Genomic DNA, 51226 nt, shown 5'->3' with positions numbered 1-51226 from the left:
ATCATCAAAAAAGAACTGATCTACTTGAACAAGTATGCAACCCGTTCCGAAGCCGAGAAAAGCATCTTTGAGTACATTGAGGTCTTTTACAACAACGAGCGCATCGATTCGTCAATTGGGTATTGTACGCCTACTGATTTTGAACAACAATATCACTTCAATACGGTGAATTACTAAATTTTGTGTCTACTATCTTGACAGAGGTCCACATATGTTTCGTCATTCCAAGGCTATGCATCTACTACAGGCAGGAGTAAACCTCATCTACATTCGCGATTTTCTTGGGCATGTCGATTTAAAAACGACAGAACTCTATGCCAGAGCGGATACCGAGACAAAAAGAAAAGCGATTGAAAACGCCTATCCCGATCTGATTGATAACAATCTTCCTGACTGGGGCCAGGACCAGGCGTTGCTTTCATGGCTATCTGAACTCAAGTAGGTCAGATATTATGCAAAGTAAATGGAGTAAAGATCCTTTTATATTGCGGCTTTATGAAGTTTACTTTGCATAATGATTTACTTTGCATAAGGCGGTGTCATCAGTCCCTTACTGGCAAACATCTATCTGCATCCACTCGACAAAGCAATGACAGAACGAGGGCATCGACTGACGCGTTATGCAGACGACTTCGTTATCTGTTGCAAGACGCAGAAAGGTGCAGAACGAGTGCTTAAGTCAGTCGTTAAGTTGCTAGAAAGAGAAATGGGACTGAAAGTGCATCCCGAGAAAACGAAGATCGCCAACAGTAAAAGAGAGTCATTTGTCTTCTTGGGTCATGAATTTAAACCTGGCAAACGGATGACACCATCAGATAAAGCCGTGGTGAAATTCAAGGAACGAGTGAAAGAAATCACGAGGCGGAATCAGACCGTTAATGTGCAAGAACTGGTGAAGAAGATACTCAACCCATATCTTAGAGGATGGGCAAACTACTTTGGGACTGGAGACGTACAAAGTCGATTTCGACAGTGGGATGCCTGGGTCAGGAGACGTCTTCGAGCCGTTCAGCTGCGCAGTTGGAAGAAGATAAGAAAGCTCCATCGAGAAATGCGGAGACGAGGATGGGACAACAAGGAAATGCCGGGGTTACGCATGACAGCGTGGAGAAGTTCGCACTCCACCTATGCCCAATATGCAATGCCAAATAAGTGGTTTGAGGAAATCGGTCTATGTAGTCTTCTTACGATTTACAAAGAACTTCATCCCCAGAGGGGATAATCACTGGAGGAGCCGGATGCGATGACCCGCATGTCCGGATGCGATGACCCGCATGTCCGGATCTGTGAGAGGCCTATGCGCATGCGCATAGGCCTACTCGATTTAGAGTGTTTATCCTCTTTCTTCTTAATGGAAAGCTGCCCGGCCTGCTTACCATTATGTATGAGACAGTTGGAGAGGAAGCTAACAGGTAAAATTATCTTATAACTAAGTTTTCTACTGCTTTCTCACGAAGGGTTATGACAGACTATAGAAGTGAGATAGTATTTCATTTTTTTTTCCGCGAAAGGAGAGGTTTTAAGTGACTGCTTATATGGTATTGGTGGTTTTAACTTAACCGAATATCGGGCATAGCAGCTTCCAATCTTTGTACTGCTTGGAATGAGAGCGACCGAGAATATTACCGGTGTTATGGGCTATGCCGTGAACAGTAACCTTTCGTGAATACTGCTGTCAGCGGGATAAGATGAAGGTCGTGTCCTTGTTGTATTAGCCGACTTTTGGTTTTTCGCCGTGAACAGCTGCTTCTTAGGAGGCTGCTTGTTCGCGGTATTTTTATGCCCACAGACAACTTTATACACTTGGAGAGGATGGGTTCAATGATGGATTTGAAGCAATATGGCTATATCGAAGACGAAGCGCCGCCGAAAGGCTTAATACCCGGAAGAATTACCGAACTTCAGCGTGATCAATATACCGTTATCACCGAACGGGGAGAAGTGACGGCTGTATTGAAGGGCGCGTTCTACCACACTGCGGGGACTCGGGAGGATTTTCCTTGCGTTGGCGATTTTGTATTTCTGCAATACAACGAAAGCGGCTCTTCGCGCATTGCCAATCTGCTGCCTCGCCGCTCTAAGTTTTCCCGCGCGGACTATTCGGGACACGCTGCAGGGTATGCCAAGACGATACTGGAGCAAGTCGTAGCAACGAATTTCGATTACGTATTTATCGTGTCGTCCCTAAACTGGGATTTCAAGGTCAGCCGCATCATGCGATACCTGACGCAGACGCGACAGAGCGGCGGTCAGCCTGTCGTCATCTTAACAAAAGCCGACTTGGTCCCGGATTTCAGCGCACCGTTAGCCGAGGTTCAGGGAATGGCTGCCAACGTGCCGGTACATGCCGTATCCAGCCACGCCGGAAATGGATTAAAGGGATTGGCATTACGGCGTATTACAGGGGTTTTTCGGAATATGCAGATGTGTCGCACATCTCCGATCATTGTATCTACGAACATATCCTTATTCTGTTCGGATACAGGCTTGTGGAGTGGTATAAGTTCGCCGAGTCGCCTGAAGATAAGTCACTGCACCTCAATACCTTGCGGAAAATTTATGAGATGAGAAATATGTAATCTTCCTGCTATGTTAGATAGACGAGTTGTTATTGAGCTCTAGCCGATATGTATCATTAGGACTGCAACTGGAAAATGAGTGGCAGGAATTAGAGGCGATATTGTCGAATGATAGTTCTAAAGACAGACGATTACGATGAGCTGCCACTCTCGCTGGTGCTCATTCAATCGCGTAATGAAAGCGCTATCGTTAAAAGGGACTGGTGGTTGTGACTTGATGATAAAACGTTCTCTGACACGAAATGGCATATCTATATTTATGAAGGTGGTTCTGACATTGCTGGTGTTATGGATCCCCTTGACTTCGCTGACCCTGGCGCTGAATCGGATGGGCGGGGCGAGTATTAGCGAAGAAATTACGAAGTCTGTCAAAAGCCGGGACGCCTTCTATATGCAGTCGCTGGAGACAGGGCTCTCTGTCGTGGTCCAGTTGTTTCACGAATTTGCGGTGGATGAGGATCTGCTGGAGCTGGGCATCTCGGAAGAGCATATGGAACCTAGCAATTTTACAGATAAAGTGAAAGCCATCCAGAGGCGTCTCCAGTTATTAAAAGGCTCAAGCCCGTATGTGAGTGAAGCGACCGTATTCCTTCCACTCATGAATCGGACGATAACCACTACAGATTACCAAACCTCGCTTACATCAGAAGTATACGATATGCTAAAGGGAAATTTTAATCCTAGCCGGCTCATTATGCATGATGGCCGCTTATTTATGAGCACGCGGTTTCCGGGTCATCTCATTTCGGAGCGCGAACCTGTTTTTGTCATCGCTGTCGAGCTGTCGCAGTCCGTGATTCAACATACATTGCGCAACATTGTGAGCCAGGAGCAAGGCAACTCCGTCCTGCTTGGACTTGACGATGATTGGAGCATCTCGAACGAGCGGGATGAAGAGCTTCTGCAACGGTTAAAAGTGGTGATCGACAGTCAGGAAGAGGAAGGTCTCGCGCAAGCATCCGGCATGCTGCCGCTTGAATTGGACCGAACCACCTACATGGTGTCCTACACGACATCGGACTTGTTGGGCGCTTCGTTACTGGTCTACGTTCTCGAAGAGAAGATCATCGGTTCGCTAAAAAGCTATGAGAGATGGACTTGGGGTCTGCTTGTCTTCTCTGTGGTGATCATTTTTCTGCTCGCCTACTCATTATATAGAATTATTCATCACCCCTTGCGGAAACTCGTATCGGCGTTTCGCAGAGTGGAGGACGGCAAGCTGTTAACTATCGATGTAGACGCCAGGCGGGATGAATTCAATTATTTGTATCATCGCTTTAACAGCATGGTGTCCAAGCTGGACGTGCTCATTCACGAAGTGTACGAGAAGGAAATCCGCAATCAGCGATCAGAGCTGAAGCAGCTTCAGTCACAAATCAATCCGCATTTTTTGTACAACTGCTTCTTTAGTTTGAATCGGCTAATCAAGGAATGTAACAACGAGGAGGCTTACCAGTTCGTCTTGTATCTCGGCAATTACTTTCGATTTATTACCCGGGATATGGCGGATCAAATTCCGCTGGCGAAGGAAATGGAGCATGCGCGGGCGTATGTGCAAATACATTCCGTATTATACGGGCCATACGTAGATATCGAGTTCGAGCCGCTGGATGAAGCATACAACGATCTATCCGTGCCGAGGCTTATCGTACAACCTGTAATTGAAAACGCTTTTAAGCATGCGTATGGCGCACTTGCCTCTGGAGGAGAATTGTTCGTACACACGGCTGTGGAAGAAGGATATCTGCACATTAGGATAGAGGACAATGGCGATACCCTAACCGATCGTGACATCGAAGCTATGAGCGCAAGGCTTGCCGGCGCCCGCAACCATTCACAGGAAACGACGGGGCTCATCAACGTGCATCGCAGAGTTGAGCTCATGTTCGGCCCGGGAAGCGGCATTGTTCCAAGCAGATCACAGCTCGGCGGCTTGTGTGTGTCTATCACGTTCAAACTTTAAGTCATAATAGAAATGAGGGGTGCGCTATGTACCGGATTCTGATCGTGGATGACTTGCCGATTATTGTCGATGGCATCGTATCGTTGCTTCGCAGGCAACTTAGTGATGAGGTTGAGCTCTACAAGGCCTACTCGGCTTATAAAGCGCTGGAAATGATGAACAGGACGAATATGGACATTGTTCTGTCCGACATCAAAATGCCCGGAATGGAAGGGATTGAGCTGCTGGGCGAGATTCGGACTAGCTGGCCGTCCTGTAAAGTTATCTTTCTAACCAGCTACGAAGACTTCGGGTATGCCAAAAATGCGTTATCCGGAGGCGGCTTCGATTATATTCTGAAAACCGAAAGCGACGATACGATCGTTCAAGCGGTGCAGAAGGCGATGGCTAAATTGGAGAGCGAGAATGAAACGTCCAGGATGCTGGAGCTGGCCGAGCAGCAGACGAAACGGGCGGGTTCTGTGCTGAGGCAAGCGCTGCTGAGAGAGGTGGTACTTGGCGAGATCAATTTATCGACGGAGGAAATGCGCAAGAAATTTCGCGAGGCTCAGCTTGGCTTATCGGTGGAACAGCCGATCTGCTTGCTGCTGGGACGGATCGATGCTTGGGGAGGCATTGCCCCGTCCGAACGGCGGATTTCGTTGGAGGCGATGCAATCGCTGGTGGAGGAGTGTTTCTCTGGCGTTGTAGAGCTGACTTCCTTCACTTATGATGAATCGAATCTGCTATGGTTGTTCCCGCGGTGTGCAGATAGGGACAGTGTCGGGATTGAGAGGCAATCATTGGAACGGATTCAGCAGACTTGCAGAGCGTCGCTCCGCTTGCCTGTATCGTTCCTGATTACGCAATCGCCGGTCAACTGGCCGGAGGTGCCCAAAGCATTCGCCGCATTGCAGTTCCTATTGCTTGGTCAAGAAGAAATGTGCCGGGAGGTTGACTTAACGGACACGATGACCAGCGTCACGACAGGATCGGAAGTGGATTGGGAGCAATCGAAGCTGCATAGCCAGAAACTGAAGAAAATCGAAGTGCTGGGCCATTACTTGGAAAGAGGCGAGCGGGAACAGTTCGATAAGCTGTTCTCCGAGATTATGTCCGACGCTGCCGGAGGGAGCCGGAAAGGCTTCCGGAAGCTGGAGGTGTATCATGCGCTGGCTGCCGTCTTCCTGTCTTATCTGAACGTCCATCCACACGATGTGAACAAGCTGGCCCAATACGGACTTGAGATGCTGACGCATGTCGATTCCGGGAGGTCCTGGGAGGAAATAGAGGAATACTTCGGGGGCCTGGCACAGCTATTGTTGCAATGTGCGGAAACGTCCGAATCTGATGATGGACATGACATTGTCCGTTGGATTAACCAGTACATCGACACCCATCTGATGGATGACCTGTCCTTGTCGCGACTGGCGGAATTGGTCCATCTGAACCCGTCGTACTTGTCACGTCTGTACAAGTATTCCAGCGGGATCGGCATATCGGACTATATCACGCTGGCGCGCATTAACAGATCGAAGGAGCTGCTTCTGAACTCTTCGCACAAAATTTATGAAATAGCGGAGATGGTCGGCTACCAATCGAGGCTGTCCTTTATTCGATTCTTCAAGAAGCATGCTCATGTCACACCTCAAGAATACCGCGGACGCAAAGCAGTACAAGGGTAAATAATAACATACCGCTCCCCTAAGCCAGGTGAGCGGTATGAAGCGGAAGAGCTATTCATCTGAAAATTTGATCACCAGCGGTCTTAACGTCGAACAGGCTATCGGGCAAACCCATCTGAACTTGTCATTGTCCAATGGATGCCAGTTCGGTTCAGGCAATGAGATCCAGTCGCCATGATCATTCAAGTATGCCGCGCGCCGCTTTCTCCACGTAGAATCCACTACAAAGGATGGACGGGAGGCGGTATCCATGCCCATGTTGATGATGGCGGCCAACTTATTGCCTGTAGCGTTCTCCTCCTTCGCGATGATGAACAGGTTGGGATCTTTCTCAGCGAAGATGGGCAAGCTGCGGCCGCCGAGCCATTCGATGATGCCCCGGAACTGCTGCTTCCGCTTGTAATTATGCACCGCGGCGAACCACTGGAGTTGCAAGTTGAAAGCTATGATGGCCACCCGGCCTCCCAAGCGATTCGTATACATGACGGCCGAAGCGCTCACCGGCTTTTCGTAATCATTCACGAATTCCGATAGGACGATGCTATCGTGCCCGGGAATCAGCTTGTACAGGCCTTGGCTATAAGCCGTATTGCCAGTTAAATTGGTATGGTACATGGTCGTTCCTGCCGTATGATCGTTCCACAGATTTCGCTCGGTCAGTTTCTCATGGACGATAGAGGCTCGTTCATCGGCTTCGAATCCCGTCATTTCGACTCCCAGCAAATCACTGTATCCAGCCTGGCTCAGATGGTATGCAGCTGCCCCATCCAGGAATACGCCGCCTTGAAGCAGCCGGGTAATCTCTTGTTCGCTCATATCGAGTACGTCCTCCCCGCAGGCCATGACGGGCCCTTCGCCTGTCCCGGGAGTATAAGGGATGCCCATGCTGCCAAGCGCAGCCACCCAGGCGGGGGCGTTCACGACTGGCGCTCTCACTCCTTCGATGGGCCGAAAAACATGCGATTGCGGACGATACAAAATCCGCGGTCCAACGAATTGATAATGCTGCGTGGTGCGTCTCAGTTCCGTGAAAAATGGTCGGCTGTCTCTAATCATCTCTATGTAAGCCGATTCTTCCAGCGGACCGTCTGTATATTGGGTAATATAGGACAGAGAGCCATCCAGACCGTACAACATGGAAATCGCTATTAACGCGCGAAGTTTGACGGCGGAAAAGAAAAACCGGGTATGCGGGAAGGTGTCTGATTCATGAATCAGCTCCATGTCTCTATCCAGCACTTGCTTGGAGTACAGCATATGGAACGTGATTCTAGGCAAGTTTTGGGCAGCGTCGCTATTGTATTCCGTTCCGAATAATCGAATGAGAGGCCGGGTGCTACCGGCCAATGCCCTGGCTACCGGACCGGTCATCATGCCGTCAAAATCGCTTACTCCTGGTTGGCACAACGCCATTCTGGTGTCCGGGGCGATTGCATCCACTGCCGCTCGAAGGCGTTCCGACAGCTCCACCAGGGAATCCTTCATGAGCTCTGCCCATAAGGTGCGGTATTGGACAGCGAGATCGCCGCCTTGACGAAACAGTTCTTCCAATTGCTCTCTCGTCATTTTGCGGCCCGTCTTGGCCTCGAAGCGCTGCAAGTGCTTCGGACAGAAGCAGCCGAAGCCGACGACATCATGATGGCTCATCTGATAGTCATCCTCGAAGAAGATAACGGGGGGCCGACCTCTGCTGACGACAGCCTGCAGATAGTCGCAGTATTGCGCCTGGAAATTGCTGTCCAGCGGACAGTTCGCTTTTCTGGACAAGGCGCCGTCAATACCGACTACTTTTTGGAAGTAGTAGGGACTTTCGCTTTCTACAACCTTTTGCGGTCCCACCCGCAAGCTGGGCGCGCACCACCATCCCACCTCGATATCGTCTGCGGCCAACGTTTCGCGAAGTTCTCTTAACATATCTCCGAAATTCTCGTAAGCTTCGAGCGCATGCAGCTCCTTCGCTTCTCCGTACCAATAGGGAAACACCAGCACGAACCTGCGGATACCCGCTTCATATTTCATGCGACGAAGCGCATGCAGCATGTCTCGCCGCTTCTCCTTGGCAAAGAAGAACGGTACGATGGGATCGAATTGAAATGTGGATGTCGACAATAATAAAACCGCCTTTCTACGTAGGATAAAAACAAGTATAGGTTCATTCAAAAATGAAACACAAGATGCATAATCGCACCTTTGTTACATCTATTTACTTATTTAGCAAGCGCTTTCTTAAGGGCTTGGAAACGTGTAAACAGATGTAACGCAATGTCATGATATGAATCTTACGGGCCTTTGGAACGCCCTATATACTGTAACTACATCGGATCAACACCGGTGAATCTATCCACTTGAGGGGGAAGGGTATTGAAAAGAATAGGAAGATCAATCACGCTATGCTGCCTGGCTGCGATTCTGCTATTGGTAGCAGCCTGCAGCGGCACGGGGACGCCAGCACCGGAGCCGTCATCCGGCTCCAATTCAACGAATGAGTCGAAGCAGGATCAGGGCTCGCAGCAATCGGATCAAAGCGTGGAGAAGCCGGGGCCATTCACGAAATATGACCCCCCGATCACAGTTACGACGGTTCGGGGCATTAGCAACAAGCAGTATTTCGATCCAGGGGAAACGATTGATAACAACGCCATATATGATTATTACAAGGAAAGGCTCGGCATTGAGATCAAGAACGATTGGACAGTGACGGATTATGATCAGAAGATCAAGATCAGCATCGCTTCCAACAACCTGCCGGACTTCTATAACGTCAAAGCAACCGATCTGCAGCAGCTGATCGATTCCGACATGATTATGGATATTACGGAATTATGGGAACAGTATGCTTCCGAGGATACGAAGAATGAGATGACGAAGGACGGCGGCATGCAGATGAAGACGGCCACGTTCAACGACAAGCTGATGGCCATCCCGCAGACGAACAGTCCGTACAGCGGGGCGAACTTCATCTATGTGCGGACCGACTGGCTGAAGGAAATGAACCTGCCGGAGCCCAAGACGATGCAGGATGTGCTTACCATAGCCGAAGCGTTCTCGAAGCGGAATGCGGATGGCAAAAAAACGTACGGGCTCGCGATTGATAAAGACTTGAACATGCTTACAGGCTTTCTCAACGGATTCCATGCTCACACGAAAATCTGGAAGAAAGATGAGTCCGGCAACCTTGTCTACGGCAGCATACAGCCGGAAGTAAAAGCCGCGCTGAAACAGCTGCAGGATATGTTCAAGGCAGGACAAATCGATCCGGAATTCGCTGTCAAGGATGGGTCAAAAGTAGCGGAGATGTACGGTTCCGAGCAATTAGGCCTTGTATATGGCGCGTTCTGGTATACGTTAAGCATCCAAAGACCGTTGGTGAAGGACGGTAAAATGACGGCCGAGTGGAAAAGCTATCAAATTGCTTCCATTGACGATAAGCCCGCGCAAAATCAAGCCACATACAGAGTACCGTCTTATTATGTGATCAATAAAAATGCCAAGCATCCGGAAGCGGCTATCAAGCTGCTCAATGTATGGATGGAAAATCAGATCAAGCCGGATGAATCGAATTCGATTCTAGTCTTCGGCAAAGACCGAAAAAACAAAGGCGAGTTCTTCTATCCGCTTAATCCGATCATGGCCAATCTACAGGATTATCATATCATTACCGGTGAGCTTCTTCCGAAAGCGCTGAAGAACAACGATCCTTCCATTCTTGGCAGCAGTATGGACCGTATCGCGAGATATGAGGGCGCCCAAGCCTATTTGAACGGGGACGGAAATATGTGGTATCAGTGGATGGTTGCGAAGGAAGGCGGCACGATGGCTCATTTGAAGGAAGCCTATGAGAACAATTTATATGTTTTTGACGAGTTTGTAGGCGCTCCCACGCCAACGATGTCGGAACGGATGGCTTTGTTGCAGACGAAGGAGAACGAGACGTTCACCAAGATTATTCTCGGAGGACTTCCAATTGAAGCGTTCGACACGTTTGTGGAGGAATGGAGAAGTCTTGGCGGCGATAAGATCACGGAGGAAGTGAACGAATGGTACAAAAGCCGGAAGTAATAAAAGTATGGGAGTAGAGGGACATGCTATCGGATTTTAAACGAAATTGGGTCCTGCATCTGATGGTCTTGCCAGGTTTTCTACTGGTCCTGTTGTTTCAATACGGTCCGATGGCAGGCGCCATGATTGCTTTCAAGAAGTACTTGCCATCCAAAGGGATATTGGGATCTCCTTGGATCGGTTTGGACAATTTCAAATACATGCTGTTGATGCCGGAAGCATCGCGTGTGTTAATGAATACGTTGATCATCGCAGCGATGAAGATCGTTGTCGGTTTAGTCGTACCTATTGTCGTGGCCATTTTGCTGAATGAGATTCGAAAGTCGTTTTTCAAACGCGTTTTTCAAACGCTTGTCTATTTGCCGCATTTTTTGTCATGGGTCATTCTGAGCGGCATTCTTATTGATCTGCTGTCACCGAACAGCGGACTGATCAATCAGCTATTGAAGGCGATCGGAATGGAACCGATTTTTTTCCTGGGCGATAACGATTGGTTTCGATTCACGCTGGTGACGACTGATGTATGGAAGGATTTTGGATTCGGCACGATCGTATATTTGGCTGCGCTTACAAGCATTAATCCTGTGCTCTATGAAGCTGCTGTCATAGACGGGGCCAATCGTTGGCGGCAGACCTGGCACGTCACGCTGCCGGGCATGATTCCGATCATCGTCCTGCTGGCAACGCTAAGTCTCGGTAACGTGCTCAATGCCGGGTTCGATCAAGTGTTCAATTTGTACAATACGCTTGTATACGAATCCGGAGATATTATTGATACATTTGTCTATCGGCTAGGCCTGCAGCAAGTGCAATACGGTGTAGCGTCCGCAGTCGGGCTTCTCAAGTCCGTTGTGTCCTTTGTGATGATCACCGCTTCCTATTACTTGGCCTATCGCTTCGCCAATTATAGAATTTTTTGAAATATGGTTTATGACGGGAGGAACTGGACAGATGGTTCAACAGGCGTCGCTCGGCCATCGAGTGTTCACCATGTTCAATTACACCTTTTTAACCGTGCTCGCCTTCAGCTGTATATTTCCGATCCTACATTTGTTGGCGGTATCCTTCAGCTCCGCATCGGCGGTGGCGTCTGGTGAAGTCGCTTTGCTGCCCGTAGATTTCACTGTCGTGTCTTACCTTTACGTGTTCGGGAATTCGGCGTTCTGGCAAGCTTTTCTCGTATCGGTGGAACGGGTGCTGATAGGGATGGTTATCAATATGCTTCTGACCGTACTGCTCGCTTATCCATTATCGAAGGAAGTGCAGCAATTCCGATGGAGAACGATCTATGCCTGGTTCTTTGTATTCACCATGCTCTTCAGCGGCGGGCTCATTCCTTGGTATATGGTTATCAACGAGCTTGGTCTGCTGGATTCCATCTGGGCGCTTGTCTTGCCCGCCGCCGTTCCGGTGTTTAACGTGATTCTGATGTTGAATTTTTTCCGCGGGCTGCCGAAGGAGTTGGATGAATCGGCGAAGATCGACGGAGCGGGACATTGGACGATTATGTGGCGCATCGTGCTGCCCTTATCGCTGCCGAGTCTGGCGACTGTCCTTCTATTCACGATTGTAGGCCACTGGAACAGCTGGTTCGACGGGCTTATTCTGATGAACGATCCGGGCAATTACCCATTGCAGAGCTACTTGCGTACGGTCGTCGTAGAGTCCGATGTTCAATTCATGAGCGATATGGATATCGAGATGCAATTATTGCTGTCGGATCGAACGAACCGGGCCACGCAAGTTTTTATCGCCATGCTGCCGATTCTGGCCGTGTATCCGCTGCTTCAGCGTTTCTTTGTGAAAGGTATCGTGCTGGGCAGCGTCAAGGAATGAACGTATAACCTATGAATGAATTGGGAGTGGAAGAAGATGACGGACTTCAGTCAGTTGTATTATTACCAGCGAGATGAGCAGAGTGATCAGCCAAATCCGGTAACTGCGGATTTGTGCATATACGGCGGCACGCCAGCGGGAGTAGCCGCAGCAATCCAGGGGCGCCGGATGGGACTTCGGGTCGTGATCGCCGAATTCAGCCGCAATATCGGCGGCATTACGGCAAGCGGTCTCGGCGCGACAGATTTTGGCCGCAAATCGGCCATTGGCGGAATCGCCCGCGAGTTTTATATGAAGCTCGGCGCCATGTATGATCCGCAAGATGGCGACGGCACATCCTGGCATTTCGCGCCAAGCGTCGCGCAGAACATATTCAACGAATGGCTGGCCCAGGAAGACGTTCCGGTCTACTTCGAGCAGCACCTGGCCAGCGTGGAATCGACCAATGGCAAGATCAGCGCCATAACGATGGAGAATGGGCAAGTGTTCAAGGCGCGAATGTTCATCGACGCTTCATATGAAGGGGATCTGATGGCACGCGCCGGCGTCTCCTACACGGTAGGGCGGGAAGGGAACAGCGTGTATGGAGAGACGCGCAACGGGATTCAGTTTGGCTCGCCATACCACATGTTCAACACCCGTATCGATCCGTACATGATCGAAGGCAAGCCCGACAGCGGCTTGCTGCCCGGGATCGCAGACATTGAGCCCGGTGTACAAGGGCAAGGCGATCACTCCATTCAGGCGTATAACTTCCGTATTTGCCTGACGGATGTGCCGGGCAACCGGGTAGCATTTCCGGAGCCTCCCGGCTATGATCCGCAGCAATTCGAGCTGCTGTCCCGGTATATCCGCTCCGGCATTTGGGATGCGATGCGGCTGCATGTAAGAATGCCGAACGGGAAGACGGATTTGAATAATTTCGGAGCAGTGAGCACCGATTATATCGGAGCCAATCATGCTTGGCCGGATGCGAATTACGCGACAAGGGAGAAGCTATTTCAAGACCATGTGAGGTACAACCTGGGGATGCTGTATTTTCTCGCTAATGATGACAGCGTTCCGGCACATGTTCGCGAGGAGGTTGGGCAGTGGGGCTTGCCCGCCGATGAATTTATGGATACGGCGAACTGGCCGCATCAGCTCTATATCAGGGAAGCGCGCCGGATGGTCGCCGAGGAAGTGATGACCGAGCTGCATTGTCGCGGACTGCGCGTAGCAGAGGATTCGATCGGTCTGGCCTCTTATATGATGGATTCCCACAATTGCCGCCGCCTTGTGATCAATGGCGCGTGTGTGAACGAAGGCGATGTGGAGATCAAGATCGAGGCTCCTTATCCCGTCTCATACCGCGCCATCGTGCCCAAGGGCGAGCAATGCCAGAATCTCCTGGTGCCAGTATGCTTGTCGGCATCCCATATCGCTTACGGCTCGATCCGGATGGAGCCGGTGTTCATGGTGCTTGGCCAAGCTGCAGCTACGGCTGCGGCCATTGCACTCGAAGAAGACCGGGCCGTTCAGGATATTGAATACGGAATACTCAGGGATAGCCTGCTTAAGGACGGACAAGTGCTTTGATGAATATCCGGTTCCGGGTCAGATCTGGTTGTGTCGAAACTTCAACGATTCAGCAAACTGCAGTGAAATCGTATGTATAGGAGTGAGACAAATGTCCGATAATCAAAAGTTCGAAAAAGATTCATCCGCTCCGATCAGCAGAAGAACGCTGCTCGCTTCCGCCGGTATGGCGGGAGCGGCTCTTGCTGCGGGCGGTTTCTTCGGAAACAGCGCTTGGGGAGCCCCCGAAGGCAAGGAGCATCCGCTTGCCTCCAGGCTTTGCGGGGAGGATGGCGCATGCCCGATCGTCTTCCCCGATGTGGCGGCGATGAAGGCTTACGAAGGCGCGGCCGGAGAAGTCTATATCACGATCTCATATGTTGAGGGGGCCGGCTACGGCGGTGCGACCTATTTGAACCGGGGGAGCGACTGGCCGCAAGTCGCGGACGGCTTCGGCAATCATACGGATGCTTCCGGCAATTACCTCGAGCTGCTGGAAGAAGACGGCATCCGGCATATAGACCGGTATGGTGCGGATCCGACCGGGGCGAACGATAGCTGGGCGGCGATACAGCATGTATTGACCAATCTTCAAGGTCACGTCACCGGCTGCGGCGACTACAGCGTGTCCAAGCCGCTTGTCATCCGGTCGGCCACCAAGCTGTCCGGCCCAATCGCCTCGACATTGTCAAGCCCGGCTAGCACAGGTTCGTTCACCATCCGGAAGATCGGAAACGCAACGGTAGACGGTGCGGATGCGGTACTTGTATTCGGCCAGGAGGGCGATTCCGTCAAGGGTATTCGGTGCGTCGTCATTGAGGACGTGAGTCTTGATTCCAGCAGCGAGGCCGCTTATGGGATGTGGTGCGGAAGGAGGAGCAGCTTCTCAATCTCCCAGGCCGAGTTCACCAGAGTGACGATCCGGAATTGCACGAACGGGATATGGCTGGACAACAGCTGGCTGGTCACCTACAACAAAGTGTCCATGGGCGCGGGTGCTTCCCCGGGCGTAGGCTTCTATTCCGGTTATTTCAACTCCACGAGCAACCATTACTACGGATGTTATACGAACAGTGTCGCTATCTCATACTGGGTCAACTCCACGTACTCCTCTATTAACGGGTGCGCCTCGGATGGGGCATCCGAGGTTGCCTATCGGATCGGCAATATGGTGTCGATCAACGACTGCGGAGCGGAGTTTTGTAAAATCGCGGTTCAGCCGTATTATACGACAAAGCCGGTGCAAGTCAATAATTTGCTGGTCATCTGCCGCGGCGATGGGACGACCTTGGTCAAAAACTATTTCGACAACGGTTCCGGTGTACAAACGGGATCAGCCGTATTCTACAACTGTACGTTCTCTGCGAACACGGCGGCCAAAGCGGCGTTGGTCACCTACGATTTGTACGCCGTCGAAGCCAAACAAGAAACGGTGCAATTCATTGATTCCTATGTCACGACATATGTACCGGCGAGCAATTCTTCTGTGTTCACGAACGTCTGGGCGTACACGAAGCTCGTCGACGCGACGAACAATCATGTCGCTCTCCATTACGGACCGCATAAAAAAGGGATCATCGTAGCGGATTCCGTGCTGGCCAGCGATACGAATCGGTACTTGTTGACGCGCTTCCGTCATGACGGAACGTACGTGCTGACACTGGAGAGACCCGAGAGCGATGTCCCGAACAACGGGGCGAATCCGTTCGATCGAACGCTTCAAGTGAAATTCATCTTGTCGGGAGGCAAAGTCGCGCTCGTCAACGAGTCCAGGTTCGATGCCGTTCAGCAGGTTACGTTCTGGCAAAGAGCGACGCACGACAACTATGTATATGTTCAGATTAAGCTAAGAGGAGCTTCCGCTCCGGCGACCATTCAAAAAATCGAAGGTCCGGGAGCCGAGACCAGGTATGCGTTGTCCATATACGAAACACCGAGCAACTACACGCAAATCATGCCGGCAATGCCGATTGCATAAGGTAACGCTACCCCACATCACGTATGGTAATGAAATTCGCCGATTAGCGGAAGAGCGCATCGCTGCAGCGATGCGCTCTTCCGCTATTGTCCCACGCTCGGGGAAATTGCCGCTTATCGCAGCCATTTCGTCCATTTCCACATTGATCTAAATGAAGATAGAAGGTATAATTAGTTTATTATATAATAATTGGTTTACTATAGTGAACCTGTGCTAGGGAGGTATAATGGATCGGATCAACAAGTACAACGTTCCAGCGCTCGAGCGAGCTCATCTCATTATCGGGTTGATTGCGGAAGCGCCCTCCGGCTGTAAGCTAATCGATCTGTCCCGGGAGCTTGGCATTAATAAAAGCTCTATGTATTCGTTGCTGTTGACAATGGAACGGCTCGGTTGGTTGCAGAAGGATGCAAGAGATTGTTATCGACTAGGCTCTTTTTTTGGCCGAACGGGCAGCCTCTACTTCCGACAATACGACCTGGTGTCGCATTTCTATCGCGAGGCCGGCCAGGTGAGGGACCGCATGGAGGAGACGCTGCAACTGGGCAAGTTGGAAGGGCGAGACGTATTTTACTTGGCGAAGGAAGAAGCATCGTCTCCCGTCCGCCTTGTCTCTGAGCCAGGGACGACGTGGGCGGCGTATGCGACGGGGCTGGGCAAGGTGATGCTCGCAGACAAGAGCGATCAGGAAGTCATTCAGTTGTATCCAGAAGAACGGCTATCCTCCTTCACGGATCACACGATTGGATCGCTTGATAAGTTGCTTGCAGAGCTTGCCAAGATCCGCCTGGACGGATATGCCATCGACGAGGAAGAAGCGGTGCTAGGCTTCAGCTGTGCTGCAGCTCCAATTATAGGTGCGAACGGAAGCGTCGTTGCCGCGGTCAGTTGTTCTGTTCCGCAGTCTCGTTGGGCACGGAAAAAGCAGCTGGCTATCGAGGAAGTGACTGCTTTGGCGCAAGTACTGTCACATGGGCAGTAATGAGCAACGAAGCGTCGTTACGAATTTACAAAGGGAGGGACAGAGATGAAAAACGGTAGACTAACAGGCAAAATCGTGCTTATCACGGGGGCTGGATCAGGTATTGGCAAGAGCACAGCGTTGCTGTTCGCTCGCGAAGGCGCAGAAGTGATTGTGAATGACGTGAACGAGACGAGTGGCAATGAGACAGTCGGGGAGATTGTGGAGGCCGGAGGCGCCGCCGCGTTCGCACATGCCGATCTGACAAATGCGGAAATGGTAGAAAAGATGGTAGAACGATTGATGGACAATTATGGTCGAATTGACGTGTTGTTCAACAATGCCGGCGTCAGCAATGTTGGAGCGCTTCATGAAGTAGAGCTGGAGCAGTGGGACCGAATTATGAACGTCAATGTGAAAGGCGTATTCTTGCCCAGCAAATACGTGCTGCCGGGGATGATGGCAAGAAAATCAGGCAATATCATCAACATGTCTTCTTGCATAGCGGAGATCGGTCTGGCGAGAAGGGCGGCTTACAGTGCGACGAAAGGCGCGGTTCTGGCACTAACGAAGGCGATGCAAGTCGACTATGCGCAATATGGCATTCGCGTTAATGCGCTGCTGCCGGGCACCATTATGACGCCGTTCGTGGAAGACTATCTGAGAACCTCGTACGATGATCCGGAGGCGGCAATTGCTTCATTGAAAACCCGTCAATTAAGCGGAGATATCGGGCGTCCGGAGGATGTCGCACAAGCTGCGCTTTTCCTGGCGTCGGACGAATCGAAATTTATGATGGGCTCGCCGTTGTACATTGACGGCGGAGTGGTATTCGGCAAAAATGCTTAATTCTAATAGGCGAGGAGAATGAAAATGAAACTGCTTACTTATAAGGTAGATGGACAAAACCTGCTGGGCGTTCGTACGGACAGAGGAGTGCTTGACGTGGCGGCTGCGGCTCGGCAACTGGAGGTTGCAGATGTGCCGTCCATTGTGGACGAAGTAATCGGTCAAGGCGAGGCTGCGCTTGACGTGCTGAGCGCGCTGGTGGAGAAAGCTACCGGGGCGAATGCCGCTTCCCTATGGCTGAATGAAGAGGAACTTCAGCTTGGTCCTTGCGTGACCAACCCGGGCAAGATTATATGCGTCGGTCTGAACTATCGCAAGCATGCGGAAGAGACGAACATGCCCGTTCCCCAATATCCGATCTTGTTCAATAAATTCAATAATACGCTGTCCGGTCATGGGGATGACGTTGCGCTTCCCCGGACTTCGGAGAAGGTCGATTATGAGGCGGAGCTTGTGATCGTGATCGGCAAGACGGCGAGAGACGTATCCAGGGAGCATGCGCTGGACTACGTATTCGGCTACTGCAACGCCAACGACTTGTCTGCGCGAGATCTGCAGCTGCGCACGAACCAATGGCTGCTGGGCAAGACCTGCGACGGCTTCTCTCCGATCGGGCCTTATCTGGTCACAGCCGATGAAGTCGGCAATCCTAACGAGCTATCGATCAAAGCAACCGTCAACGGTGAAGTGCGGCAACATTCCAATACGAACGATATGATCTTCCATTGCGATGAAATCGTCAGTTATATTTCGCAGCACTTCACCTTGTCGCCGGGCGATATCATTCTAACCGGAACACCGGAAGGCGTTGTGATGGGTTATCCGCCGGAGCGTCAAGTGTATCTGAAGGACGGCGATGTCGTCACGATTGAGATCGAGAAGCTGGGCATGCTGACCAATCGTCTGGTTGCGCGTTAAGCCTATCTAGAGTACATTCCCAACATGACTTCCGCAATGTGATGTATGGCAGGGGAAGGACCTTCGAAGTGGAACACTTGCGAAGCGTCAATCATTCGCCCGATTCTGTCAATAGGCAGCGCGGGCGATTGATATTCCAATTCTGCGAAGTTTCCCAGCCTATTGCCGTCATGATAGATTTGCATACAAGAGCCAAGATATCGAGGGTTGTCGGGGGGATAATCGGGATACCTAGCGGCTGGATTGACGCTGAATTGGCGAACAACCAAGCTGCTCTGTGAACAATTCAACTGCCGAATGTATCCGTATCTCCCGGTCGAAGAGATAGCGTCGAATGAGAGCTTGAAGCTGTATTCGCCTCCACATTGAATGTAGGCGCCTTCGGGTAAGAGCTTGATATCTGTTGGTTCTCGTTCGGCGAACATTGTTAACGGAGTAACCGTGCCTCTGGTCGGTATTAGAGCAGTGCCATCAGCTGGAAGCTGCATAATACTCCAAAGGCTGCAATAGCCAGGGCTGGGCTCAGCCCTGGCTATTGATAGCGGTTCCAAGCGAAGATCAGTGACAACCTCGTAACCGACGTAACGAACGGAGCGGTTATTGAGGGGTGCTGCCGAATGATTCAAGTGAAGAGGATTTAAAAGCAATCGAAAATGTTTGTTCAGGTTGAGACCGACACGAGCATTGGCATTCTTGTGATGAAGCTCACATGTCATTCGGAGAGCAGCTTCCTCCGAGGAGTATTGCGTAACGTTCCAGCTCCCTGGATCTAGCTGAGTGGGGATGGCATATTGTCCGGCATCGTCTATAAAGTACTCAAGCTCGGGACTGATCCACGTTCGGTCGCCTCCCGCATTCCAGTGCCGTGAAGCAAATGCCTGCGGATTAGTCCAGAACGGAGCGTAGCTATTGCTGCGGGAAGCGGCTACATTGAGCACACGTCCTCCGCGGGTCAATAAAATAATGTGAGCCCCCTCGTCATTATGCAATACCGTGTAATCACAGTTCGCTTGCTGCAATTGCGATTCCAGTTTTGTAATCAACCTCAGACACCTCTCCCTTCATCGATTCGAGTCCTCGTAATTTACGTCGCAGCTACTCCATTTCAGTGCGTTCATCCGAGGTGAACTGGAAAGCTTTTGCTCCGCTCAAATGCAAGCGCAACTCCTCACTTATGCGGTCAAGATTGCCTGACGCAAGGCTGTCCAGCAAGGCTTGGTGATCCTGAACGATCGTGTCGCTGGCATAGTGACGGATATTTTTGATGAAATGAAGTTTGGTTTGGTTCTGAATGCTTCTCCAGGTCATCAGTACGGTTCGTTCTTGGGCCAGGCTAATCCAGGTATCGTGGAAGAGCATGTCCAATTCTACCAGCTCATCAAGATTAGCATCTTGATAGGAACGCTCCATTTGGTTAATGATTTGCTGCAGCTTTTCGATAAAGGCATCATCTATCTGTTTCAAATATTTGCGAGCGACAAACTCTTCCAAATGCATGCGAATTGGAATTAGTATATCCTTGACCTCATCCAGTGAAATATCAGCGACGACGGTTTCGCGGTAAGGATAGGAGATGAGAATGCCTTCACGTTCCAATTGACGTATCGCTTCCCTTACAGGGGCGCGGCTGACCCCCATTTGCTGCGAAATATCGCTTTCCTTCAACCGGCTGCCTGCCGGAATTTCACCTTTCAGTATCGCTGTACGAATGTCGTTTGTAATTTGTTCACGCAACGAGATGTTTTTTTGTTTTTTGAAAGTGAAGCCGTCCATCTAGAACCTCCTGTTAGGCAGATAAAGCAACTTTCGCCGAGGCGGATCTCGCTGCTTCTTTTTGTAAGAGTAGCTCTCATATTGTATTTTGTCAACAACATTACAGTGGAAGTGCCGATCGTCTTGTCTATTTTGTACAGGTACGGAGCATAATTTTTTATACTTAAATATTGTTGACAATATTCATCTGTGTATGATTAAATCAAATTACCATCAATTTTTGGAAGGAGAGAGGAGTATGAGAGTAGCTGCCATCGGAGCACATCCGGATGATGTGGAAGCGCTATGCGGCGGTACATTGGCGAAGTGTGCGGCAAGGGGCGACGAGGTTACTATTATTATTGCTACCAATGGCAATGTGGGCTCGCCTGTATTAAGTAAGGAGGAGATCGCCGCCATCCGTCATGAAGAAGCGAAGGCGGCTGCGGACCTGATCGGTGCGAAGCTGATATGGCTTGGATTTGACGATGAATTTCTGTTCCATGATCGTCCTACTCGGCTTGCTTTCATCAATGCCATTCGGCAGGCTTCACCCGACTTTATGTTCGTCCATGGGCCGAATGATTATCATCCTGACCATCGGATATGTGGCGAGATTGCCATCGATTGCCGAATTCCGGTTACAGTTCCGCTGATAGAAACAGAATATCCGGCCATGCAGAACATTCCACATGTGTTCATCATGGATAATCTGGGCTCAATCGGCTTTGAGCCGGAGATCTATGTCGATATTACAGATACGATTGATAAGAGAGGGCAAATGCTGAAATGCCATGCCAGCCAAGACGATTGGCTGAGACATATGTACGGAATGGACTATATCGAGTTTTTGGCGCGGCCTGCAGCCATGCGCGGGATGGCGATAGGGGTGCCTTATGCGGAAGCCTTCCGAAGCCTGCCGATGTATCCGGTCACCGGGGGACCGCATTTGCTTCCTTAGCTCTGCTGCAACCGATTAGTTGATAGGAGGGGAATCGCATGAAGGAGCAACAGCTCATCTGGGAGTGGACGGCAGCCAATGAAGTGCGGCAGCGCACGACGGAGCGTTCGCAGCTGCAGGCGGGGCAAGTCGAGATTGCCATCAGCTCTATTGGCATTTGCGGTACGGACTTGCATATTCTAAGCGGGGAAGCCGGCTTCAGCAATCCGCCGCTGCCGCTGGGGCATGAGCTTGCAGGTATCGTTACGCAGGTAGGCGAACATGCCGGGGATTGGAAGGTGGGCGATCGGGTCTGCATCGATCCGTTAATCGGTTGCGGAAGATGCCCCGCATGCCGTGCCGGCAATAAGCACCATTGCCCCCAAGGGGGAGAGATCGGGCTTCATTATGCGGGCGGATGGCAGCAGTATTTGATTGTACCGGCGGATAATATCTATCTTGTGCCTGATTCCGTAACGCTGGACGAAGCCTCACAGGCCGAGACGATCCATTGCTGCTTGGGAGCGGTTGATAAACTGCATATCCGGCTAGGAATGGCGGCGACAGTCGTCGGCGACGGACCGACCGGGCTCTATTTCGTCCAACTGCTCAAGGCGGCAGGGGCTTCACCGGTAACCCTTATTGGCATGCAGTCAAGTCGGCTGGCATTGGGAGAGCAATTGGGAGCGGATGTTATCGTGAACTTGTCTGAACCCGATGGGCAGAGCATGCCGGCAGCGGACACGCAGAGCATCGTCATTGAAGCTGCCGGAGAGGAGACGGCCTTGCGGACGGCAATCTCTCTGCTGGGCAAGGGCGGACAATTGCTCTTGTTCGGATTGCCCGCTGTCCCGGTTGCCGTCGATATTCAAAGCATTGTAATGAAGGAGCTGCGCTTGCTGGGTTCGACCAATGACCCGCACGTCTGGCCGCGCGTCCTGCAGATGATTGAATCCGGGGCGGTGCGGGTCGAACCGCTTATTACACAGCGCTATCACTTCGGGGAATTGGACGAGGCCCTCTCATTCGTTCGCAACAATCCGCAGCAAGCCATTAAGGTCATCGTCAATCTTGATCAATAGAATCTATATGAGGAGGCAGGAAGATGAAAATTACAGCCGTCAAAACACAAGCGATTAAAATTCCTTTTTTTAAAGGTGAAAAATGGTCTGGAGGAACGCGCTATAGCGCGCCTTCGCTTATTGTTCAGATCGAGACGGATGAAGGGCTGATCGGTATAGGGGAATCAGTAGGACCGACGATTCCGGTCATTGAAACGGTGGTCAACAAAGAATTCGCCCCATTCCTAATCGGCAGAGATCCGTTGGAGCTTGAGGGAATTCTCGCCCAGCTTGAGGAATATTGTGTGAACTGGAAGCAGATTGGCTATTACGGCATGGCAGGCATTGAGATGGCGCTGCTGGATTTGCGGGGAAAAATATTCAATACGCCTGTATACAATTTATTGGGAGGCAAATGCAAGTCCGAAGTGGAATTTAACGGGTATATATTCATTGATACTCCTGACAACAACGTTAAGGAAGCTGTGAAATTTGTTGAAAACGGTTATCGTGAGTTAAAGCTCAAAGTTGGCCGCGATATCGCGCTTGATACGGACCGGGTGCGGGCTGTGCGCGAAGCGGTAGGACCGGATATCAAAATCCGGATCGATGCCAATCAGAACTGGAGTGTGCCAACAGCCATCAAGGCGATTCGCAGCATGGAGAAGTATGGATTGCAGATGGTTGAGCAGCCAACCAGGTACCATGATATCGAGGGAATGGCGGCAGTGGCGAGAGCGGTAGACGTTCCCATCATTGCCGATGAAGGCTGTGCGACCTTCGAGGATGCGTTGCGGCTTATCGATCAACGGGCTTGCGCTTGTTTCTTGGTGTATCCATCAGAAGCGGGCGGCATATTGAAGGCGCGCCAAATTGTTGATCTTGCCAACCAAGCGGGCATCTGGTGTGTGACCGGCTCGTGGGCAGAGACGGGTATCGGAACGATGGGCAATATACATATGATTGCCTCTTCGCGCAACTTCCCGTTCGCCAATGATACACATTTGAATTTCATGCAGGGTGACATCCTGCAGGAGCAGATTGTATTTAATGAGGGGAAGGTAGCTGTGCCGGACCGTCCGGGCTTCGGATTTGATCTCGATTTGAACAAGCTTGATCAGTTCGGAAGAAATTTCGAACGCGAGATGGTCTTCTATGATGCGGAAGACCCTGATTTCCAACCCCGCACAGGCATTATATTGTAACCAATATACCTCCTTCATTTCCCAGTAGTGGAAGGAATGAAGGTATGGTTCATCGAAATCAGGTATATGGACTATGGGTGAGGAGGTTATACATGGATCTGATCGATCGGTTGTATCGCAAAATCAACGAGGCTCCTTTATCTCCGAAAGTGTTGTTGGCACGATCTTATGCGCAAGGTCACCAATTGCTCGAACAAATATGCAAGCGCCACGGAGCTGTCTGTAACGTAGAAGTGCAGACGCTTCGCGGCGTAGTGACGGCCAATGTGAAGGCTGAACTCTATCGCAGACAAATCAGCTTGCTCCATGAGGAGCAGGCTGTTTGGGTTGTCCGTCTGCTGATGAAGCAGTTGGCCGAGGAGAATCCGAAGAGTTATATTACGGAGGCCATGTTGCAACCCGGTATCGTAAGTAAAGTAAATTGTGCCCTATCCGATATGCGCTTGGCTGGAATTCGTTCTGACGAGGTGAATGCGGAGCATTTCACGAATGGGCTTAAAGGGGAATATTTGAAAAGACTGCTCGCAGCGTATGAAAGGTATCTGCAGGAAAACCGCCGGACAGATATCGCCGGGTTGATGGCATACTTGAAACCGGGAGCGGATAATAGCGTCTATTTGGCGTTTACACCAACAGGTTGGACGTGGGCGGAGCGGCAGATGATTCACAAGCTGGCGGATGGCCAACTCTGCTACCTTGATCCGGATGCTCCATTCCATGCCAACGAAGCGTTTTCAACCAATAGATGCAAGATGTTTCGCGCAGCAGGAAGTTTAGCGGAAGTGAGAGAGGGAATTCGCAGAATGCTGTCGGACCCCATAGCGCTTGATCGGATGGAAATCATTCTGTCTGACTATGAGCACTATGCACCTATTCTGTACTCGCATGTCGAAGCGCTGGGCATCGAATATACACTCTCGGACGGGCTGCCGCTCATCTATTGCGCTGCCGGAAAAGCGGCCACAGGTATACTGGATTGGGTGACAGAAGGCTTTCCGGTAAAGCGGCTTGCGGAATTGCTGCGGCACGGCCACATATTGTTCCCGGATGAACGCTGGTCCCGGTCAGAGTGGGTTCGCTTCCTGGAGAAGTCCAATATTGGATGGGGAAGGGACAGATATGTTGCGATGCTTCGCCCAGAACGCCTGACCGAGGAAGAGCGAGAGCAAGGCGCCGCGTTAAACCATTACATGAGAGATTGGTTGAATCAACTACCAGAAGGTCATGAATGGAATCCGCTTGATCTGCTAAGATGGGTGTCGCATGTCGTCCAAAACTATGTGCCGACGGGGTCACTGGATGATGCAAGTGTATGTGCGGCCCTGAAGGAGATGACTGTGCGTTACGCCACATGCCCGTCTGAACCTATGCCGATGGATTCAGTGATTCCGTATGTGAGAGAGATGCTAGCAGGCATTCGTATTCGCGTTACGGCAACACCGAGACCGGGAATGCTTCACGTAAGCTCTCTGCAAAATGGCGGCTGGAGCGGGAGAGAGCGGACGTGGATCGTAGGTGTGGATGAGAGAACCTGGCGTATATCCGCTGTGCAAGACCCTCTTCTCTTGGACCAAGAACGTATGGCGCTATCCAAGTCATTGGAGACTGTCCAGGAACGTGCAAAGCGTGTAAGAAGCGAGAGGGAGTCCCGCCTGTCTCAAATCCGGGGTGAAGTGTGGTTGAGTTATGCTTCTTATGATGTAGGCGAGCATAAGAGTCAAGGTTCCGCATTCCAATTGCTGCAAGTTCTACGGCTGCAGGCGGGAGATGAATCACTGGACTTCGGAGCATTAGAGCAAGCATTAGGCGAACCTTACCGTGTCATGGATATCGCGCATGCAGCCGAGCTTACCGCTCCAATGGACGGAATCGATTCGTGGGCTGGGCTGCTGCAGGAACCTGGCGACAAGCGCAAGGATGGATGGCAGATCATGCTTGAGAGCTATCCTGATCTTGCTGCAGGTTATCGCGCTCATGCCTTGCGTCAAGGCGAGAAGCTCACAGCGTATGACGGTTGGTTGGCCATTGATGCCGGTGCAATACCTACTGGTTTGGAAGCGGTTCAACAGCAGGATATCATTAGCGTCAGTCAACTAGAGACCTATGCGAGTTGCGGGTTGCACTATTATTTTTTTTATCTATTAAAGCTTCGTCCGAAGGATGTCGCAGAATTTGATCGCAGCCGATGGCTACAAGCGGGGGATAGAGGCACTTTACTGCATGACGTTTTCAGAAGGTATCTGGAGGACGTTACGGATAATGGGACGAAGCCGGCCAGGCACGACAGAAGCCGCTTGGTTGACGGCATGGAGACGGTCATCGAGGAATATGCGGTAGCCGTCCCTGCTCCCAATGATCATGTGTTCGCTAAGGAATGCGAGGAAATCCGGCGAGATGTGGAAGTCTTCTACCGCAATGAAGTCGACAATAGAGATCAACCGCTCTTCTTCGAATTGGCGCTCGCGACGCCTGATGGAGAGCCGATGGAGATACAGCTGTCCGATGATATTCGTTATAAGTTGAGAGGCTTCGTCGACCGGGTCGATCGGATCGGGCCACACGAGTATCGAATTATTGATTATAAGACGGGCAGCAGGAGCAAGTACAACGATTCGGATTATTTCAGCGGCGGAACGCAGCTGCAGCTTGCGATGTATGCCATCGCTGTAGAGCAGTGGCTTCGCGATACGGGGGTGGACCCCGAAGCCCGGGTGACGGAGGCGGAATACGTCTTCCCCACAGAGCGTGGGCGCGGCGAGAAGGTTAGACGCATTCAGAATCGAAGAGACGAATTGGCTGTCATCGTTGCGAAGCTGCTGGCATCTCGGAATAGCGGCATCTACGTCCCGGCCAAGGATGCGATGACATGCCGGTGGTGCCATTACCAGGCTGTATGCGGATCTCATGCGGAGTGGATGGCGGGCAAGCGCGATTCGTCTCTGAACGCAGATACACTTGGCAAATTGCTGGAGGTGGAGAGAATTGGCTGAATCGCCTATCTTATCGGCGCCTGCCGATCAGGCAGACCGCGATCGGATACTGACAGATTTAGAGACAACGTTGCTCGTGGAGGCTGGGGCCGGATCAGGTAAAACGACTAGTCTGGTCGGCAGGCTTCTTGCGTTGATCGAATCCGGTGTCAGCGTCGGCGAGATCGCCGCCATTACGTTCACCAATAAAGCGGCAGACGATATGAAAGAGCGCTTCCGATTGGCATTGGAGAAAGCTTATCGGAGATCATCGGGTGCTTCCATCGTTCGTGAGCGATTGTCGAAGGCGCTGGAGAATCTCGATCTTGCCTTTATCGGAACGATCCATTCGTTCTGCGGGTCGCTACTGCGCGAGCGTCCGATTGAAGCAGGCCTGGACCCTTCATTTGAAGAAATGGATGAAGAAAGCGATGCGCAATTCCGCGCGAGCTGTTGGGACGATTACATGGCTGACCTGGATGAGGAAGCACGATTCCAACTGGAGGAATTATTGGCGCTGCGCGTGGATGTGAACACCCTTCGGGACGTGTTCCACCGCGTGTCTATGTTCACGGATGTTGCACTTCCTTGCGAGGAGCGGGAGCTGCCTGATTGTGATCGCATTCGGGATACGCTGTTCCCCATGCTTGATGCCGCAGAGCCCTATATGCCAACAGTCGAGCCTGAGAAAGGCTGGGATACGGTTCAGCGACTGGTCAGGCAGACGCGTCAGAAGCTGCGGTATATCGACAAGGCGAATGATATGCATATTCTTGAGATGGCCAAGGCGTTCGACCGAAAGCTCGACGTGACGTTGAATCGATGGACATCCAAAGTGCATGCAAGCGAGATGAAGAAGCTCTTCTTCGATTGGCAGATCAACGTTTTGGCGCCATTCCTTCAGCAATGGCGTAAATATATGTATCCGAAGCTGATCGCCTTCGTGCGGCCTGCGCTTGCCCATTACGAGGCGCGCCGATATGCTGCGGGAAAGCTGAATTTCCAAGACTTGCTCATGGAAGCCGCCAAGCTTATGCGTGACAATCGTGAAGTAAGAGCGTACTTCGCCAAGCGATACCAGCGGCTGCTTGTCGATGAATTCCAGGATACCGATCCCATTCAAGCTGAGCTGATGTTTCTGCTTACTGGGAATGCTGACGCTGGTGTATTCCAGAGGAATTGGCGGGAGCTTACGCCTCGGCCGGGCTCCCTGTTCGTGGTGGGGGATCCGAAGCAGTCGATCTATCGATTCCGCAGGGCGGATATTTCCATCTATAATGAAGTGAAAGCTCGCATAGAGGCGTGCGGCGCCGTATTGCGCCTGTCGGCCAATTTCCGCTCCGTACGTTCCATCGGGGACTTCATCAATGGTCAGTTTGTCGGCAAGCTGCCGTCTTCGGAGACGGAATATCAGGCTGCATTCGTAAAGATGGAGACGCGTGCGTACCATTCCAGAGGCGGTCGCAAGACACCGCATGGCATCTACGTGCTTAACTATCCCAAGCTGCCGGGAGGCAAAGCTGCAGTCGCAGGGATCGATGCGGAGCAGATCGCAGCCTATATCTCGTGGGCGTGCAGCCATGGCAATTTGCAAATAATAGATCGTGACGGTGCAGGACGGAATGCGGTTCCAAGTGATTTTCTGATTCTGACGAAAACAAGAGAGTTCATCCACCTGTACGCAGAACAGTTGGATAGGCACGGCATTCCGGCTGATACGTCGGGCAGTACAACCGTCTACGAGGAGCTGCTGGCACTGCTGCAGCTGGCACGGTATTTAGAGGATTCCAGCGATAAACCGGCCTTGCTCGCGGTTCTTCGGGGCATGCTGTTCGGGTTGAGCGATCGGCAGTTATGGGCTTATAAGCAGGAAGGGCTCTCGTTCTCGTTATTTGACTTGCCACAGTTGGAGTCCTGCAGAGAAGAGGCCAAGGCAGTTGTTCCGGTGCTGGGCAAGCTTCAGACGTACAAGGGGTGGGTTCGCACGTTAAGCGCGGCGACTGCGTTCAGTGAGATCGTGAATGATCTCGGCATTCTACCCTACGTGTCGACGCTGCCTGCAGGCTCAGTTCGAGCGGGGACATTGGTGAAAATGTTGCAGCTCATACATGGAGATTCATTAGCGAGTGCTAGCTGGGCAGAATTATGTCGATTGATCGAGCAAATGCTTGCAGAGCGGGGAATGGAGACATCGAGCCTGTACGCTGGCGGCAACCAAGCCGTTCGAATAATGAATCTGCATAAGGCCAAGGGACTCGAAGCTCCGGTCGTGTTCCTGGCTTGTCCCTGCGGGGAGTCGGATCACGATGCGACGCAGTATATTGATCGTTCCGCAGATCCGGCGGCAGGTTACTTCACGATAAGCAGAACAATCGGCGCGTTCAAGCAGGAAGTGATCGCGCAACCTACAGGCTGGGGAGAGATGAACGAGCGAGAGCGAGCTTTCTCCAACGCTGAGAAGGATCGGCTGCTGTATGTCGCCGCCACACGTCCGAAGCAGATGCTGGTTATCAGCCTGTATCCGGATCAGCCGGCGAAGTGCCCTTGGACACCGCTCGTAGAGGGAATGGATCTGGCACGCGAGCTTGATGTGCCGGAGATGAAGCCGGAGAAGAAGACGGCGTTGACGGCAGGGCCAGATTTGCAAAATGTGGTGGAAGCGCGAAAACAGACATTGGATGCAATTGGCACGCCGACGTATGCCGTTCTATCCATTACCGGCCAGACGAAAGCTATCTGCGATCGGCCGGCATGGTCCGCGGAAGGCAAAGGCATAGCATTCGGCAACGTCGTACATCGTGCGATTGAGCGGCTGGGCAAGAGGATGGCGGAGTCATCTGAACTTGCGGATACGGTACGCTTTCTGGCGGATGAGGAAGGCTTGGCTGTGGATCATATAAGTGAAGCTGTTAACGTCATTGAGGGTATACTGGGCGGCGAGCTTTGGCAGCGCAGTCTGCACGCGCGCCGCCGGTTGTTCGAGGTGCCGATGATGCTGCACAAGAAGCCTGGCGAAGACAACGAGTTGCAATGTTATACGCGGGGCGTTATTGACTTCCTCTTCGAGGAGGAAGATGGTTGGGTCATTGTTGACTTTAAGACGGACAGTGTGACGGAAGAGACGCTGCAGTCCTTTATTGATTTCTATCGGCCGCAGGTGCAGGCTTATGCTTCGGAATGGGAGCGGACTTTCGGCTACAAGGTGAAAGAAGCCGGCTTGTATTTTACCCAATTGGGGCGGTATGAACAGATATAGAGTGTTTAATTAGAAGCGTCATTGTTTATCCACGGCGATGCGGATCGCGCTATTCCCTATTGCAACAGCAGGAACATGTACGAGACGCATCGCGACGTTTTTCGATTTTGGCGAGTTGCGAACGCAGGCCGTGTTGGGTCCTACCGACGACATAAGGAAGCTTATGCGAAGCGGATCATTCAATTTTTCGAAGAGTTAGTCGTCCAAGACAACGGGCTTGATCAGGTCAAATTACCAATGAGGGAAGCGCAAGGCGTATCAAAATGAGAGCCGCTTCGTAAAATCGGTATGTCTAGTGCTGTACCGCTCTGGAAGGTCTCGGGGCAAATAGCCGATTCAATGCGATGCGCGCACACCAAAGCGAGAAAAGAACAAACAGCAGTGACCAGATGAACGCCGGGACTGCGGTCGCTTGACTCAAGCTGGCCGCGTCGCCCGCTTCTGAGGGGGTAACGACGGACAGATACAGCAGGATGAACGGTGTGACCAACGCTTCCACCAGACACAAGAATGCGATGAGCAAATAATATCCCTTCTGCACCCATCCGGGCAGCAGCAGCACAATTCCCGTCAGCAGCACGAAGCCTGCGCTCCAGAGTATGCCGTAATCATTGCGGATAAACAATGCCAACGCGGCTGCGGCTGTGACGGCAATGACCGCAAGGCCCGACTTGACGCTCCCCCGTACATACAGCGCGAAAAGCCAAACAGCAAACAGCGAAGCCCCCGCATAACCCGCCGCTGCGATTGGAATAACTCTCCATCCCGTTTCGAACGTCGTGTACGTCACACCGCTCTGATCGGGGTACAGGTGAATCTGCATGACACTTCCTCTCAGAACCAGTGCGGCCACGGCATGGGACAACTCATGCACAAGCGTATTGACGTTGCGGAAGAAAGAAGAGAAAGGGATAAATCGGGTCAGAATCAGCACCGCCGCCAGCATGAATCCCGTTCGCAGCCATCCGAACAATTAAGCCACATCCTTTCTGCATACTGATGAGTCTAACGCTATACGTGAAGCGGTGTGTTGTCAATAAACCGCCACATGAACAGCTTTTATATTCCTGCTTCTAATTTGAAAAACGGGCGCCGTCAGGATAAATACCTGAGACGCCCGTTAACTGGTTCCAGCTTAATTTAATTAATGAATTGCACTGCTCTTAACATGCGTTCCAGCAGAAGCGAAAGCGCAGATGGATTCGGATGCGCATGAGATTGTCGATGCAATAAGCGGGCAAACCCGGAATACGTTTGTCATGATTGAAAATTTGCTGGATTGGTTTCGCAGTCAGAAGGAGGGGGTTGTTCTTCATCCGCAGTGGTGGGGACTGTCCGCCATTGCGGATGAAGCCTTCCGGATGCTGCAGATTAAGAGCGGAACGAAACGGGTGAAGGTTGATTTCGACATACATGCTGAAATCAAGATATATACGGACAGGGAAGCCGTTATGGTTATTCTCCGCAATCTATTGTCTAATGCGATCAAATTCTCCAGAGAGGGAGGCAGCGTCCTGATGAGTGCAGAAGTTGAAGACGGAATAGTCACAGTATCCATCAAAGACAACGGTGTCGGCATGTCGCCTGAACAGGTAGGGTCGCTGTTCGATCCCATGCAATTCGCCTCCACGGCAGGAACGGCGGGAGAACGGGGAACCGGATTGGGCTTGCACGTCTGTCGGCAATTTGTACGGATGAGCGGTGGACAGATATGGGCGGAAAGCACGCCACAGCAGGGAAGTATCTTCCATTTCTCGCTGCGCGGTTTCGGCATTGGAGGTGAAGGTGCATGAGGGTTGTCATCATTGACGATGATCAAGCAATGCTGACGGTTATGAAGCGGCGTCTGGCGCGCATAGAAGGAATAGAAGTAGCGGCAAGCTTGCGGCAAGTGCCGGATGCGCTGGACTATTTTCGCAACCATACTGCGGATCTTGTATTTATCGATATCGAGATTGCAGGAGATAACGGCTTGCAGCTGGCGCGGGAATTGCGAGAGCGCCATCAGGAGCTGGATATTGTGTTCGTAACATCCCACAGGGAATACGCCCTGGATGCCTTCGACGCCTATCCGCTCGATTACATGGTGAAGCCGATCTCCGCTCCTCGGTTGTCGGAGACTGTGGAGCGGGCGAAGAGAAAGCGCCAGGAACAGCCGGGGGCCGGCGGCGATGCGAATGAACCCAAGCGATTGGTCGTACAGGGGCTGGGAAGTCTGACGGTAAGCGACAGACAGGGCAACGTAGTGAAATGGATATCCAGCAAAAGCAAGGAGCTGTTTGCGTTCTTGCTCCTGAACCACGGGAAAACCGTTTCCAGGAGCCTCATTATTGAACATGTGTTTCCCGATATGCCGTTGAATAATTCAAAAACCTACCTTCACACGGCGGTTTACCAGCTTCGCAAAGCACTCTCTTCACAAGGGCTTCGAGAGATGGTCGTATCGAATCATAATCAGTACCGTCTGGAATTAGCTTCTGTGGAAGTTGACTTTATCGATTTCGAGCATAAAGTAGCGGCTCTCGGAGCTATTCATGAATCTAGCTTGGAGGATGCTTTAACCTTGGAGCAGCAGCATGCGGGTGAGCTGTTCGGGGAGCTGTCGTATGTATGGGCCATTCCGGAGCAAGAGCGATTGGGCTATCTGTATGATCATTTCGCCAAGCGATTAATCCGCATGCTCATGGACGGACAGCAGGTCGAAGCTGCGCTGCCCATTGCAAGGAAGCTGGTCCGGCGTCAAGAGCTGGATGAAGAGGCTAATCTGCTGCTCATGCAGGTGTTAGGCGAAATGAAGGATTGGAAGGCGCTGCAAACCCACTATGAACGTTTCCGCGATCTGTTACAGCGCGAGCTTGGCATCAAGCCTTCCTTCGAGCTTGCCGAACTGCTACCATTTTACAACGAATAGCTAACCATTCCCTTTCCATAATTGCAGCATTTTGCGGAAAAGCGACTTTTCCACTACGTCAAAAGGTCTCATCATCTCGTAATCTTCATGCTCCAATATATGGCAGTGCCAAACGAATCTGCCGCTGTAGGGAGCGAATTTGGCGATAACGCGAGCATACTTGCCAGGATAGACATTGACAACATCTTTCCAGCCCCTCTCATTTGGAGGAGGGGGATAACGATGCCCAGTTAGTCGGACCTCCTTCGTTTCTTCATAATGCTTCACGTCAAAGTCTTGATAGTCCAAAATTTGAAACTTGACCAGATGAATATGAATCGGGTGACCGCCTGTAGTAAGGTTATACAAGCCCCAAATTTCGATGTCTCCCAAAGCTGGTTTTTCACTGACGGGATCCTTCCACAATTTGTTGTCCAGCAGTCTTATTTTCCGGCCGTAACGGTCGTCTCTCACAATGAGGGCCAGCAATCTGTCTCTTGCAGACTGTTCTTCTTTGTAAAACGAGATATGGTTTAATCTGTTCGGGATGCTACTCCGATCAACGCCTCGCAAGGGGGATTGGACTCGGAACTGCATCACGTATCGTGTTTGCTTCTTATTGATCTCCGGGTCATCCGGAAATTCATGATAATTATCTTTGGCATCGTTGTACAGCACGATTTTTTGATTACGATAGACAGAAAAGTCAATGATGATCTCAGCGCGTTCAGCCGGAGCGAGCACAATGGTCTGCATCGGTACAGGATGATTAAGTAGTCCTGCGTCCGTTGCAATTTGATTCATCCATTCGTAAGTGCCAAGCCGCAATTTATAATATCTGGCGTTGGAACCATTAATGAACCGCAACCTGTACTTCCGAGGCTCTACTTCCAAGTACGGCCAGACCTTGCCATTGACGAGGATGGTGTCGCCCATGAATTTTGAAAGGATTGACGGATTCCTATGTTCAGGATTATCGATAGGGTCAGCAGGAGCAGAGGGATAATAAAGGGAGCCGTCTTGTTGAAAACAGCGGTCCTGAATCATTAAAGGAATATCGTATCGTTCCTTGGGCAAGTTGAGAGAGCGTTCGTTGCGGTCATGGATCATGTAATAGCCGGCTAGTCCGGCATAGATATTCAATCTGGTAATGCCGATCGCGTGATCATGATACCAGAGCGTACATGCTTCATGCGGGTTATCGTATGCATACACCTGCTGTGTAAAAGCCGGGCCGACTTCTTGGAATCCGTTCGTAAACCAAGCATCCGGATAGCCGTCGCTATCCGCTTTTGTCACGCCTCCGTGCAAATGAACGACCGTACGAACTTCAGGCGTGTCTCCTTCTGAGCCGTGAACGGTTTTATCGATAGGCAAGAAGTGTTTGTCGGGCAGCTCATTTCTCCATTTGACTCTGATTCGCTCCCCTTTCGAAACTTCGATTACAGGTCCAGGGTATATGCCTTCGTACCCCCATACCTTAGTATCCGGCATTGAACTGTGTAGAGATTGGTGAAATTGCGACATCGTTACTTCATAATAACGGACTCCGCCTTTGGAAGAAACGGGTTTCAAAACAGGGGGAATGGGCAGTTTATCAATAAACCTGGGCAGCTTCATAAGATCCCACGCTTTCTTGAGTAATGGATGAGGGCTTGAGAATCATCTCTGTTAGAAGTATACGAGGGGGATTGACGTAAACATGCGAAATATTATCGCAAGCGGGAGAAATAGTATTGTTAGCACTTTTTTACTATTTTGTATTGTCACATTATGTATGTGCATGTATAATCTTGGGGGTAACTAGATTTATAGAACCATGCAAGATAGTTTCTGAGAACTAACCAGGTAACTTTAATAAAAGGCAAACCCGAACGAAAGTCGGGGACGCAAAGCCACGGGTCTTCCGTCATGACTAGTCATGGCCTGACAGCCGGGTTGCTTAATGCTAACGTGGTTTTTTTGTGTTCTCAAAAATAAAAAATACTAGTTTTTGGAAGGGGTAAACGGGTTATGGGAGTATGGAACAAGGCATTAAAAGGGATTGTGATCACAAGCATGCTGGGAGGATTGATGTTTTCAAACGGACAGGGGGCTTCTGCAGAGAACGCCTATACATACAAGGACGAGGTATCCTCGTTCAGCATTAACGGCAGCCCGGTGCGAATGAGCGGTGAGCACGTCGTCTGGCGGGGAAAAGGAGCAGACGGTTCCGGTCCGGGCGGGCAAATTCATTATGGCAATGTGAAAAGCGGCCTCATGGTAGCTGTTACCGATCACGGCAGGCCGGCCGATACGCCCGCAATCGGGATGAACGCACAGGGGGAAGCGATCGTCGTATGGGTGGACCGGAGGAACTACCAAGAAGGTGCGACCGATATGAACTGGGATATTTACAGCTACAACGTAACGACGAATACCGAGTCGAAAATAAACGATACGGTCGGTCAGCACAAGGCGCCGTCAATCGACGGGAACTATATCGTCTGGCAGACGAACCCGAGTTACGAAATGCATCTTTACGATATGGAGAGCGGGGCATTAACCGAACTGGGGAATGGCAGAAATCCGGTCATTGGAAACGGGCGCATCGTCTATAAAGGGGCGGAGGATGGAGATCTGTATGCATATGAGATCGCGGGCGGAAGCCATCAGAAAATTTTGGAACTCCCCTTTTCCCAATATGTAGAGCGCTTTGTTTTTAACGGCGAACAGATTCTGTGGAAGCAGAAAGATCTGGACGGCAATAGCAAGTATACGTTCATGGATCTGGGTGAAAGCAACTCGCAGCCTGTCGATCTGACCGAGCCGGCCAAGCCGGAGGCTGAATATAAACATATGAGCATTTCGAACGGGACGGCCGTCTGGCTGGAGAAATCCGGCGATGAAGTGATCATGAAAGGCGCTGATCTGAATAGCGGGGATGTCTTCAGCCTTGGCGCGACAAGACCTCGGGATTTTGTAGGATTCAACGGTAATGAGTTGACGCTTGTTCAGGACGGGAATCTAAATATCCGAACGATTATTCAGACGGAAGGCGGCTCAAGCCAACCAGCGGGCAATTCATCGAATGCGGATTCCGATCGGCAATCGGAAAGCGTCGTGATCGGACCGGACGGCGGCAAGGTAGCGGTCGGAGAATCGGCATGGCTGTCATTCGAACAAGGAACCTTCGAGGCGAAAACACGTGTAGTGCTGGAGAGCCACTCGGATAGCGATCTTGGAACGAAAGGCAAGCAGGTGAAAGGGATGACCTGGACCGGAATCGCTTGGAAGTGGACGGCGGAAACGGAGCTCATGAAGCCTGCGATGTTGACAATCGCACTGGCCTCCCCTTTAGAGACCGCCGATCTGGCTAACCGAACTGGTGTGTACAGGTATGATGAAGCTGAGGACAGATGGGTCTATGCAGGCGGAACTGTTGATGCGGCATGGCAAACCGTCGACGTTCCGGTGAAGCATCCTGGGATGTATGCTCTCTTCACCTATGAACCTTCGTTCACGGATATGAACGGCCATTGGGCGAGGCAGGAAGTGGAAGTATTAGCTGCCAGATGGATTGTGAACGGCATGGCAACCGGCAACTTCAAACCGAAGCAGTCCGTGACGCGCGCCCAGTTCGCCAAGATGCTGGTCGAGGCTGCGGGGCTTACAGAAGAGATAAGAGATGCTGGAACATTCAAGGATGTGCCGGCAGGACACTGGGCTGCTCCATGGGTCGAACAAGCGGCTGCGGCAGGGTGGATCAAAGGCTACGAAGGCGGCATGTTCAAGCCGAATGCGGAAGTCACGCGAGAAGAAATGATGGTCATGCTGGCGAATGCCGCAGGACTGAAGAGGGATGAATCCGGCAACGTAATTGCCGATTATGCCGATTCCGGCCAAGTGAGCTCTTGGGCCAGGCCATCGGTCGAGGCGGTGATCCGAAGCGGGATTGTACAAGGAGGCGGCGGCCGGATTCATCCAGGAGATACAAGTACGCGTGCGGAAGCCGCCGCGGTCATCTATAGATGGTTGACGATGAAGGGAGAGGTATTCAATGGATAAAGTTGTTAACCGCAGCCGCATATCAAGATGGGGACAAATCGGGAAGTTGCTGCTTGCTTGTCTCGTGCTCTTTACGGGACTTCCGCTGCTGCCGGACACCTTTCTTCCGAAGGCGCATGCGGAAACAACGCTGCAGATCGATCCTGTCAAGTTCAGTTCGGTGTACGGCGGACAGACAACGATTAACTTCAGCTTCGACGATCCGGACCCCAATTCCGATACGCAAGATTATCATGATACGGAGATTACGCTGGAGAGAAGCGGTTCGACTGTTGACATGCTGAGCAGTGGATCGTACAAGACGGAAGAGGCGCATTCCATTGTCTGGGACGGCAAGGTGAATGGCGTGCCGGCTGAGGAGGGCAGTTATACGATCCGGGTTACACCTACGCGCTTTGCGGATTACGGGGAATCAGGCGACGTTATCGTCGTGAATCCGGCTCCGCCGGCGCCGACCATCAAGATCGAGCCGGATACGGACAGCCAGGAGCATATGATCAATGGAATTGCAGAGATCGGTACGACGGTGGAGTTGCAGATGAAGCGCATCCGCAGAGTCGAAGACAATACGACCTACGATAAAGACCCCAAAGAAACGCTGAAGAATAACATTCAAGTGAATTCAAGGGGACCGAACGCAATACCAGTAGATGCTTCGTATTTCACAGATTTTGAAGATTTGACCGATCAATCCCCGGAACAGTATGTGGGTGAGTGGGAAGTTGAAGTGTCGCTACCTCTCTATGAAATTGCTGAAATCCAGGCGTTCGCCACACGGGAATTTGACAAGAAGCAATCGGTAGGCTCAGAAACATTGAGCGTGCTGCGTTATGAAGCGCCCGACTGGAATGTCAATTGGGCGGTTGTGGCGAGCTATTATTACAAAGTCATCGAGAAGCAAGCGATCGTAGATAGCATTGCTAAAATTGCCAAGTTTAACAATATTCCTGTCGAAGATTGCAATGATCAAGTGTGCTATGGGCCAATTGAAGCAGGGGTCAATCTGCTCATTCCGGAGCCTCAGCAAGCTGGGGAGATTACTGTAGGCGACAGCGAACTTATTCACGAAGAATTCGCAAATAAAAATAATTATCCACTTGCAGAAGCGTTCGACCCGGTCAATCTGGCGACGGGCGACTTCGTATTCCGGCATACGAACATGACCGCACAGGCGGTTATACCGCTTGATCTGACACTGACCTATCATAGCCGAAGCCGCAATGACGGTGATTTCGGCGCCGGCTGGTCCCATTCGTATGAGCGGAGGCTTGAATTCCGTGAAGACGGCGTCATCTATGCAGCATCACCGGAAGGAGCGAGCCACCGCTTCGAACCGGCCTTGGGCGGTCATTATACCGGACAAGACGGGATATACGATACGCTCACGAGAAATGCCGACGGCACCTATACGCAGCAAACGCCGCAACGGTGGTCCTACATATACCGGAGAGACGGCAAGCTATACCGAATCGTTGATCCGAACGGCAACACCGTTCAGTTGTCATATCTGGGCAGCTTGCTGACCGAGGTAAGCACGAACGGGGCCAGCCTAACATTCGACTATGGGGACGGAGGCAAAGTCTCGCGCGTCACCGACCACACCGGACGGTATGCTGCCTACGAATATGACGCCGTCAATCATAATTTGACAGCGATGGTTTTGCCCGATGGGGCAACAATCGGATACCAATACGACGACAAGCATCGGTTGATTGAAATTTTCAATCCGAACGAAACGATGTCGCTGATCAATGAATACGACGATCTGGATCGCGTCGTGAGTCAGCGGGATTTTGCAGGCGTACAGGGCAGTATCCAATACTTTCCGGAAGAGATGCGGACGGTCACGACCGATGCGCTTGGCCGGGAGACTGTCTACGGCTACGACGAGCGTTACCGGAAGACATCGATGGCATATCCGGATGGCACAACGGAACGTTTCCTCTACGACAAGCACGATAACCTGATCGAGATGACCGACCGCAGGGGCAACATATGGCATTATATGTACGACGGCAGCGGTAACCTGATCCGCGCCAAGGACCCGGAAGGACATCAGACGGAAATCCGGTATAATGCCTTGAACTTGCCGGAGGAGATCATCGATCCGCTTGGCAACACCACGACGCTTGCTTATGACAATCGGGGCAATCTGACCTCGGTGACCGATGCGCTCGGCGGTATATCCCATATCGAGGTAGACGACCGGGGCATCCCGAGTGCCGTTACCAACGCCAACGGGGAAACGGCACAGATCGAAAATGACGAATACGGCTTCGCAAAGATCATGACGGATCCGCTGGGAGGCCGTCAGGAGCTGATCCGCGATCCGCTTCATCGGGTGAAATGGATCGTGGATGCGCTGGATGGCCGGACGGGGCTGGAATATGATCCGCGTGACCGAGTAACCGCGCGTATCGACGAGCTTGGCCATATTGAGCGATACGAGTATGACAAAGACAGCAACCTGACCGCATACATTGATGCGGAAGGGGGGCGTACCCTCTATACGTATGACAGCTTCGCCAGAGTGACAGCCGTTACCGATGCCATGGGGAATAAAACCCGATTCCAGTACAATGACGTCGGCAATCTGACGAAGCGGATCGACCCGAACGGAGCCGAGACGGTATATGCCTACAATACGGCGGACCGTCTGGAGACTGTGGCCGATCCGGAAGGGAACGTAAGCTGGTATGCCTACGACGGGAACGGCAATCTGATCCGGTATACCGACCCGAATGGCGGCGAAACCAAGGTGGAGTACGATAAGCGGAATCTGCCGGTCAAGGTGACCGACGCAGCGGGCGGCGAGATGCGGCTAAGCTATGATGCGGCCGGCCGGCTGACGCAGGAGACCGATCCGCTCGGCCGATCTGTCCGGTATGCTTACGACGCGCTCGGCAGAATAATGGAACAGACAGATGCATTGGAGCAGAAGACCACTTATGCGTACGATGCCGCAGGACGTCTGATCCGGACGACGAACCCGGGCGGTGCGGAGTGGCAGCTGGAGTACGACCCGCGCGGCTTGCTCGTCAAGGTGACGGACCCGCTCGGACAAGTGTCCGAGATGATGCGGGATGAGCTTGGACGAGTAATTGAATCGATGGATGAAGCCGGGAAGGCAACGACGTACCGCTACGATGCGGCGGGCCGAGTAACCGCGCTGATCAATCCGCTTGGCGCGATGACGGAAATGGAGTACGACGTGCGCGGCTTGCTGACCGTCCTGACAGACGCGAAGGGACAGACGACCGAATACGACTACGATGGGCTCGGACGGCTGCAGCGCGTGACTAATGCGCTTGAGGCCGTAACCGAATACGGTTATGACGCGATGGGCAATATTTCGTCGAAGACCGATGCGCTCGGGCGGCAGACATCCTATCAATACAACTTGCGGGGCGAGCTCATTCGCACGATCGGTCCGGAGCAGCGCATAACGGAGCTGCTGCATGACCGTCTCGGCAATGTGACGGGCGTGACGCTTCCGGACGGCGGAACGACCAACTACAGCTACGATGTGCTGAGCCGGTTAACGGATATCTTGTACCCGGACGGCAAGCAGGTCGGGTACGAATACGACGCGGCTAGCCGCCGAACGAAGATGACCGATGAGCTTGGCACAACGACGTATGCCTACGATGCGTTGAACCGGCTGACGGAAGTAACCGATCCTAACCAGCAGACGATTCGTTATGAATGGACGCCAACCGGGCAGCGGAGCAAGGTGATTTATCCGGATGCAACCACTGTCAGCTACCAGTACGACCTGCTGGACCGGATGACGGCGGTAACGGATGCCGAGGGAAGAGTGACCACCTATTCCTATGATCCCAGAGGTCTGCTTACCTCGAAAAACTTGCCGACAATGGGGCAAAGCGGCTATACGTATGACGATGCGGGTCAGTTGTTGGAGCTGACGCATCGGAATCAATTCGGGAAAATCATGGAGCAAATGATTTACGCGTACGATCCGGTCGGCAACCGCATCCGCAGCGAGCGTCTGTCAGACGGGAACGACGAAGATGATCAGGACGGAAGCGAGAGCGAGGAACGAATCGTAACGGATTATGCGTATGATGCGCTGAACCAACTGGTTCATGTTCAGACACAGAACGCGGAATCCGCAGAGCTTCCGGTATCGACGCAATATCTGTATGATGCGGTAGGGAACCGCATGTCGAAGACGAGCGTGTGGGGCGAAGTAAGCGATACCGAGACATACACCTACGATGCGGCGGACCGTCTGCTGCAATGGACGAACGGCAGCGAGAGCAAGGATTACGTATACGATCCGCGCGGCAATCTGCTGCAAGTCATAGAGAAGATGCTTCAGCTCCCGGAGACAGACTCCACGGTTGCTTCATCCGTATATGGCGCTACGGTGACTGGTAACGTCTATGAGTCGGGTGCTCCGAACGGGGGAGATTCTCACTATGATTCGCTCGCAGTTCTAAGCGAGCCAGAGTGGTCGGAGCCGGAAGTCATTGAGCAATATACTTGGAACGGGGCGAACCGGCTGATTCAGCAGATCAATCGCAAAGGGGACATGACGCGTTACGCTTATGACGGCGACGGCAACCGGATGAAGATGACGATCGATTACGCCGCGGGACCGAAAGGGAACAACGATAAGGGTAATGGTAATGGCAACGGAAATGGAAATGGTAATGGTAACGGTAATGGCAATGGCAATGGCAATGGGAACGGCAACGGTAATGGTAAAGGCCCAGCCAACTGCCATGTGGTGCCGCCGGGCTTCATACCGCCGGGTCTGGCGAAGAAATGCGGTCAAGTGGATGAGGAATATCCGGACATGCATCCGGGCGGACCGCGCGACGGCTGGGAGAAGCAGCACAAGAAGAAGCATTGGGAGCTGAACTTCACCAATGACGTAAGCCTGGCGCTGCCGGAGCCGATTCAGGTAACGGAAGCAGATGCGACGAAGTGGAAAGAGACGTATGTGTACGGTGCAGGCGGCGAACGACTGAGCATGACCTACCTGCCGGCGTATGATGATAATAACGGCTGGGAGAAGACCCCTGGCGCGGGCGGTGCAGAACCGGGCGTGCAGCCGAAGACGCTTTGGTACATGCAGGATGCCCTCGGCAGCGTCATCGGCCTTGCGGAGAAGGACGGACGCGTCTCAGCCCGTTATCACTACGATGAATTCGGTGTGATGCAAGGCAGCAAGAAGATGGATTTGAACTGGCCGGGCCCGGATAACCTGTTCGGCTACACCGGATTAGGGTATGATTATTCCAGCGGCCTCACGTATGCAAGAGCTCGGTATTACCAACCGGAAATCGGGCGGTTTATTAGTGAGGATACGTATGAAGGGGAATTGACGAATCCGCTGAGTCAGAATCTTTATACGTATGTTGAGAATAACCCACTTAGATGGATTGATCCGTCGGGACATGCGAAGGCTAGTGATAATGACGAGTTGGCTAATATTGTAAAACCTCATGGAGATAGGTATGAAGGAATACTAAATTTGAAATCAAGATTAATAAAAGAAATGAAATCATGTTCATTTCCAACTCTATGTAGATCACTTCAAGCTCAAGTTTATGATACTGATTGGGAAGGTTTGTTGAATCAGCAAGAAAGAATAGCAGATGCAATAAGGATGACTTACTACACATATAAAGGGCTTGCAATACCGGATGATGTAAAATATAGAGATGTAGTCTATCCAAATGTAACAGATAAAGTATTTACTCTTCTTAGTAATTTAGAGGTTCAGTATGCCGATGCGAGTTCTTTAAGGTACGATATTAAGTTGAAAACTTTTTATAATGCTGTGAATACCGGATCAGCCCTTGATGTTAAAACCAGTTGGGGACTAAATAGTAACCCATATCTTTATTTTAATGGTAATGTAATGAGATATGATGCGATTGGTAACATAGTATATGGATATTTAGGGAAAGCGTTTGGTATCAATGATACGGTTTTATTTATTGGTGGCAGCTATGCTCAATTTAAAGATGGAACATACAAAAATGATTGGATACCTATTACTGGTGGTGACGATCCGTTAGATCAGTATTACATTCAATATGGGATTGATTTGTATAATAACAGGTAGTAGGAAGGGTGATATTCCTGAAGAAGAAAATTATTGTAAGAGTAATAGTTTTATCATCACTTAGTATCTTACTTCTTGGAATATTGATTATTTGGTTTTTTGGAGAATATTTACTACCAACTCCGCCCAAATGGAATGAATAAGAGAGTAGCCACATGTGAGTGTAACAACTCCATGTGGTTTTTTTTTTGATAGTAACACCCACCCAGTGGCGAATGAATCGGGCGGTACGTCTCGAAAAGACTTAACCCTCATCATACCCGTATGATATTCCCTAAATATGATTGTACGCACGTAAATGCTTTGATTTTATAACCTAATTAACGATTCGGCATTACATCTAACAGGTTCATTATGGTCAGGTACTACCATGATTGACCTGTTTTTTGTTATGTTCGCTTTCTTGCGTTTTTTCTAATTTGAGTTGCAACTGTGCAATCCCCTGTCTCGATAGAGAGGTTGAAAAGGTCAGATGTCGCATCTTCTTGTATGGATAGCACGACAATTTATAGTATAGGCGGCAAACTTGAAGCATTTTGATTTTGTCCGCAACTAACTGACAATTATGATGCGATTGCTATAGTGAACGAACAATCTGGTAACGTGCCAGTTGATATATACAGGTAAGGCAATGTGAAGGCTAGCCATACACCTTCCTGACTTCATAGCCGCCGCAGGGCGGAACACTCAATAGGAGGGCAACAAAATGAAAGACCTATGGTTGAAAAAGAACAGCCAAGCCGCCAATACGTACATGGATGAAGTAAGTCGGTCGAATCAGTTCACATCCCACCACAACGGCTATATCAAAGTACCCTTAAAGATTCTACGTTGCATTGGCTTGACTGCTTACGAGAAGCTGATTCTGATGGACTTAATCGCTTATATGAGCGATAAGACGTTGTGCTACCCCACCATCGAAATGATTGCCCGTGATGTCGGATGTAGTTCTAAGTCGATAGAGCGGCATATCAAGGAACTTGCTGACAAGAAGATGATTCTAGTCAGTCAAGAGCGAAAGAACAATACGTATTATCTGCCGAATTATCTTCACTACCACCCGTATTTGCTGATGAGCGAGAAGACACATGAGTTTATTGGCGGTGTGCGGAAGCAAGTCAATGAGCGAGAGTTGACGTTGTGGGTACAAGGGATTATAAAAGGTGACGAGTTCAAAGCGTTTACAGCCCAACTGCAACGACTTCATGAACATCGCTTTCCTATGGATAAATTCGCAGAGAAGGAGATACTGGACAGCTACGCTCAATTCCTAACATCAGAATTAGCGAAGCGATTTCCTCCCGATGTCAACAGGAATTAATGACCTGTCTGTTATTTCAAACGACTTTGTGTCCTAACAACCGTCAGACAGTCTGTTTAGGGCGGTCAAGTAGCCACTGTAGACAAATTGTCTGCGATGTTTACATATTGTCGGTTATCGTGGACGGATTGTCTGCAATGAGGACACAAAGTCTGTCGTAAACAGACTGGCAGTCTCACTAATAAGAATCATTAACAATACTCAATAAACAAGAATCAAGAGAAAAATCATTTGAATAAGAAACAGCAGACACGCCGTATGGCGGTCTGCAATTTCAGGGAGATTCTTGATTCTTGGAAGGTAAAGAGGGAGGGACTTCTCTTTACATGAATGGAGAGATATTTCGTAGTTTCCGCTGTCAGCGGTATGACTGTTCAATCAATCTCTATTAGTTCTTCAATCCTGACATTCAGTGTCTTACAGACGAGTTCCAGTGTCTCTAAGTAAACCCTGTCTACATTGTCAGAACACAGATGATTAATTGTGCTTGCTCGTAATCCTGTTAACCGTGCCAGTTCCCGTTGCGATATTCCTTTTTGCTCAAGTAGCTGGCGTAACTTCACTCGAATTGCCATGCATATCCTCCTGACGAGTAACGCTTAACCGTACTGAATTTATGATGCAATTATATCACCGCTCATGTAGAAAGTCATTGTGTGTTTCGGTTAAGCGGTATATAATAAATTAATCGATTCGGTTAAGCGTTACAATAATCTCAATTATCGTAACGGAGGGGGATAAACAGGATGAATGTTATCGGTTACGTCAGAGTTTCAACGAGTGGACAAGCCAAAGATGGGTACAGTCTTTCATACCAACAAGATGAAATCCGTTCATATTGCCGGGAGCAGGGATGGAACTTGCTCAAGCTTTACAGCGATGAAGGTATTAGCGGTGCAAAGGTAGACGAGGACGAACTTGAGGTGGACAGATTTGGCTTTCGGAGCATGCTAGCCGCCCTGTCTACTAAAACCATTGACGCTGTTGTCGTACTCAATACGAGCCGATTATGGCGGTCTGAAATCGTGAAAGTACTGGTTCATCGAGAGTTCAAGAAGTACGGCGTAGATGTAAAAAGCATCGAACAGCCTACTTACTCCATCTATAAGAAAGACCCGTCTGACTTCTTAATTAATGGGTTGATGGAACTGCTCGATGCTTACCAACGTCTTGAAATTTCAATGAAGCTAAGTCGAGGACGCAATAAGAAGGCTGAACAGGGCGGCTACGCCGGAGGAAGGGTAGCGTTCGGTTACAAAGCCTGCAAAGGTCACAAAGCAATCGAAGTAAATGAGAAGCAAGCGCAGGCAGTTATACGGCTCTTTGACATACGGGAACAGTACCCGACTTGGACACTTGAGAGAATAGCGTCAGCATTGAACGAGGAAGGTTTTACAACGCAACAAGGCAAGTTATTCACCAAAGTGCAAGTGAAGCGGATATTAGACCGCAGAGACTTCTACCGAGGGCTTTACCGCTACGGCGGCATAGAAGCCGAGGGGCTTCATCAAGCAATCATTTAATTGGAGTAGTGAAGGAAATGAGGATTCGCTAACGTATCTTTGCGGCTTCGTCCGCTCGAACTGAGGATGCGACCTGATTATCCGACAATACCCGTAACCATTCAATTGGGTGGTTACTCATGTGTGGGAGTGTAGATTCCTGCCCGTCAGTAACCATTCAATACTAACAACAAGGAGTGGGAATATGATACAGCCTGACAAATTAGTCTACGTGGGGGTAGACCTTCACAAGCAGCATCACACAGCCGTAATCATCGACTGTTGGAATAAAAAGTTAGGTGAAATCAAGTTCGATAACAAGCCTACAGCGTTCCCGCTTCTAGAAAAGGAAGTTAAGAAGTACACGAAGAAGGGAATGTCGGTTGTATACGGCTTGGAGGATGTGGGCGGCTACGGTAGAGCATTGGCGGTTTACTTAACGGAGAAATCCTGTTGGGTGAAGGAAGTCAATGCCAAACTAGCAAATGCAAGACGTAAGAGCCATGTAACGATTCAGAAGTCCGATTCGTGGGACGCTGAATGCGTGGCGAAGGTTTTACGGGATGAATTGCCGAATCTGCCGGACGCAAAGCCGATTGACCTGTATTGGGCAATCAGTCAGCTTGTGACCCAACGTAAATGGCAATCCAAGAGCCTGACAGGGATGGTCAAGCGGCTTCATCAGCAACTTGGCTATCATTATCCGAGCTACAAGAAGTTCTTTTCAGAAGTGGATGGAAAGACAGCGTTGGCGTTTTGGCATAAGTATCCCTCTCCTTCCCGATTGTCGGGCGTGGGAGTGGATGAACTGGCGGTGTACCTCCGAAAGTTGAGCAACTATGCCTTATCGACCAAGAAGGCAGAGCAGATACTAACCCTAATAGCCGAGGATGGGGATACAAGCCTAGATTTTCAAGACAAGCGTGATTTTATTGTCAAAGGTCTTGTCCGCAATATCCGCTTCTACAAGCGTGAATTGACCCGTATCGAAGAAGAAATCGAAAGCCTGATGAAACAGCTAGGCTTCCAATTAGAGACCATGACGGGAATAGAACTGGTTACAGCGGCGGAACTGGTGGCAGAGATTGGAGATATTCATCGTTTCGCATCTCCTGACAAGTTGGCTCGATTCGCAGGAATTGCTCCTATCGCTGTAGGCTCAGGTAACAAGCATCGGAACTACAAGAGCAAGCAGGGCAACAGAGAGTTACATGATATCTTCAAAGCCCTTGCCATTCGGCAGATTGCCGTTACGCGCACCAAGAAAGAGCCTAGAAATCCTTACTTCCATGCTTACTATGAGCAGAGAATGGCGGCAGGGAAGACCAAACAGCAAGCGATTGTCTGCATTATGCGGAAACTCGTCAACGTCATCTATTACCTGATGAAAACCAAGTCAGAGTACATGATTCCAGTAGTATCCAGTGATAATGTGGCATGATATAATCATCATTACGGGCGGCGATTGTGCAAAACAGTCACCGTCCATTTTATTGGAGATTGAACGCTTTATTAACTAGGATACGTATGAAGGGGATATCACGAATCCGCTGAGTTTGAATTTGTATACGTATGTGAGCAATAATCCATTAAAGTTTATTGACCCGAGCGGTCATTGTGGAGTATTGCCCGGTGGCAACATTTACGGATGTTCTTCAACTGATACCACATTAATTAAAATGAAAGTCAATTATGCGAATAATGCAGGCAACGAGTATTTCCAAGGGTTCATAAGAGATACTGCGGCTCAATTCCGTACAGATAATCCCGACTATACTATTACTTCTGATGACAATCTTGAAGATTTGTATTACTCTTTTGAAGATGTTTATAATATGTGGCTTGCCGGAGACAATCAAGCATACCTGTTATCAAATGCAACCACTCAGCAACAAATGGAACATAGACTAAAAACGAATATTGTTAGACAGGAAATAGCCGAAGGCTTCCCAACTGTGAAAGCAGGAATGTTAGTTGGATTTAGCGCGGCAAGAGGAAATCTACTCGATGCATCTCTCGGTTTTGCAGATGTTTGGAATAAAGGGAGTTATAATAGCCCGGATGAATCACTTAAGGATCATTATAAAAGGCATGGCAAAGAAGTTGGCGCTCAGGACGCAGACCAATATCTTAGAAAAGCCAAAGGTTTTAGTGAAAATCTACGTGGGGCAACTGTAAGTAATGTTGAAGGTGCAGTTCCGGGAGTTAAAAGGTATAAAAAGCTAGGTAAATACATTGATTTGGCTCCGGATGGAAGTATTATTTCCTTTGGAAGTTCAAAGCGAAAGTAGGAATTATATGACAAATTGGAGAAATCTCAACATGCACAGTATTTCTAAAATTGAGAAAGTGGTTGCAGAATTTAATGTATGGCCTAGAGAACAGATACCGTTTGCAAAATTTAAGGTTAAGATTCTCGAAACCGAATCAGGAGAATTTATTGGTTTACCAAACATTGCAGTAAAGGATGAGGATGGATGTCCTGATTGGATTTCAGGTGTAGGTAAATCAATTGATGAAGCACTTGCAGATGCTATTAAGTATCTCTACGGAACACTTCAAGGTAGAGCAGAATTGACTGAACAAGATTTTGAATGGTCTGACCCACACGATTTTTAATTACCAAGCCACAATGCGATTAACATCGTATTGTGGTTTTCTTTTTTTGTTCGGCGCGGCGGCTCCATATAGACCCCATCCGGTGACGATTGATTTACTTATCCCTATTCAAGTCATTATTACCCTTGTTATGCCCGTACCAAATTTTATCGAACTGGATTGTACGCACACAGGATGGATGTTGAGTTTTATAACCCTTCTGCGATACATATATTCGCTCAGATACTTTGAAAATCGGCAGATGACATCATATTTGACGGTGATTTTATTATGTTCGTTATCTTGCAATATTTCGCCAAATAAGGCAAAAACGCACAATAAATATTCAAATTTGCTTTGTCCGCAACTTATCTGAGAATTGTAACGATACTTATGGTGTCAGGGGGAACTTACGGGCGGCGGCGGAGCGGATTCTAGTTTCCTTGTAACACAGCGAATAACACGCAAGATTTTAACAAGAAGGGAGGCACAGACCATGTTCGATACGGTAAGACTAAGAACATCAGGCTTTACTCTGAACGGTAGTATCATTAACCAGTACAAGAATAATCAAATGATCTACTACGACAATGAGACAATGACTGAATCCACAAGGTACATCATCCAAGACGTTGCAAACATCCCCCATATGAGATACTACGATAAGTTCTGCACGCTTGAAATCGAAGTATCCATTCCCAAGTATCTCTATGGCGACAATGTACGGATGGTGGGGCAAGCAGAGATTGACCGCTTCTTTACCTTGCTCCATAAACAGCTTTATAGTCTGTTCGGCATCCAAGTCCGTAGCAAGAAAGAATGGAAATGTCTAAGGGTAGATGCTTGTTGGAACTTCCGAGTAGGCAAGCAAATCCATGATTACATGCGACAACTGGCTATGATGCGGCTCCCACGTATGAATACGGTTGTCTATAACCAAGTGGAAACGGTCATCTTCCAAAACAAGAGTAATCGTATTATGTTCTACGACAAAGAATGTGAGTGCAGGAAGAAAAAATGTGCTGAGGATGTTATTGAACGGGCGGCAGGAACACTGAGATTGGAGATTTCACCGCCCGTTTACAAGATGAAAGAGTATGCCAATGGAAGAACAGCCGAGGACTTGCTGACTGAGGAGTATTTCCGTTATGTAATGAATGGAGTTCTGCCGCTACTCCGTTTTACGATGCCGGATGAGTTTCCGTCCGAATGGATAAAGTCACATCCCATTTCTCAAATAGAAACGGCTCTTGGCTTTATCCACTTGTACAGAAGGTTCGGAGAGGGCGGCTTGAAGCAACTATTCAAGGCAAGCACTTTACGTAACCGGATGGCTCTAGTTCAGAACATCATTGAAACAGAATCGTTGCCGCCCTTGCAGATTGACCTAACGGCAGTCTAGTCCTCCATGATTATGAGTTCATGAAGTTCGATGTTGAGCGTTTTGCAGATTTGCTCCAATGTATCGAAGTATGCCGCATTAACTTTATCGGAGCAAAGATGGCTGACGGTATTAGGGCGAATGTTCATCAGCTTTGCTAATTCTCGTTGAGACATTCCCCGTTCTTCCAAAATCTCTTTCAGACGTAAACGAACTGGCATAAGGTATTCCTCCGCTATCGGCGATATTTTCTTAAATATATCACCCGTTTGCCATTGATTGCAACGGTACTACGATATATAATATAGCTAAATAACGCAATACCGTTACATAAATCTGAATTATTGTAACGGAGGGGGAAGTACAGCATGAATGTCATCGGGTACGTCAGAGTTTCAACCAGTGGACAAGCCAAAGACGGGTACAGTTTATCGTACCAACAGGATGAAATCCGCTCCTACTGTCAGGAGCAAGGTTGGAACTTGCAGTACATCTTTTCGGATGAAGGTATCAGTGGTGCGAAGGTGGATGAGAATGCGCTTGAAGTGGACAGAATCGGCTTTCAGAGCATGTTAGCCGCCCTAGCCACACGAACCTATGAAGCTGTTGTAGTGCTTAATACAAGCCGTTTATGGCGGTCTGACATCGTTAAGGTGTTAGTTCATCGGGAGTTCAAGAAGTACGGCGTAGATGTGAAAAGCATCGAGCAGCCGACCTACTCCATTCACAAGAAAGACCCAAGTGATTTCCTTATCAACGGTCTGATGGAACTGCTCGATGCTTACCAACGGCTTGAAATCTCGATGAAGCTGAGCCGAGGACGCAATAAGAAAGCACAGCAGGGCGGCTATGCCGGAGGTCGGGCGGCGTTCGGATATAAAGCCAAGAAAGGTCAGAAGGCAATCGAAATCAATCTCGATGAAGCTTCAGCAGTACAACGAGTATTTGAATTAAAGGAACTGTTCCCTGACTGGTCATTATCGGAATTGGCGTATCAGATGAATTATGACCGCTTTACGACAGCGCAAGGCAAAAAGTTTACGAAGGTTCAGGTCAAGCGAATCCTTGACCGTAAAGAGTTTTACCAAGGCTTGTATCTTTACGGTGACATTAAAGCCGAGGGGCTACATCAAGCAATCATCTAACTGGAACGTGTCGGAATATAGAATTTCGCTAACGTGTCTTTGCGGCTCGTCCGCTCGAACTGAGGATGCGGCTCTATGTTATCAGACTGTTCCGACCATCCGATTGGGTGGTTACTCATGGGTTAGAGTTTTGCTTACGTGTCTTTGTGGCGGTGTCCACTTGTGCTGAGGATGCAATTCTAACCTATCAGTAACCATTCAATCCCAAGGAGTGAAGCAACCATGATTCAGCCGGATAAACTCGTTTACGTGGGGGTAGACCTTCACAAACAGCATCATACATCGGTCATTATCGACTGTTGGGGTAAAGTGCTAGGCGAAATCAAGTTCGACAACAAACCGACAGCGTTTCCACAGCTTGAGAAGGAAGCCAAGAAGCACACGAAAAAAGGCATGTTCGTAGTCTATGGCTTGGAGGATGTGGGCGGCTACGGTAGAGCATTAGCGGTTCACCTGATTGAAAATAAATGTTGGGTAAAGGAAGTCAATTCAAAGCTTTCAAGCAAAAGACGTGAGAGCCTTGTTACCGTTGAGAAAAGCGATTCCTTGGATGCGGAATGCGTGGCATTGGTTCTTAAAGATTCCCTATACAAGTTGCCGGATGCAAAGCCGATAGACCTCTATTGGGCGATTAGTCAGCTTGTCACACAACGGAAATGGCAAGCCAAGAGCCTTACGGGGATGGTAAAGCGACT

The 51226-nt window shown here is 50.2% G+C and carries 38 protein-coding genes and 1 riboswitch (1 of these 39 running past the window's edge); of the genes, 31 read left to right on the top strand and 7 right to left on the bottom strand.

Going from position 1 to position 51226, the window contains the following annotated elements:
- From ACFQ2I_RS07220 to ACFQ2I_RS07195, 6 genes are all read left to right on the top strand, one after another.
- Entirely contained in the window at positions 1 to 177 is a 177-nt protein-coding gene (locus ACFQ2I_RS07220; protein WP_377563163.1) for an IS3 family transposase, read from the top strand.
- Between the two features lie 34 nt (positions 178 to 211).
- Positions 212 to 442: a tyrosine-type recombinase/integrase gene (locus ACFQ2I_RS07215; RefSeq protein WP_377563153.1), complete on the top strand. Its 231-nt coding sequence runs from the start codon at positions 212 to 214 to the stop codon at positions 440 to 442.
- Between the two features lie 99 nt (positions 443 to 541).
- Entirely contained in the window at positions 542 to 1222 is a 681-nt protein-coding gene (locus ACFQ2I_RS07210; RefSeq protein ID WP_377563161.1) for a group II intron maturase-specific domain-containing protein, read from the top strand.
- A gap of 599 nt (positions 1223 to 1821) precedes the next feature.
- Positions 1822 to 2568 (top strand): GTPase RsgA, encoded by a 747-nt coding sequence (rsgA, locus tag ACFQ2I_RS07205; protein WP_377563151.1) that lies wholly within the window; start codon positions 1822 to 1824, stop codon positions 2566 to 2568.
- A 294-nt stretch (positions 2569 to 2862) separates the two neighbouring features.
- The gene (locus ACFQ2I_RS07200; protein ID WP_377563159.1) at positions 2863 to 4542 is read left to right on the top strand and encodes a sensor histidine kinase; all 1680 of its coding nucleotides are present in this window, start codon (positions 2863 to 2865) and stop codon (positions 4540 to 4542) included.
- Between the two features lie 26 nt (positions 4543 to 4568).
- The gene (locus ACFQ2I_RS07195; RefSeq protein WP_377563149.1) at positions 4569 to 6206 is read left to right on the top strand and encodes a response regulator transcription factor; all 1638 of its coding nucleotides are present in this window, start codon (positions 4569 to 4571) and stop codon (positions 6204 to 6206) included.
- A gap of 51 nt (positions 6207 to 6257) precedes the next feature.
- On the opposite strand, the gene ACFQ2I_RS07190 is transcribed toward ACFQ2I_RS07195, so the two are convergent.
- Complete coding sequence (locus ACFQ2I_RS07190) at positions 6258 to 8315, bottom strand: hypothetical protein (RefSeq protein WP_377563147.1); 2058 nt, start codon at positions 8313 to 8315, stop codon at positions 6258 to 6260.
- A 252-nt stretch (positions 8316 to 8567) separates the two neighbouring features.
- Between ACFQ2I_RS07190 and ACFQ2I_RS07185 the strand changes: the two genes are divergently transcribed.
- The 8 genes from ACFQ2I_RS07185 to ACFQ2I_RS07150 all read left to right on the top strand — a co-directional run bounded on the left by ACFQ2I_RS07185 (position 8568) and on the right by ACFQ2I_RS07150 (position 18364).
- On the top strand, positions 8568 to 10265 hold the full coding sequence (locus tag ACFQ2I_RS07185; protein WP_377563145.1) for an extracellular solute-binding protein: 1698 nt from the start codon (positions 8568 to 8570) through the stop codon (positions 10263 to 10265).
- A 23-nt stretch (positions 10266 to 10288) separates the two neighbouring features.
- Positions 10289 to 11185, top strand: a complete 897-nt coding sequence (locus ACFQ2I_RS07180) for an ABC transporter permease (protein ID WP_377563143.1) — start codon at positions 10289 to 10291, stop codon at positions 11183 to 11185.
- A gap of 31 nt (positions 11186 to 11216) precedes the next feature.
- Positions 11217 to 12101, top strand: a complete 885-nt coding sequence (locus tag ACFQ2I_RS07175) for a carbohydrate ABC transporter permease (RefSeq protein WP_377563140.1) — start codon at positions 11217 to 11219, stop codon at positions 12099 to 12101.
- A 36-nt stretch (positions 12102 to 12137) separates the two neighbouring features.
- Positions 12138 to 13679 (top strand): FAD-dependent oxidoreductase, encoded by a 1542-nt coding sequence (locus ACFQ2I_RS07170; protein ID WP_377563138.1) that lies wholly within the window; start codon positions 12138 to 12140, stop codon positions 13677 to 13679.
- Between the two features lie 91 nt (positions 13680 to 13770).
- Positions 13771 to 15636 carry a hypothetical protein gene (locus tag ACFQ2I_RS07165; RefSeq protein WP_377563136.1) on the top strand — a complete coding sequence of 622 codons (1866 nt, stop codon included), beginning with the start codon at positions 13771 to 13773 and terminating at the stop codon, positions 15634 to 15636.
- Between the two features lie 226 nt (positions 15637 to 15862).
- The gene (locus ACFQ2I_RS07160; RefSeq protein ID WP_377563134.1) at positions 15863 to 16618 is read left to right on the top strand and encodes an IclR family transcriptional regulator; all 756 of its coding nucleotides are present in this window, start codon (positions 15863 to 15865) and stop codon (positions 16616 to 16618) included.
- 45 nt (positions 16619 to 16663) lie between these two features.
- Positions 16664 to 17446 (top strand): SDR family NAD(P)-dependent oxidoreductase, encoded by a 783-nt coding sequence (locus ACFQ2I_RS07155; RefSeq protein WP_377563132.1) that lies wholly within the window; start codon positions 16664 to 16666, stop codon positions 17444 to 17446.
- 24 nt (positions 17447 to 17470) lie between these two features.
- A complete protein-coding gene (locus ACFQ2I_RS07150) occupies positions 17471 to 18364 on the top strand; it encodes a fumarylacetoacetate hydrolase family protein (RefSeq protein WP_377563130.1) in 894 nt (297 codons plus the stop codon).
- A gap of 2 nt (positions 18365 to 18366) precedes the next feature.
- Here ACFQ2I_RS07150 and ACFQ2I_RS07145 read toward each other — a convergent pair whose 3' ends face one another.
- A complete protein-coding gene (locus ACFQ2I_RS07145; protein WP_377563128.1) occupies positions 18367 to 19407 on the bottom strand; it encodes a DUF6786 family protein in 1041 nt (346 codons plus the stop codon).
- A gap of 52 nt (positions 19408 to 19459) precedes the next feature.
- Positions 19460 to 20137, bottom strand: coding sequence for a GntR family transcriptional regulator (locus tag ACFQ2I_RS07140; protein WP_377563126.1), 678 nt, complete (start codon positions 20135 to 20137; stop codon positions 19460 to 19462).
- A gap of 238 nt (positions 20138 to 20375) precedes the next feature.
- Here ACFQ2I_RS07140 and ACFQ2I_RS07135 point away from each other — a divergent pair, with 238 nt between their 5' ends.
- The 5 genes from ACFQ2I_RS07135 (at position 20376) to ACFQ2I_RS07115 (ending at position 29547) form a co-directional block, all read left to right on the top strand.
- Positions 20376 to 21077, top strand: coding sequence for a PIG-L deacetylase family protein (locus ACFQ2I_RS07135; protein ID WP_377563124.1), 702 nt, complete (start codon positions 20376 to 20378; stop codon positions 21075 to 21077).
- Between the two features lie 38 nt (positions 21078 to 21115).
- Positions 21116 to 22138, top strand: coding sequence for a zinc-dependent alcohol dehydrogenase (locus ACFQ2I_RS07130; protein ID WP_377563122.1), 1023 nt, complete (start codon positions 21116 to 21118; stop codon positions 22136 to 22138).
- Positions 22139 to 22161: 23 nt separating this feature from the next.
- Positions 22162 to 23322 (top strand): mandelate racemase/muconate lactonizing enzyme family protein, encoded by a 1161-nt coding sequence (locus tag ACFQ2I_RS07125; RefSeq protein ID WP_377563119.1) that lies wholly within the window; start codon positions 22162 to 22164, stop codon positions 23320 to 23322.
- Positions 23323 to 23414: 92 nt separating this feature from the next.
- A complete protein-coding gene (locus ACFQ2I_RS07120; protein ID WP_377563117.1) occupies positions 23415 to 26312 on the top strand; it encodes a PD-(D/E)XK nuclease family protein in 2898 nt (965 codons plus the stop codon).
- Positions 26305 to 29547, top strand: coding sequence for a UvrD-helicase domain-containing protein (locus ACFQ2I_RS07115; RefSeq protein ID WP_377563115.1), 3243 nt, complete (start codon positions 26305 to 26307; stop codon positions 29545 to 29547). The genes ACFQ2I_RS07120 and ACFQ2I_RS07115 overlap by 8 nt, the downstream gene beginning before the upstream one ends.
- 292 nt (positions 29548 to 29839) lie before the next feature.
- On the opposite strand, the gene ACFQ2I_RS07110 is transcribed toward ACFQ2I_RS07115, so the two are convergent.
- Entirely contained in the window at positions 29840 to 30520 is a 681-nt protein-coding gene (locus tag ACFQ2I_RS07110) for a M50 family metallopeptidase (protein WP_377563113.1), read from the bottom strand.
- A gap of 223 nt (positions 30521 to 30743) precedes the next feature.
- Between ACFQ2I_RS07110 and ACFQ2I_RS07105 the strand changes: the two genes are divergently transcribed.
- Together ACFQ2I_RS07105 and ACFQ2I_RS07100 are read left to right on the top strand one after the other, a co-directional pair.
- The gene (locus ACFQ2I_RS07105; protein WP_377563111.1) at positions 30744 to 31340 is read left to right on the top strand and encodes a sensor histidine kinase; all 597 of its coding nucleotides are present in this window, start codon (positions 30744 to 30746) and stop codon (positions 31338 to 31340) included.
- Positions 31337 to 32458, top strand: a complete 1122-nt coding sequence (locus tag ACFQ2I_RS07100) for a response regulator (protein ID WP_377563109.1) — start codon at positions 31337 to 31339, stop codon at positions 32456 to 32458. Before ACFQ2I_RS07105 ends, ACFQ2I_RS07100 begins: the two co-directional genes overlap by 4 nt.
- Here ACFQ2I_RS07100 and ACFQ2I_RS07095 read toward each other — a convergent pair whose 3' ends face one another.
- Entirely contained in the window at positions 32459 to 34057 is a 1599-nt protein-coding gene (locus ACFQ2I_RS07095) for a multicopper oxidase family protein (RefSeq protein WP_377563107.1), read from the bottom strand.
- 233 nt (positions 34058 to 34290) lie between these two features.
- Positions 34291 to 34383, top strand: a riboswitch (cyclic di-GMP riboswitch).
- A gap of 67 nt (positions 34384 to 34450) precedes the next feature.
- Between ACFQ2I_RS07095 and ACFQ2I_RS07090 the strand changes: the two genes are divergently transcribed.
- From ACFQ2I_RS07090 to ACFQ2I_RS07080, 3 genes are all read left to right on the top strand, one after another.
- Complete coding sequence (locus ACFQ2I_RS07090) at positions 34451 to 36484, top strand: S-layer homology domain-containing protein (protein ID WP_377563105.1); 2034 nt, start codon at positions 34451 to 34453, stop codon at positions 36482 to 36484.
- A complete protein-coding gene (locus tag ACFQ2I_RS07085) occupies positions 36477 to 42584 on the top strand; it encodes an RHS repeat-associated core domain-containing protein (RefSeq protein ID WP_377563103.1) in 6108 nt (2035 codons plus the stop codon). Before ACFQ2I_RS07090 ends, ACFQ2I_RS07085 begins: the two co-directional genes overlap by 8 nt.
- Positions 42585 to 43290: 706 nt before the next feature.
- Complete coding sequence (locus tag ACFQ2I_RS07080; RefSeq protein ID WP_377563101.1) at positions 43291 to 43905, top strand: helix-turn-helix domain-containing protein; 615 nt, start codon at positions 43291 to 43293, stop codon at positions 43903 to 43905.
- Positions 43906 to 44279: 374 nt separating this feature from the next.
- On the opposite strand, the gene ACFQ2I_RS07075 is transcribed toward ACFQ2I_RS07080, so the two are convergent.
- On the bottom strand, positions 44280 to 44480 hold the full coding sequence (locus tag ACFQ2I_RS07075; protein ID WP_138754418.1) for a helix-turn-helix domain-containing protein: 201 nt from the start codon (positions 44478 to 44480) through the stop codon (positions 44280 to 44282).
- A gap of 171 nt (positions 44481 to 44651) precedes the next feature.
- On the opposite strand from ACFQ2I_RS07075, the gene ACFQ2I_RS07070 reads away from it, so the two are divergent.
- The 5 genes from ACFQ2I_RS07070 to ACFQ2I_RS07050 all read left to right on the top strand — a co-directional run bounded on the left by ACFQ2I_RS07070 (position 44652) and on the right by ACFQ2I_RS07050 (position 49407).
- Entirely contained in the window at positions 44652 to 45428 is a 777-nt protein-coding gene (locus tag ACFQ2I_RS07070; protein ID WP_377563099.1) for a recombinase family protein, read from the top strand.
- A 184-nt stretch (positions 45429 to 45612) separates the two neighbouring features.
- Positions 45613 to 46848, top strand: a complete 1236-nt coding sequence (locus tag ACFQ2I_RS07065) for an IS110 family transposase (RefSeq protein ID WP_377563097.1) — start codon at positions 45613 to 45615, stop codon at positions 46846 to 46848.
- A gap of 121 nt (positions 46849 to 46969) precedes the next feature.
- Positions 46970 to 47698: a hypothetical protein gene (locus ACFQ2I_RS07060; protein ID WP_377563095.1), complete on the top strand. Its 729-nt coding sequence runs from the start codon at positions 46970 to 46972 to the stop codon at positions 47696 to 47698.
- A gap of 31 nt (positions 47699 to 47729) precedes the next feature.
- Complete coding sequence (locus tag ACFQ2I_RS07055) at positions 47730 to 48026, top strand: hypothetical protein (RefSeq protein ID WP_377563093.1); 297 nt, start codon at positions 47730 to 47732, stop codon at positions 48024 to 48026.
- 475 nt (positions 48027 to 48501) lie between these two features.
- Positions 48502 to 49407 (top strand): phage/plasmid replication domain-containing protein, encoded by a 906-nt coding sequence (locus ACFQ2I_RS07050; protein WP_377563091.1) that lies wholly within the window; start codon positions 48502 to 48504, stop codon positions 49405 to 49407.
- On the opposite strand, the gene ACFQ2I_RS07045 is transcribed toward ACFQ2I_RS07050, so the two are convergent.
- Positions 49404 to 49607, bottom strand: coding sequence for a helix-turn-helix domain-containing protein (locus tag ACFQ2I_RS07045; RefSeq protein WP_377563088.1), 204 nt, complete (start codon positions 49605 to 49607; stop codon positions 49404 to 49406). The genes ACFQ2I_RS07050 and ACFQ2I_RS07045 overlap by 4 nt on opposite strands.
- 147 nt (positions 49608 to 49754) lie before the next feature.
- Here ACFQ2I_RS07045 and ACFQ2I_RS07040 point away from each other — a divergent pair, with 147 nt between their 5' ends.
- Together ACFQ2I_RS07040 and ACFQ2I_RS07035 are read left to right on the top strand one after the other, a co-directional pair.
- Positions 49755 to 50531 carry a recombinase family protein gene (locus tag ACFQ2I_RS07040; RefSeq protein ID WP_377563086.1) on the top strand — a complete coding sequence of 259 codons (777 nt, stop codon included), beginning with the start codon at positions 49755 to 49757 and terminating at the stop codon, positions 50529 to 50531.
- A gap of 222 nt (positions 50532 to 50753) precedes the next feature.
- A protein-coding gene (locus tag ACFQ2I_RS07035) for an IS110 family transposase (RefSeq protein ID WP_377563084.1) crosses the window boundary here: on the top strand, positions 50754 to 51226 show its 5' portion. The gene runs 763 nt beyond the window's last position; 473 of the gene's 1236 nt are visible here — the first part of the coding sequence; its start codon is at positions 50754 to 50756; its stop codon lies off the right edge, out of view.

This window comes from Paenibacillus chungangensis, assembly GCF_042675905.1.
GTDB lineage: Bacteria > Bacillota > Bacilli > Paenibacillales > Paenibacillaceae > Pristimantibacillus > Pristimantibacillus chungangensis.
This window is presented reverse-complemented; position numbering and strand designations above follow the sequence as displayed.

Coding starts and splice junctions, on each gene's coding strand:
- ACFQ2I_RS07215 (WP_377563153.1), top strand. CDS start 212: ATGTTTCGTCATTCCAAGGCTATGCATCTACTACAGGCAGGAGTAAAC.
- rsgA (WP_377563151.1), top strand. CDS start 1,822: ATGATGGATTTGAAGCAATATGGCTATATCGAAGACGAAGCGCCGCCG.
- ACFQ2I_RS07195 (WP_377563149.1), top strand. CDS start 4,569: ATGTACCGGATTCTGATCGTGGATGACTTGCCGATTATTGTCGATGGC.
- ACFQ2I_RS07180 (WP_377563143.1), top strand. CDS start 10,289: ATGCTATCGGATTTTAAACGAAATTGGGTCCTGCATCTGATGGTCTTG.
- ACFQ2I_RS07175 (WP_377563140.1), top strand. CDS start 11,217: ATGGTTCAACAGGCGTCGCTCGGCCATCGAGTGTTCACCATGTTCAAT.
- ACFQ2I_RS07170 (WP_377563138.1), top strand. CDS start 12,138: ATGACGGACTTCAGTCAGTTGTATTATTACCAGCGAGATGAGCAGAGT.
- ACFQ2I_RS07165 (WP_377563136.1), top strand. CDS start 13,771: ATGTCCGATAATCAAAAGTTCGAAAAAGATTCATCCGCTCCGATCAGC.
- ACFQ2I_RS07160 (WP_377563134.1), top strand. CDS start 15,863: ATGGATCGGATCAACAAGTACAACGTTCCAGCGCTCGAGCGAGCTCAT.
- ACFQ2I_RS07155 (WP_377563132.1), top strand. CDS start 16,664: ATGAAAAACGGTAGACTAACAGGCAAAATCGTGCTTATCACGGGGGCT.
- ACFQ2I_RS07150 (WP_377563130.1), top strand. CDS start 17,471: ATGAAACTGCTTACTTATAAGGTAGATGGACAAAACCTGCTGGGCGTT.
- ACFQ2I_RS07140 (WP_377563126.1), bottom strand. CDS start 20,137: ATGGACGGCTTCACTTTCAAAAAACAAAAAAACATCTCGTTGCGTGAA.
- ACFQ2I_RS07135 (WP_377563124.1), top strand. CDS start 20,376: ATGAGAGTAGCTGCCATCGGAGCACATCCGGATGATGTGGAAGCGCTA.
- ACFQ2I_RS07130 (WP_377563122.1), top strand. CDS start 21,116: ATGAAGGAGCAACAGCTCATCTGGGAGTGGACGGCAGCCAATGAAGTG.
- ACFQ2I_RS07125 (WP_377563119.1), top strand. CDS start 22,162: ATGAAAATTACAGCCGTCAAAACACAAGCGATTAAAATTCCTTTTTTT.
- ACFQ2I_RS07120 (WP_377563117.1), top strand. CDS start 23,415: ATGGATCTGATCGATCGGTTGTATCGCAAAATCAACGAGGCTCCTTTA.
- ACFQ2I_RS07105 (WP_377563111.1), top strand. CDS start 30,744: ATGGATTCGGATGCGCATGAGATTGTCGATGCAATAAGCGGGCAAACC.
- ACFQ2I_RS07100 (WP_377563109.1), top strand. CDS start 31,337: ATGAGGGTTGTCATCATTGACGATGATCAAGCAATGCTGACGGTTATG.
- ACFQ2I_RS07095 (WP_377563107.1), bottom strand. CDS start 34,057: ATGAAGCTGCCCAGGTTTATTGATAAACTGCCCATTCCCCCTGTTTTG.
- ACFQ2I_RS07090 (WP_377563105.1), top strand. CDS start 34,451: ATGGGAGTATGGAACAAGGCATTAAAAGGGATTGTGATCACAAGCATG.
- ACFQ2I_RS07085 (WP_377563103.1), top strand. CDS start 36,477: ATGGATAAAGTTGTTAACCGCAGCCGCATATCAAGATGGGGACAAATC.
- ACFQ2I_RS07080 (WP_377563101.1), top strand. CDS start 43,291: ATGAAAGACCTATGGTTGAAAAAGAACAGCCAAGCCGCCAATACGTAC.
- ACFQ2I_RS07075 (WP_138754418.1), bottom strand. CDS start 44,480: ATGGCAATTCGAGTGAAGTTACGCCAGCTACTTGAGCAAAAAGGAATA.
- ACFQ2I_RS07070 (WP_377563099.1), top strand. CDS start 44,652: ATGAATGTTATCGGTTACGTCAGAGTTTCAACGAGTGGACAAGCCAAA.
- ACFQ2I_RS07065 (WP_377563097.1), top strand. CDS start 45,613: ATGATACAGCCTGACAAATTAGTCTACGTGGGGGTAGACCTTCACAAG.
- ACFQ2I_RS07055 (WP_377563093.1), top strand. CDS start 47,730: ATGCACAGTATTTCTAAAATTGAGAAAGTGGTTGCAGAATTTAATGTA.
- ACFQ2I_RS07050 (WP_377563091.1), top strand. CDS start 48,502: ATGTTCGATACGGTAAGACTAAGAACATCAGGCTTTACTCTGAACGGT.
- ACFQ2I_RS07045 (WP_377563088.1), bottom strand. CDS start 49,607: ATGCCAGTTCGTTTACGTCTGAAAGAGATTTTGGAAGAACGGGGAATG.
- ACFQ2I_RS07040 (WP_377563086.1), top strand. CDS start 49,755: ATGAATGTCATCGGGTACGTCAGAGTTTCAACCAGTGGACAAGCCAAA.